General features: G+C 55.4%; 48 protein-coding genes, 2 tRNA genes and 1 other RNA gene (2 of these 51 cut by a window edge). 28 read left to right on the forward strand and 23 right to left on the reverse strand.

Annotated features, from left to right (window positions below):
- Positions 1-257, reverse strand: partial view of a flagellar brake protein YcgR gene (gene ycgR, locus AC0LWE_RS00915; RefSeq protein ID WP_202667831.1) — the start only. 475 nt of this gene lie to the left of the window's left edge; only the first 257 of its 732 coding nucleotides appear in the window; its start codon is at positions 255-257; the stop codon falls past the left edge of the window.
- Between the two features lie 204 nt (positions 258-461).
- Between ycgR and AC0LWE_RS00920 the strand changes: the two genes are divergently transcribed.
- Positions 462-716, forward strand: a complete 255-nt coding sequence (locus AC0LWE_RS00920; RefSeq protein ID WP_012017740.1) for a GlsB/YeaQ/YmgE family stress response membrane protein — start codon at positions 462-464, stop codon at positions 714-716.
- 114 nt (positions 717-830) lie between these two features.
- Entirely contained in the window at positions 831-2,933 is a 2,103-nt protein-coding gene (locus tag AC0LWE_RS00925; RefSeq protein ID WP_219347659.1) for a TonB-dependent siderophore receptor, read from the forward strand.
- Between the two features lie 97 nt (positions 2,934-3,030).
- Here the strand turns inward: AC0LWE_RS00925 and AC0LWE_RS00930 are convergent, their stop codons facing one another.
- Positions 3,031-4,737 carry an alpha,alpha-trehalase gene (locus AC0LWE_RS00930; RefSeq protein ID WP_202667833.1) on the reverse strand — a complete coding sequence of 569 codons (1,707 nt, stop codon included), beginning with the start codon at positions 4,735-4,737 and terminating at the stop codon, positions 3,031-3,033.
- A 127-nt stretch (positions 4,738-4,864) separates the two neighbouring features.
- Positions 4,865-5,821 carry an AraC family transcriptional regulator gene (locus AC0LWE_RS00935; RefSeq protein WP_219347660.1) on the reverse strand — a complete coding sequence of 319 codons (957 nt, stop codon included), beginning with the start codon at positions 5,819-5,821 and terminating at the stop codon, positions 4,865-4,867.
- Between the two features lie 115 nt (positions 5,822-5,936).
- On the opposite strand from AC0LWE_RS00935, the gene AC0LWE_RS00940 reads away from it, so the two are divergent.
- The 3 genes from AC0LWE_RS00940 to AC0LWE_RS00950 all read left to right on the forward strand — a co-directional run bounded on the left by AC0LWE_RS00940 (position 5,937) and on the right by AC0LWE_RS00950 (position 9,157).
- The gene (locus AC0LWE_RS00940) at positions 5,937-7,133 is read left to right on the forward strand and encodes an MFS transporter (RefSeq protein ID WP_202693022.1); all 1,197 of its coding nucleotides are present in this window, start codon (positions 5,937-5,939) and stop codon (positions 7,131-7,133) included.
- A 259-nt stretch (positions 7,134-7,392) separates the two neighbouring features.
- Complete coding sequence (locus AC0LWE_RS00945) at positions 7,393-8,364, forward strand: fatty acid desaturase (RefSeq protein WP_202693296.1); 972 nt, start codon at positions 7,393-7,395, stop codon at positions 8,362-8,364.
- Positions 8,357-9,157 (forward strand): phosphate/phosphite/phosphonate ABC transporter substrate-binding protein, encoded by an 801-nt coding sequence (locus tag AC0LWE_RS00950; RefSeq protein ID WP_202693021.1) that lies wholly within the window; start codon positions 8,357-8,359, stop codon positions 9,155-9,157. The genes AC0LWE_RS00945 and AC0LWE_RS00950 overlap by 8 nt, the downstream gene beginning before the upstream one ends.
- A 1-nt stretch (position 9,158) precedes the next feature.
- On the opposite strand, the gene AC0LWE_RS00955 is transcribed toward AC0LWE_RS00950, so the two are convergent.
- Together AC0LWE_RS00955 and AC0LWE_RS00960 are read right to left on the reverse strand one after the other, a co-directional pair.
- Complete coding sequence (locus tag AC0LWE_RS00955; RefSeq protein WP_202667836.1) at positions 9,159-9,482, reverse strand: AzlD domain-containing protein; 324 nt, start codon at positions 9,480-9,482, stop codon at positions 9,159-9,161.
- A gap of 1 nt (position 9,483) precedes the next feature.
- The gene (locus AC0LWE_RS00960) at positions 9,484-10,224 is read right to left on the reverse strand and encodes an AzlC family ABC transporter permease (RefSeq protein ID WP_219347661.1); all 741 of its coding nucleotides are present in this window, start codon (positions 10,222-10,224) and stop codon (positions 9,484-9,486) included.
- A 119-nt stretch (positions 10,225-10,343) separates the two neighbouring features.
- On the opposite strand from AC0LWE_RS00960, the gene AC0LWE_RS00965 reads away from it, so the two are divergent.
- The gene (locus tag AC0LWE_RS00965) at positions 10,344-11,177 is read left to right on the forward strand and encodes an AraC family transcriptional regulator (protein WP_219347662.1); all 834 of its coding nucleotides are present in this window, start codon (positions 10,344-10,346) and stop codon (positions 11,175-11,177) included.
- Positions 11,178-11,180: 3 nt separating this feature from the next.
- Here AC0LWE_RS00965 and AC0LWE_RS00970 read toward each other — a convergent pair whose 3' ends face one another.
- On the reverse strand, positions 11,181-13,469 hold the full coding sequence (locus AC0LWE_RS00970; RefSeq protein ID WP_202667838.1) for an FdhF/YdeP family oxidoreductase: 2,289 nt from the start codon (positions 13,467-13,469) through the stop codon (positions 11,181-11,183).
- Between the two features lie 183 nt (positions 13,470-13,652).
- On the opposite strand from AC0LWE_RS00970, the gene AC0LWE_RS00975 reads away from it, so the two are divergent.
- On the forward strand, positions 13,653-13,955 hold the full coding sequence (locus AC0LWE_RS00975) for a cupin domain-containing protein (RefSeq protein ID WP_219347663.1): 303 nt from the start codon (positions 13,653-13,655) through the stop codon (positions 13,953-13,955).
- A 107-nt stretch (positions 13,956-14,062) separates the two neighbouring features.
- Here AC0LWE_RS00975 and ychF read toward each other — a convergent pair whose 3' ends face one another.
- Both ychF and pth read right to left on the reverse strand, forming a co-directional pair.
- On the reverse strand, positions 14,063-15,154 hold the full coding sequence (gene ychF, locus AC0LWE_RS00980) for a redox-regulated ATPase YchF (protein ID WP_059179774.1): 1,092 nt from the start codon (positions 15,152-15,154) through the stop codon (positions 14,063-14,065).
- Positions 15,155-15,280: 126 nt separating this feature from the next.
- A complete protein-coding gene (pth, locus tag AC0LWE_RS00985; protein ID WP_174343295.1) occupies positions 15,281-15,865 on the reverse strand; it encodes an aminoacyl-tRNA hydrolase in 585 nt (194 codons plus the stop codon).
- Between the two features lie 272 nt (positions 15,866-16,137).
- On the opposite strand from pth, the gene ychH reads away from it, so the two are divergent.
- Positions 16,138-16,413, forward strand: coding sequence for a stress-induced protein YchH (ychH, locus tag AC0LWE_RS00990; RefSeq protein ID WP_012017726.1), 276 nt, complete (start codon positions 16,138-16,140; stop codon positions 16,411-16,413).
- Between the two features lie 80 nt (positions 16,414-16,493).
- On the opposite strand, the gene dauA is transcribed toward ychH, so the two are convergent.
- The 4 genes from dauA to lolB form a co-directional block, all read right to left on the reverse strand.
- Positions 16,494-18,176 carry a C4-dicarboxylic acid transporter DauA gene (gene dauA / locus AC0LWE_RS00995; RefSeq protein ID WP_219347664.1) on the reverse strand — a complete coding sequence of 561 codons (1,683 nt, stop codon included), beginning with the start codon at positions 18,174-18,176 and terminating at the stop codon, positions 16,494-16,496.
- A gap of 124 nt (positions 18,177-18,300) precedes the next feature.
- Positions 18,301-19,248, reverse strand: a complete 948-nt coding sequence (gene prs / locus AC0LWE_RS01000; RefSeq protein ID WP_012017724.1) for a ribose-phosphate diphosphokinase — start codon at positions 19,246-19,248, stop codon at positions 18,301-18,303.
- Positions 19,249-19,373: 125 nt separating this feature from the next.
- Positions 19,374-20,243 carry a 4-(cytidine 5'-diphospho)-2-C-methyl-D-erythritol kinase gene (gene ispE / locus AC0LWE_RS01005; protein ID WP_216981286.1) on the reverse strand — a complete coding sequence of 290 codons (870 nt, stop codon included), beginning with the start codon at positions 20,241-20,243 and terminating at the stop codon, positions 19,374-19,376.
- Positions 20,240-20,851: a lipoprotein insertase outer membrane protein LolB gene (lolB, locus tag AC0LWE_RS01010; protein WP_059179778.1), complete on the reverse strand. Its 612-nt coding sequence runs from the start codon at positions 20,849-20,851 to the stop codon at positions 20,240-20,242. Before lolB ends, ispE begins: the two co-directional genes overlap by 4 nt.
- Positions 20,852-21,061: 210 nt before the next feature.
- Between lolB and hemA the strand changes: the two genes are divergently transcribed.
- The 6 genes from hemA to kdsA are packed head-to-tail and all read left to right on the forward strand — an operon-like array spanning position 21,062 to position 26,366.
- Positions 21,062-22,318, forward strand: coding sequence for a glutamyl-tRNA reductase (gene hemA, locus AC0LWE_RS01015; RefSeq protein ID WP_131487199.1), 1,257 nt, complete (start codon positions 21,062-21,064; stop codon positions 22,316-22,318).
- A 42-nt stretch (positions 22,319-22,360) separates the two neighbouring features.
- Entirely contained in the window at positions 22,361-23,443 is a 1,083-nt protein-coding gene (prfA, locus tag AC0LWE_RS01020) for a peptide chain release factor 1 (protein WP_059179780.1), read from the forward strand.
- The gene (gene prmC / locus AC0LWE_RS01025) at positions 23,443-24,273 is read left to right on the forward strand and encodes a peptide chain release factor N(5)-glutamine methyltransferase (RefSeq protein WP_219346462.1); all 831 of its coding nucleotides are present in this window, start codon (positions 23,443-23,445) and stop codon (positions 24,271-24,273) included. The genes prfA and prmC overlap by 1 nt, the downstream gene beginning before the upstream one ends.
- Positions 24,270-24,662: an invasion regulator SirB2 gene (gene sirB2 / locus AC0LWE_RS01030; protein WP_219346463.1), complete on the forward strand. Its 393-nt coding sequence runs from the start codon at positions 24,270-24,272 to the stop codon at positions 24,660-24,662. The genes prmC and sirB2 overlap by 4 nt, the downstream gene beginning before the upstream one ends.
- A gap of 3 nt (positions 24,663-24,665) precedes the next feature.
- Positions 24,666-25,475, forward strand: coding sequence for an invasion regulator SirB1 (gene sirB1 / locus AC0LWE_RS01035; RefSeq protein WP_202667846.1), 810 nt, complete (start codon positions 24,666-24,668; stop codon positions 25,473-25,475).
- A gap of 36 nt (positions 25,476-25,511) precedes the next feature.
- Complete coding sequence (kdsA, locus tag AC0LWE_RS01040; RefSeq protein ID WP_474264596.1) at positions 25,512-26,366, forward strand: 3-deoxy-8-phosphooctulonate synthase; 855 nt, start codon at positions 25,512-25,514, stop codon at positions 26,364-26,366.
- Between the two features lie 67 nt (positions 26,367-26,433).
- Here kdsA and chaA read toward each other — a convergent pair whose 3' ends face one another.
- Positions 26,434-27,528, reverse strand: coding sequence for a sodium-potassium/proton antiporter ChaA (gene chaA, locus AC0LWE_RS01045; RefSeq protein ID WP_219346465.1), 1,095 nt, complete (start codon positions 27,526-27,528; stop codon positions 26,434-26,436).
- Positions 27,529-27,799: 271 nt separating this feature from the next.
- On the opposite strand from chaA, the gene chaB reads away from it, so the two are divergent.
- Positions 27,800-28,030, forward strand: coding sequence for a putative cation transport regulator ChaB (gene chaB, locus AC0LWE_RS01050; RefSeq protein ID WP_202666071.1), 231 nt, complete (start codon positions 27,800-27,802; stop codon positions 28,028-28,030).
- 178 nt (positions 28,031-28,208) lie between these two features.
- The gene (locus AC0LWE_RS01055; RefSeq protein ID WP_131487204.1) at positions 28,209-28,904 is read left to right on the forward strand and encodes a gamma-glutamylcyclotransferase; all 696 of its coding nucleotides are present in this window, start codon (positions 28,209-28,211) and stop codon (positions 28,902-28,904) included.
- Positions 28,905-29,016: 112 nt separating this feature from the next.
- On the opposite strand, the gene AC0LWE_RS01060 is transcribed toward AC0LWE_RS01055, so the two are convergent.
- From AC0LWE_RS01060 to AC0LWE_RS01070, 3 genes are all read right to left on the reverse strand, one after another.
- The gene (locus AC0LWE_RS01060; RefSeq protein ID WP_012017712.1) at positions 29,017-29,259 is read right to left on the reverse strand and encodes a DUF1883 domain-containing protein; all 243 of its coding nucleotides are present in this window, start codon (positions 29,257-29,259) and stop codon (positions 29,017-29,019) included.
- A 213-nt stretch (positions 29,260-29,472) separates the two neighbouring features.
- Complete coding sequence (locus tag AC0LWE_RS01065) at positions 29,473-31,257, reverse strand: methyl-accepting chemotaxis protein (protein ID WP_219346466.1); 1,785 nt, start codon at positions 31,255-31,257, stop codon at positions 29,473-29,475.
- Positions 31,258-31,363: 106 nt separating this feature from the next.
- Positions 31,364-31,717: a DsrE/DsrF/TusD sulfur relay family protein gene (locus AC0LWE_RS01070; RefSeq protein WP_219346467.1), complete on the reverse strand. Its 354-nt coding sequence runs from the start codon at positions 31,715-31,717 to the stop codon at positions 31,364-31,366.
- 73 nt (positions 31,718-31,790) lie between these two features.
- Here AC0LWE_RS01070 and nasR point away from each other — a divergent pair, with 73 nt between their 5' ends.
- From nasR to AC0LWE_RS01105, 7 genes are all read left to right on the forward strand, one after another.
- Positions 31,791-32,975, forward strand: coding sequence for a nitrate regulatory protein NasR (gene nasR / locus AC0LWE_RS01075; protein WP_219346468.1), 1,185 nt, complete (start codon positions 31,791-31,793; stop codon positions 32,973-32,975).
- A 227-nt stretch (positions 32,976-33,202) separates the two neighbouring features.
- Entirely contained in the window at positions 33,203-34,450 is a 1,248-nt protein-coding gene (locus AC0LWE_RS01080) for a CmpA/NrtA family ABC transporter substrate-binding protein (RefSeq protein WP_219346469.1), read from the forward strand.
- A 1-nt stretch (position 34,451) separates the two neighbouring features.
- Complete coding sequence (gene ntrB / locus AC0LWE_RS01085) at positions 34,452-35,333, forward strand: nitrate ABC transporter permease (protein ID WP_174343286.1); 882 nt, start codon at positions 34,452-34,454, stop codon at positions 35,331-35,333.
- A 9-nt stretch (positions 35,334-35,342) separates the two neighbouring features.
- The gene (locus AC0LWE_RS01090; protein WP_131487209.1) at positions 35,343-36,131 is read left to right on the forward strand and encodes an ABC transporter ATP-binding protein; all 789 of its coding nucleotides are present in this window, start codon (positions 35,343-35,345) and stop codon (positions 36,129-36,131) included.
- Between the two features lie 10 nt (positions 36,132-36,141).
- Positions 36,142-40,128 carry a nitrite reductase large subunit NirB gene (gene nirB, locus AC0LWE_RS01095; protein ID WP_219346470.1) on the forward strand — a complete coding sequence of 1,329 codons (3,987 nt, stop codon included), beginning with the start codon at positions 36,142-36,144 and terminating at the stop codon, positions 40,126-40,128.
- Positions 40,125-42,644, forward strand: a complete 2,520-nt coding sequence (locus AC0LWE_RS01100; RefSeq protein ID WP_219346471.1) for a nitrate reductase — start codon at positions 40,125-40,127, stop codon at positions 42,642-42,644. The genes nirB and AC0LWE_RS01100 overlap by 4 nt, the downstream gene beginning before the upstream one ends.
- Before the next feature lie 504 nt (positions 42,645-43,148).
- On the forward strand, positions 43,149-44,555 hold the full coding sequence (locus tag AC0LWE_RS01105; RefSeq protein WP_219347689.1) for a YchO/YchP family invasin: 1,407 nt from the start codon (positions 43,149-43,151) through the stop codon (positions 44,553-44,555).
- Positions 44,556-44,557: 2 nt separating this feature from the next.
- Here AC0LWE_RS01105 and narL read toward each other — a convergent pair whose 3' ends face one another.
- Positions 44,558-45,208 carry a two-component system response regulator NarL gene (narL, locus tag AC0LWE_RS01110; protein ID WP_012017701.1) on the reverse strand — a complete coding sequence of 217 codons (651 nt, stop codon included), beginning with the start codon at positions 45,206-45,208 and terminating at the stop codon, positions 44,558-44,560.
- Positions 45,201-46,997, reverse strand: a complete 1,797-nt coding sequence (gene narX / locus AC0LWE_RS01115; protein ID WP_202693008.1) for a nitrate/nitrite two-component system sensor histidine kinase NarX — start codon at positions 46,995-46,997, stop codon at positions 45,201-45,203. Before narX ends, narL begins: the two co-directional genes overlap by 8 nt.
- Positions 46,998-47,307: 310 nt before the next feature.
- On the opposite strand from narX, the gene AC0LWE_RS01120 reads away from it, so the two are divergent.
- From AC0LWE_RS01120 to narI, 5 genes are all read left to right on the forward strand, one after another.
- On the forward strand, positions 47,308-48,705 hold the full coding sequence (locus AC0LWE_RS01120) for a NarK family nitrate/nitrite MFS transporter (protein WP_131487213.1): 1,398 nt from the start codon (positions 47,308-47,310) through the stop codon (positions 48,703-48,705).
- Between the two features lie 382 nt (positions 48,706-49,087).
- Positions 49,088-52,831, forward strand: coding sequence for a nitrate reductase subunit alpha (locus AC0LWE_RS01125; protein WP_202667856.1), 3,744 nt, complete (start codon positions 49,088-49,090; stop codon positions 52,829-52,831).
- The gene (narH, locus tag AC0LWE_RS01130) at positions 52,828-54,363 is read left to right on the forward strand and encodes a nitrate reductase subunit beta (RefSeq protein WP_202666064.1); all 1,536 of its coding nucleotides are present in this window, start codon (positions 52,828-52,830) and stop codon (positions 54,361-54,363) included. Before AC0LWE_RS01125 ends, narH begins: the two co-directional genes overlap by 4 nt.
- Entirely contained in the window at positions 54,360-55,070 is a 711-nt protein-coding gene (gene narJ / locus AC0LWE_RS01135; RefSeq protein WP_202667857.1) for a nitrate reductase molybdenum cofactor assembly chaperone, read from the forward strand. The genes narH and narJ overlap by 4 nt, the downstream gene beginning before the upstream one ends.
- A complete protein-coding gene (gene narI, locus AC0LWE_RS01140) occupies positions 55,070-55,747 on the forward strand; it encodes a respiratory nitrate reductase subunit gamma (protein WP_202667858.1) in 678 nt (225 codons plus the stop codon). The genes narJ and narI overlap by 1 nt, the downstream gene beginning before the upstream one ends.
- Positions 55,748-55,929: 182 nt before the next feature.
- Here narI and AC0LWE_RS01145 read toward each other — a convergent pair.
- The 5 genes from AC0LWE_RS01145 to AC0LWE_RS01165 all read right to left on the reverse strand — a co-directional run.
- A non-coding RNA gene (locus AC0LWE_RS01145) (RtT sRNA) lies at positions 55,930-56,060 on the reverse strand.
- Between the two features lie 44 nt (positions 56,061-56,104).
- Positions 56,105-56,189: transfer RNA gene (locus AC0LWE_RS01150), tRNA-Tyr, on the reverse strand.
- Between the two features lie 35 nt (positions 56,190-56,224).
- A tRNA-Tyr gene (locus AC0LWE_RS01155) sits at positions 56,225-56,309 on the reverse strand.
- Positions 56,310-56,465: 156 nt separating this feature from the next.
- Positions 56,466-57,308: a formyltetrahydrofolate deformylase gene (gene purU / locus AC0LWE_RS01160; RefSeq protein ID WP_012017694.1), complete on the reverse strand. Its 843-nt coding sequence runs from the start codon at positions 57,306-57,308 to the stop codon at positions 56,466-56,468.
- Between the two features lie 47 nt (positions 57,309-57,355).
- Positions 57,356-57,671 carry the 3' portion of a YchJ family protein gene (locus tag AC0LWE_RS01165; protein ID WP_131487217.1) on the reverse strand. The gene runs 143 nt beyond the window's last position, so only the last 316 of its 459 coding nucleotides appear in the window; its start codon lies beyond the right edge, outside the window; the stop codon is at positions 57,356-57,358.

The raw sequence follows: 57,671 nt of genomic DNA on the forward strand, positions 1-57,671 counted from the left end.
AGGACAAATTCGACTTTCGCGCCTTTCGTTTCCGCCATCACGGAGAGATTTTGCGCGCGCAACGCCGCCCGGTTTTCATATTCCTGACTACCGAGGTCGATGACCAGTCGCTCAGGGGTGGCTTCAAGGATCTTGCTGATAAACTGATTTGTAGACCAACTGATACGCAAAGGAACTTCGCCCTTATGCAGGTCGCGTAATACCCCTAATACAGCCAGCGGATTTTGCTTCAGGAACTGCTCACTGTAATTACTCACGCCGAATGGCTCCTCGGTTGTCTGACAGACTGTCGATGAAGTATCGGCAGTAAACGAAAGAACTTAATACAAACCGGTGAATTTTTTTAAAAATGAGACGTAATTAAGTCGGTGACAAAGAATGGTTTTCGCGCGCTGTCCTATACTTAAGTCACTTGCGCGGAAGGTTTCAGCGCATGCATTTAATCTGCAAGAGGGCATCGTATGGGTATCATCGCGTGGATTGTGTTTGGTCTGATTGCCGGTATTATCGCAAAATTCATCATGCCTGGACGTGATGGCGGCGGCTTTATTCTGACCTGTGTACTGGGTGTGATTGGTGCGGTAGTGGGAGGCTGGCTGGCGACGATGTTTGGCGTTGGCGGTAGCGTAAGTGGCTTCAACTTGCACAGTTTCCTGGTGGCTGTCGTGGGTGCCATTGTCGTGTTGGCAATATTCCGTCTACTCAGGCGTGCGTAAGCAAACATCAACGGCTCTCATGTGAGGGCCGTTTTTTTTGGTCTTGATATTGCTTTGTAAATCGAAATGAGAATAATTGTCGTTTCTAGCCATTTCTAATAATAAGACGACAATATGAAAACCTCACATTTTGCGATATGTGCGTTGGCAGGCGCGGTCACGCTGGCGTTGCGCACGCCCGCGTTTGCTCAGGAAACCACCATCGTGGTCAGCGGGACGGAGCAAAACAGCGCGCTGCCCGGATGGACCAACAGCGCCACAAAATCCGCCGTGGCTGAAAGTAAAACCCCGCAGGTGATAAACACGATATCGGCCACGGAGATCGAACAGCGCCACGCAAACTCGGTCAATGAAATTCTGCGCTACGCGCCGGGCGTGTCCACCGAAGTGCGTGGCAATACCTCGTATATGAGCGAATACAAAATTCGCGGCTTCACCGTGGAGCAAGAGTATTACAACGGTCTTCAACTGCCCTATAACGTCACCGGGAATACCAAAGCGCGGATCGATCCCCTGTTAATCGAGAGCGTGGATATTCTCAAAGGGCCCGCGTCTGCCTTGTACGGCGGCGGTTCCCCCGGCGGGCTGGTGAATATTCAGGGCAAAAAGCCGCAAAAAGAACAGCACACGGAAGTGGGCGTTAATACCGGCACACGCAATCTGAAAGAGGGCTATCTGGATTCCACAGGGCAAATCGCCGACAGCGACTGGAATTACCGCCTGCTGGGTAAAGCGACCGAAGGTGACGATCAGCCACATACCACGCGCACGGAAAACTATCTGGTTGCGCCTTCTGTCACCTGGCAGCCTGATAGCAAAACGCGTCTCACCCTTGACGCGCTGGCGCAAAATACCCCGAGTCTTTCGCCATCTAACCCTTTGCCGCTGTCCTATTTGCGGTCGAAATATGCTGGCCGACGCGACTACGCGGGCGATGAGTGGAGCGGCTTCAAACAGCGTCAGTGGATGCTGGGTTACAGCTTTGAACATGAATTTGACAGCGGCTGGGGCTTCAACCAAAAAGCGCGCTATTTTGACGTCGACACCCATCAGCGCAGCGTCTATTCAACGGGCGCGGGCAGCGAGGTTTACCAGCTCAACCGCTTTGCGTACACCACAGATGAAGATCTGCACAGCATTAACATTGATAACCAGGTGACTAAAACCGTGACCCTTGGTGAATGGAAGCATCACTTGCTGGCGGGCTTTGATTATCAAAAACTGAATTCCCATTTCCATTATCGCTACGCATCGGCAACGCCTGGCATTGATATGCGTGACCCGGATTACACGCAAATCAGCGAAAGCGCATTGGGCCTGTATACCGCGCAGAAAAACCGCCTGAGCTATCAGCAAAACGGTTACTACCTGCAGGATCAGGTGGAGTTTGGCGGCCTCAATCTGCTCGGCAGCGTGCGTTACGACGATTACCGTTCGGTTACCACCAACTATCTGCAAAATGGCGACAAGGCGTGGGTATCGCAGGATCGCGTGACCAAGCGACTGGGTGCGCTGTACGCTTTTGAAAACGGAATTTCACCGTTTATCAGTTACTCAGAGGGCTTTGCACCGGTTTCGCCGCAGGGCACGTTAATGGCGAAAGACGTCAAACCCACCACCAGCAAACAGATGGAAGGCGGGGTCAAATACCTGCTGGAAGAGTATGCCACTACGCTGACAGCGTCAGTGTTCAATATTCGCCAGAAAAATGTAGTGACCACCGATCCCGGTTTCCTGAACTATCGTCAGACGGGCGAAGTAGAGTCGAAAGGGGCAGAGTTGTCCGTCGTCAGCCGTCCAACCGATAATCTGACCTTGATCGGCAACTACGCGTATACCCACGCCATCAATACCGAAGATGATAAGTATCAGGGCAAACGACCGACGCAGGTGCCGGAGAATGCCTTTACGCTTTGGGGGGATTACACCTTCGACAGCACGCCGGTCAAAGGATTGAATCTCGGCGCCGGTGCGCGTTACACCGGGCCAATGGAGATTGCGCCGACTAACGACCAGGGCAAACTGGGCGGAACAACTCAGTACGATCTGGCGGCGTCTTATCGTATGGGTGAAATTATGCCTTCTCTTGAAGGGCTGACCATTAAGGCCAGTGCGCAGAACATCACCAATAAAGAAACCCTTACCTGTTATGACGCCACAAACTGCTGGATTGGGCGCGACCGTACTTATCAGGTCGGGGCAAGCTACAGTTTCTGATTAAGTTCAGGGTAGGGCTAAAAAGTAAAACGGCAACTGAGGTTGCCGTTTTGTTGCTATCCACTTATAGGATGTAAGCCATAAAATAACGTTCTGGCTACTGCGCCACACTCTTCTGCGTTGACGATTGCGGAGCAACATCCTCGTTCGCCGCCGGCTGTGAAGCCGGTACGCTGTCGCACGGTTTCTCTTTCGGACACACGAGATCCAGCATTTTTAACGTCACGCCGTTGGTCCAGCCGAATCCATCCTGCAATGGATACTCGCCTCCGCCGCCGCCCGTTCCGGTGGTAGAAACGTCATATTTCTCGACCAGTTTTTGCTCGCGATCGTAGGTGTGCTGAACGTTGGTCAGGAAGCGCCAGGTGACATCCATCGCCACTTTTTCATGACCGTAGTTTTGCAGCCCTTCAGCGGCAACCCATTGTAAAGGTGCCCAGCCGTTTGGCGCGTCCCACTGCTGGCCGCTATTGACGGTGGTGGTCGAAATTCCCCCCGGTTTAAGCAGACGCGAGGCCGTCGCGCTGGCGACTTTCGCGGCGCGATCCTGTGACGCCGCGTTTACATACAGCGGGAACAGTGCGGCGGCAGTCAGCTGATTACGCACCTTTTTGCTCTTCAGATCGTAATCGGCGTACCAGCCCTCTTTGTCATTCCACAGATGGTTTTCCATGGCTTTTTGACGAGACGTCGCCAGGTTTTCATACTTGCTGGCCGCGGCAGCATCGCCCGATTCCTGGCTCGCTTTTGCCAGCAGTTTTTCCATCTTGAACATCAGGGCGTTCAGGTCGACGGGCACAATACTGGTGGTACGGATCGTCCCGAGCTTTTGCGGATCGTCCATCCAGCGGGAGCTAAAGTCCCAGCCAGACGCCGCCGCAGATCGCAGATCGCGATAGATCTCCGTCGCCGGACGGTTCGGGTTATTTTTAGCGGTGGTCACGTCATCAAGCCAGGATTCAGGGCGGGGCGTATCGCGGTCATCCCAATAGCGGTTCAGAATCGAACCATCATCCAGTTTCACCACACGTTTATTCGCCTGCCCCGGCTGTAAGCTCTCTGCGCCTTCCATCCAATAGGCGTACTCTTTTTCCATCTGCGGACGATAGGTTTTCAGTGCCTCTTTATCATGCGTCGCCAGCAGCTCAACCATCAGGGAGAAGAACGGCGGTTGGGAGCGGCTCAGATAATAGCTGCGGTTACCGTTGGGGATATGGCCCCAGGCGTCGAGTTCGTAGGCAAAGTTCGCCACCATATCGCTGATTTTGTCCCAGTGGCCGCTCTCGGCCAGGCCCAGCATGGTGAAGTAGCTGTCCCAGTAATAGACCTCTCGGAAACGCCCGCCCGGCACGACATAGGGTTTAGGCAACGGAAGCAGTGAATCCCATTTGCTGGCCTTATCAGTGGTGCGCGTCAGCACCGGCCATAAACCGTCAATATGTTCCCGTAAGTTCTGCCCGGCGGGAGGAACATATTTTTCCCCTTCGCCCGGCAGGCTGAAGTTCATCTCGACAAAGTGTCGCAGGTCAAAGCTGGACTGTTTATGCTGCATGCGGTAATCCGCCAGGATCATCAGGGGATCGCTTTTTGGTACCGCGTCGGCAAAGGTTTTTTGATCAGGGAATAATTTTGCGGTCTGCACGTCAACAAACAGGGGGCCGAGCAGAATATCCGGCGACTGCTTTTGCGTGGATTGTGCCTCTTCGGCATGGCCGAACGCAGACACGGCGAGCAGTGCGCCTCCCAATGCGACGCGCAGCGCCAGCGTTAAAGCCGCAGGACGGCGCAGATCAATTATCGTCATCGATTCTTCTCCTTTTTATTTGCGAGCAGCGTGACCGCTGTCGTCAATCACCTGAAAACCTTAGACGAATATCGCCGGCTTCGCGTGTTGAACATCCCACTTTAGGCAGAACCAGACGATTTACTGTTTAGATCTCCTCTGCAATCGGGGTGGTTTCCCGTAAGGCACCGGGCGCCTGACCGACAATGCGTTTAAACGCCCGGCTGAACGCCGCAAGTGAACCATAGCCCAGGCGCAGCGCAACGGTTTCAATGGGCTGATGCTCATGACGAATGTACTGAATCGCCAGCCGCATCCGCAGCTCGCTTAAGTATTTTGCCGGTGTCGTACCGGTGGCCGACAAAAAGCGCTCGGCAAAAACGGATCGCGACGTGCCGGCTTCTTTTGCCAGCTCCGCCACGCTCCAGTTGACACCAGGCTGCTGGTGCATGGCATAAATCGCGCGGCTGAGGCGCGGATCGCGCAAAACCTGTACCCAGCCGGTGGCTTTGCCGCAACCCGCTTCAACCCAGCCACGCACGATGAGTGCGGCGACCACATCAGCCAGACGCGCCAGAATTCCGGCAAACCCCACCTGGCGCGTCATGGATTCGCGTTCCATTGCCGCCAGCAACGGATGGATCTCGGGCCACGTCGACATCAGGCGACTCACCATCATCACTTCTGGCATCGCTTTGATCAGCGGCTGCATCCCGCCTAGCTCAAAGTCCATACACCCGCTGAATATCACTGTCTTATCACTCTGAGGGCATGGCTCGCAGGTGATGGCACAGACAGAGTTGCAAATCGATTCACTGGGATAGGCGGAAACCGGGATCACAGTGGCGTTTTCATCAGAAAGCAGGGCGTGCGCGTTACCGTTCGGGATAAACAGCGCATCGCCACTGTTCAGGGTAAAGCGCGCGCCGCTCTCCATGCGCAGCAGCGCTGTACCCTGACTCACGAAATGAAACTGCGCTTTGCCGGCCACATAGGCAAACGACACGCCAAAGGGCGAGGTGGTTTCGATGCGACGATATTTCACGCCTGAAAGCCGCATTCCGCGCAAAAGCTCGCTGATCATATCGGGTGGCTGAACGGTCATGGAGACAACTCCGGACGAATAATCAATAAGTGGAGATTATATGTCATAGATCGTCCGTGGGGAACGCCCTATGATTCGTGACAGTTGTCACATTATTTTAACGGGAGAGCAACCGATGAGTTCATGTATCGCGGCGAGTGAGGCAATCGTGCCCGCAAAACCCGCCTGGCGAGCCGTCTATTCACTGGGACTGGGGGTATTTGGCCTGATTACGGCCGAGTTTTTACCCGCCAGTTTATTAACACCGATGGCGGCAAGTCTGGGGGTGACCGAAGGCATGGCCGGGCAGGCGGTCACGGCAACGGCGCTGGTTGCGCTGGTCACCGGTTTGCTGATAACGCCAGCGACGAAAAATATCGATCGTCGCTGGGTACTGATGTTTTTCTCGGTGCTGCAAATTATCTCCAGTCTGCTGGTGGCATTTGCGCCCACGCTCAACGTGTTGCTGTTTGGTCGTTTACTGCTGGGGATTGCCATTGGCGGTTTCTGGGCGATGTCGACGGCGACGGCGATGCGGCTGGTGCCTGCGGATAAAGTGCCAAAAGCGCTGGCGGTGATCTTCTCCAGCGTGTCGGTCGCCACCGTGGTTGCCGCACCGCTCGGTAGCTATCTCGGTAGCCTGATTGGCTGGCGCAACGTCTTTATCCTCTGCATTGTGCCGAGCATTGTAGCGCTGCTCTGGCAGCTCTGGGTGCTGCCGTCAATGAAGCCGGAGAGTAGCGGCAGCCTGGCGACGCTTCTGCGCGTGCTGCGCCGTCCGGGGATGATTGGCGGTTTACTGGCGACGGTGCTGATTTTCAGCGGACATTTTGCCTTCTTCACCTATCTGCGTCCGTTCCTCGAAACCGTTGGACAGGCCAGCGTAGAGACCATCTCCCTGATCCTGCTTGGCTTCGGGCTGGCGAATTTTGTCGGCACGTCCATTGCCGGGATGTTGCTTGCGCGGAATTTGCGCCTGACGCTGGCGCTGGTTCCTTTCGTGATGGGCATCCTGGCATTGATGTTGGTGGCGTTTGGCCATCTGGCGATGCTGGACGGTCTGCTGGTGGCGCTGTGGGGATTTGCGTTTGGGCTGGTGCCCGTTGGCTGGTCGACCTGGCTTGCCACGACCGTGCCGGACGAAGCCGAAAGCGCGGGCGGGTTGCTGGTCGCCTCCATTCAGTTTGCGATTGGTGCTGGCGCGGCAGGCGGTGGTGCGATATTTGACCTCAACGGGGCCAGCGGCGTATTTGCCGGCAGCGGCCTGCTGCTGGTCTCCGCCATGGTGATTGTGCTGGCAGGCGTTCGGGTCAAACCGGTGACGGCGGAATGAGAAAACGCCCCGTAAAGGGGCGTTTAGTTCACACGGCGGGCTGTACTTTTTGGGCGTGAACCGCGTGCTGCCTCGCAATGGCGACGATAATCAGCGCGCCCAGTTCCAGGAATACGACGATCCCGCCGTTAACGTTTCCTGTCACGTCTTTCCTTGCGACATTTTGGCAAAGATTAGCCATTTAAATTCTTTGTCATTTCCGGCGTGATCTCAGATCTTCATGAATTAAACAAAGACTGCGGAAATGGCGCTGGGACAGATGGGTAAAGGATCGTCTTACTATTTACATGAAGAGCAGCGCGCATTGATACGGCGTCTCTCGCAAGGCTGGCTGTGGCGCAGTGAATTCCCGACCTGGATGGTGATTACGGGGGTTTACGGCGGTTGGTTTTCAACGCTGATTTTCTGGCAAACCCTCGGCCTCATCCCCTCCACGCTGTTGCTTATCGGGTTTACCGCCTGGTATCTGTCGCTGCAGCATGAATTGATCCACGGTCATCCTACCCGCGTGGTGTGGTTTAACCAGCTGCTGGGCACATTGCCGCTCGCCGTCTGGTATCCGTACGGGCTGTATCGTGATTCGCATCTGGCACATCATCGCCACGATCGCCTGACGGTGCCGACGGACGATCCCGAGTCGTACTATTTCACCGACGCAAGCTGGGCGCAGTTTTCACCCTGGCAGCGTAAAATCATTCATCTGCGCAATACGTTCCCTGGAAGACTGCTGTTAGCGCCTCTGCTGGATATTGGTCAGACGCTGGCGAGTGCAGGGCGGGCATTTCGGGATTTACACTACCAAGCCATGGCGATGTGGCTGGTGCATGCCGCACTGCTGGCGGGACTGTTTGTCTGGATGGAAGGGCGCGGATTTTCTGCGCTGTATTTTGTGCTGGTCGTAAGTTATCCGGCGCTGGCGCTGACCAAAATTCGCTCTTTTTACGAGCATCGAGCCGCAGACGATCCGCTGGCGCGCTCGGTGATCAACGAGGCGTCGCTCCCCTGGCGCGTGCTGTTTCTGAATCTCAACTATCATTCTGTGCATCACGATCTCCCGGGCGTGCCCTGGTACGGCCTGAGAGACATCTATTTGCGTGATAAAGCGGACTATCAGCGGCGTAACCACGCATTTGTGGTTGGCGGCTATGGCGAGTGGTTACGACATTTTTGGGCAAAAACTGTGGATGTGACGGTCCATCCTGGAGTGAAGACAAGCGAGACACATGAGTAATCTCTTTGCGTTGCCAATGTATGCCGTGAAACGCGCCGACAATGAGGCGTTAACGTTTGCCGTGCGGACGTTGCTCGCTGAACACGGTGTGCGTATGAGTCATCTCAATGCCTGCGGGCCGGAGGACAATTTGTTGTCGCACTGGCGTCACCCGGATTTGTTGCTCAGCCAGACCTGCGGTTTCCCGCTGATGACGCAGCTACCGGACGTGCAGACGGTAGGGTGCTTTCATTACACCGCACCCGGCTGCGACGGGATTCATTACCGCAGTTTTTTAGTGGCGCGCCTGACGGATACGCAACAGACGCTGGCGGATTTCAAGGGGAAACGCGTGGCGTGCAACGCGCGCGATTCGCAATCGGGCTATAACGTGTTGCTGAAAATGGTCACGTCGCTTCACCCCGATGCGCCGTTTTTCGAACGTGTCGTTATCAGCGGTAGCCATCGAAAATCATTGATCGAGATTACGCGCGGTGCGGCGGATATTGCGGCTATCGATTGCATCACCTGGGCACTTTTACAGCGCCACGAACCGACTCTGATCGACGGATTGACAGTGATTGGCGAAAGCCCGCCAGCGCCGGGATTGCCGCTGATTACGGCGAAGACCACCACGCAAGAGACGCTTTCCCACATCCGGGCCGCGCTGAATGACCTGGTGAGCGCGACAAAATACCGGCAAATATGCGATGACATGTTCATCGGCGGATTTAGCGAGGTGACGCGCCAGCCCTATACTGTGTTGCTGGACTGGCGCGATGAGGCGGCGCGAAAGGGCGTGACCCACCTGTAAACTAGCCCATCAGAAAATAGCTTAACCCTGAAAACGCCACCATGCCGGCAAGGACGGTCGCAAACAGGCTGCGCGTGACGATGCCTGCCAGCGTGGCCGCCAGTGCGGCCAGCAGCGACAGGCTGATCCCGGAGGGTGTAAGCGCCGGTTTGCCCATCAGTTCGGCGGTGACAATCGCGGCCATAATCGCCGAGGGAATGAAACTTAGCCACTGCTGTAATATGGACGCCAGACGGAATCGGGACAGCAGTAAAATCGGCACCGTGCGCATCAACGCCGTGACGACCGCGCAGGCCATAATTGCCAGTAAAATATTCCGCTCCATTTTATTTCTCCCCTCGGCTGAAGAGGCGCAAGCCAAGCGTCGCCAGCGTGGCGGAAACGGACGCGGCCACAATCACCACCACGCTCATATCGGTATGGCTGGCCGTCAGCAACGTGATGATTACCGCCGTGGCGATGCTGAAGGATTCCAGCGCTTTTCGGCGGCTGGCAAACCAGATCATCAAGACCAGGCCGATAAACATCGACACCAGACTAAAGCTCAACCCTTCCATTAACGACGGTGGCAGGGCAGATGCCAGCCCCGCGCCGACCACGCAGGCGAGGATCCAGTTGATCCAGGCGGCCAGATTGAGCCCCAGCATCCACGCGTAGGGCACGCTATTTTGCTGACTACCTTGCTGCACGGCGACGCCAAAGGTTTCGTCGGTAAGCAGCAGCCCGCTGATGATTTTTTGCGTTGTGGTGTAGTCACGAAAGAACAGACTCATTGCGGAACTCATCAGCAGATAACGAAGATTCACCAGGAACACGCTTAAAACGACCGACGCGATTTCTGCGCCCGTCGCCCACAGAGAATAAAAAAGAAACTGCGCCGAACCGGCGTACAGCGCACTTGCCAACAGCGCGGTCTGGACGGTCGTAAATCCCGACAGCGTTCCGATCGCTCCGGCGGCAAAACCGATACTCCAGTAGCCGGGGATGGTGGGCAAGCAGGCGGTGATGCCTGCGCGAAATTCCGCGCGGGCGTCGTTTCGCTGAGAAGTCTTTATATTCATCAACATCTATTTGTCTCATTTATACGTCACTGAATGATAATCTTAAGAATTGGGGAAAATCGCTATAGTAAAATCCTGCTCACTGGCAGAAATAATTCACTTCAAGGGCGAAAGGCATAGACGGAATGAGAGAATCGCGGGATGAAATCAAGCTCTGGCGCGACAAGGGCCTCCACGGCGGGATGGAGATCCTGCGGGCGTCCTGCTACGAGCACAGTTATCCGGCTCATTTCCATGATGAATTTGTTATCGCCGCCTTTGCTCGCGGGGCGCAACGCACGCGCATCTGTCGAGAGCAGGGGATCGCCGCGCCGGGGACGGTGATGATCATCGCCCCGGGCGAAGTGCATACCGGCGAAGCGGTGCAGCGCGACGAAGGCTGGGACTATTGCGCCTTTTATCCCTCGCAAGCCCTGCTGAACGGTGTGGCTGAAACGGTGCTTCGCGGCAAGGGCGAGGTCAATTTTGGTACCGAAGGCATGCGTCACGATCCCAAACTGGCACGCAGCATGCTGCAGGCCTCGGCCGTGCTGAGTGAAAGTCGCGATCCGCTGGAAAAAGAGTGCGTGATGTATCAGGTGCTGAATCTGCTGGTTGGGCGCTACGGAGAACGTTCTGTGAGCAAGGGACGGCAGGACGTTGTGCGCACGGATATCCGTCGGGCGGTCGATTTTCTGCAATGCGCCTATATGCATCCCGTTTCGGTAAAAGAGATTGCTGAGGTGGCGGGGTTAAGCGAGTTCTACTTTATGCGCACTTTTCAGAACATGACCGGGCTTTCTGTCCATCAGTATCTGACGCAGCTTCGGCTGGTGCGCGCTAAAGCGTTGCTCGCGAAAGGCGTGAGCGCTGCGCAGGTTGCCAGCGACGTGGGCTTTTTCGATCAGAGCCATTTGATAAAACATTTTCGCGCGCATTTTGGCACGACGCCGGGCGTGTTTGCCGCGGCGTCGGCGTAGCGACTATATCGCGCGGATCTCTTTTGAGCGCAGGGTAACGGTAACCGGCACAGATTTGTAGGACGGCGTTCCGCTCTCCTTATCCAGATAATCCAGCGGGACTAACACGTTGGCTTCCGGATAATACGCCCCGACCGTGCCGCTGGCGATGTGATACGCCACCACGGTGATATCGTCCAGACGCAGTTTGCTATCCGGTAGCGCAGTGGTAATGTCCACGCGGTCGCCATGCTCCAGCCCCAGCTGTGCCATATCTCCTTCATTCATAAACAGCACGTCCCGGCGGCCAAACACCCCACGATAGCGGTCATCCAGGGCATAAATCGTGGTGTTGTACTGATCGTGACTGCGCAGCGTGACCAGCCGCAGAACGTTGTCCCCTGTGCCATTGATATTCTCATCGACGCCGTCAAACACAGAGAACATCGCTTTGCCGGTTGGGGTGGGCCAGACGCGCTCCGTTGGCGGTAACGGCATGCGAAAGCCCCCCGGCGTTCTGATGCGTTCGTTGTAGCGGTCGAAGCCCGGCAACGTTTTTTCAATTAAATCACGGATCAAATCGTAATTCGTTACCAGCTCCTGCCAGGCGACACTGCTGTTCGGAAGCGTTGCTTGAGCCATTCCCGCCACAATTGCTGGTTCAGAGAGCAGATGAGGCGATGCGGGCTTGAGCTTGCCTGAGGAGGCGTGGACCATCGACATGGAGTCTTCAACGGTGATGGACTGTTTGCCGGTCTGCTGCATATCCAGCTCAGTACGTCCCAGGCAGGGGAAAATAAATGTCTCTTTGGCGGTCAGCAGATGCGTACGGTTCAGCTTGGTGCCGACATGGACGCTCAAATCCAGCGTGCGCATAGCCGGGAAAACGCGCTCGTGCTCGGGCATCGCCACGGCAAAGTTACCGCCCAGGCAGATCAAGGCTTTTGCTTGCCCGGCGATCATGGCCTGCGTGGTTTGCACCGCATCATGCCCGTGTTTAGACGGCGGCGTAAAACCGAAGACCTCTTCAATCCGCGACAAAAAGGCGGCGGAGGGCTTTTCGGTGATGCCCACCGTCCGGTTGCCTTGCACGTTTGAATGGCCGCGCAGGGGGCAAATTCCGGCGCCTGGCTTGCCGATATTGCCGCGCATCAGCAACAAATCGGCGATCAGCCGCACGTTAGACGTGCCTTTGTTGTGCTGGGTGATCCCCATGCCATAGGTGATGATGGTGGCATTCGATTTGGCATACGCAACTGCGACAGTTTCCAGATCGGCTCGGGTAAGACCCGATTCGCGCTCAATGGCTTCCCATGGGGTCGCGGTAATGTCAGCGGAAAAGGCGTCAAAACCTTGTGTGTGTTGAGCAATAAACTCGTTGTCCAGCACATTGCCTTGTTGAGCCTCAAGCGCCAGCAGATGCTTCGCGATACCTTTCAGTGCGGCGGCGTCGCCTCCGGCTTTAACCTGGAAATAGGTCGACGCAATATCCGTTGAGCCGTAGGTTGCCATCTCGATAACGCTTTGCGGATCGGCAAACCGTTCCAGCGCTCTTTCACGCATCGGGTTGAGGACGATAATCGGCACTCCGCGACGGGCCAGCTCATGCAGCGTGCCCATCATGCGCGGATGGTTAGTCCCAGGATTATGACCAATCGAAATGACCAGCTCGGTGTTATCAAAATCATCCAGCGAAACCGTGCCTTTACCAATGCCGATTGAGCGAGGCAAACCTACGCTGGTGGCTTCATGGCACATATTGGAACAATCAGGAAAATTATTGGTGCCCAGCTCGCGTGCAAAAAGCTGAAACAGATACGCGGCTTCATTGGATGCGCGGCCAGAGGTGTAAAACTCGACGGCGTCGGCAGGGAGATCGCGCAATACTTCGCCGATGCGGGCGAAGGCGTGTTCCCATTCCACCGGGCGAAATGTATCGCTCTCTTGATGATACTCAAGCGGGTGCGTGAGACGACCATAGCCTTCCAGTTCAAAGTCGCTTTTTGCCAGCAGTGACGTAACGGTATTTTCGGCAAAAAAAGCCGGCGTGACGCGCTTGTTGGTAGCTTCCCACGTCACGGCTTTGGCCCCGTTTTCGCAGAACTGGAACGTTGATTTGTGTTCTTTATCCGGCCACGCACAGCCTGGGCAGTCAAATCCATCAGGCTGGTTGGTATTAAGCAACGTGGCGGGTGCTTCGAAGGTATCCATTTGCGTGCGCACGGCAATGGCGGTGGCTTTTAAGGCCCCCCATCCGCCGGCTGGACCGTCATAGTGTCGGATTCCGGGTACTGAGCGTCGTGTGTTATTCATGGGAACTCCTGACTATGCGGATTGAAAGCGGCTTCATTTACGTTTTAAGCCGATTATTAGCTAATCTTAGAAGATTTTTGTTAATGATAATTCAACGAATTAGTAACAGTATTTTATCTTTATCATGCTAAACCTTTCGTCTCGCGCAATAAAAATGTCGGCAAAATACAGAGAGGGAAAGGGATGAAAACGTCAATTGCGAGCGTCGCGGCAGATCTGCCGCAAATCTGGCAGTCGCGCATTTTGGGCGCGGTAGGAAATGCCAGAATCAAAGTCATTAAAATGGGCGGAGAGGGCATTCCCTGGGAAGTACACAATGATTTTGAAGAGATGCTGCTGGTACTTGACGGTGAGCTGCCGCTGGTGATTGAGGAACAGCATTTTACGCTCGCTGCGGGTGAGTTTTGCTTTGTACCGAAGGGGGCGAATCACCATGTGCCGCCGGGGAGCTTTGGCACGTTGCTGCTGGTGGATTTGGGTGAGTGACTACCGTATCCATTTTGTCATAAAAAAATCCACGCCAAAGCGTGGATTTAAATGTTTCAGGCAGTCTTCACGGGGTTTCTCATAATCCCATGAAAAAGCGGAAAGCGTTAGACGTTGAACAGGAAGTTCATCACATCGCCATCTTTTACGATGTAGTCTTTACCTTCAGCGCGCATTTTGCCGGCTTCTTTCGCACCTTGCTCGCCCTTGTAGGCGATGAAGTCTTCAAACGCGATGGTTTGAGCGCGAATAAAGCCTTTTTCGAAATCGGTATGGATCTTACCGGCGGCCTGTGGAGCGGTAGCGCCAACCGGGATCGTCCATGCGCGGACTTCTTTGACGCCTGCGGTGAAGTAGGTTTGCAGATTCAGCAGCTCGTAGCCTGCGCGAATCACGCGGTTCAGACCCGGCTCTTCAATGCCGAGCTCGGCCATGAACTCTTCGCGATCGGCGTCGTCAAGTTCAGCAATGTCAGACTCAACGGCAGCGCACACCGCCACAACCACAGACCCTTCGCCAGCGGCGATTTCACGCACTTTATCGAGGTACGGGTTGTTTTCAAAACCGTCTTCGTTAACGTTAGCGATATACATGGTTGGCTTGAGCGTCAGGAAGCTCAGGTATTTGATCGCTGCTTTGTCTTCTTCGGTCAGCGCCAGGGAACGCAGCATACCCGCGTTTTCGAGCTGAGGCAGACATTTTTCCAGCGCAGCCAGTTCCGCTTTCGCGTCTTTATCACCGCCTTTAGCGCGTTTCTGCACGCGATGAATCGCGCGCTCGCAGGTGTCCAGGTCAGACAGCGCCAGCTCGGTGTTAATCACGTCGATATCGTCAGCCGGATCCACTTTATTATTCACGTGGATGATGTTGTCGTTTTCGAAGCAGCGAACCACGTGACCGATCGCTTCGGTTTCACGGATGTTTGTCAGGAACTGGTTGCCCAGGCCTTCGCCTTTGGACGCGCCTTTAACCAGACCAGCGATGTCCACGAATTCCATAGTCGTCGGCAGAATACGCTGCGGCTTAACAATTTCCGCGAGCTGGTCCAGACGAGGATCGGGCATCGGCACGACACCGGTGTTCGGCTCAATGGTACAGAACGGGAAGTTTGCTGCTTCGATGCCCGCTTTGGTGAGCGCGTTAAACAGGGTGGATTTGCCAACGTTTGGCAGGCCAACGATACCGCATTTAAATCCCATCTTTAAATCACCTTAATGTCTTGATATTCAACCCGTTAGCATTAACCGATTGAAGAAAAGTAAATAACTTTGCCTATTATACACGTAACCTGCGTCACGCGCGGTAAAAAAGCCTGAACGTCGGGATTATTGCGCTCTGAAAGCATGCAGGCGATTGGTCGCTTTGGTTAAGCCATCCTGCAACCAGATTTCAGTACAGCGCGCCGCTTCGTCTACTGCTTCGTCGATGAGCTTCTGTTCCGAACTCGGCGGTTTGCCTAACACAAAACCCACAACTTTATTTTTATCACCGGGATGACCAATTCCTACACGTAAGCGATGAAAGTTTGGGTTATTACCAAGCTTGCTGATGATGTCCTTCAGGCCATTGTGCCCGCCGTGCCCGCCGCCCAGTTTAAATTTCGCCACGCCTGGCGGTAAGTCGAGTTCATCGTGAGCGACCAGAATTTCATCCGGATTAATGCGATAAAATGTCGCCATCGCGGCCACCGCTTTGCCGCTTAAATTCATGAACGTCGTTGGAACCAGCAAGCGCACATCTGCACCCGCCAGATTGATGCGCGAGGTATAGCCAAAGAATTTCGGCTCCTCACGCAGGGGAGCACGCAACCGCTCAGCCAGTAAATCAACATACCAGGCACCGGCGTTATGGCGGGTTGCCGCGTATTCCGCACCGGGGTTGGCAAGGCCGACAATCAATTTAATCGTCACGTTTTCAATTCCTAAAGGTTCCAGATTTGGCGCGTAGTTTACTGTTTGCCGCGCCGATTGACAAAATTCTGCGAAAGGAAGGGGTATTTGCGAATAATGACGCAGTTGAATCATTAGAATTTCATGTTGTTCAGACGCTTATTTGTAAACTTTTGTTGTGACGAGAGTCATTAATGTGATCATTCACGCAACTCATAAAAGGGGTGGTGTCTATACTTTACACACAAGGATTAGGGACATTTTCCCTGCAACCCAGGCTGCGGAGGTGATATATGAAACGCAAAAACGCTTCACGACTCGGTAATGTGCTAATGGGATTGGGCCTGTTCGTGATGGTAGCAGGCGTGGGTTATTCAATTTTAAACCAGTTGCCTCAGATTGACCTGCCGCAATATTTCGCCCATGGTGCGATTCTTAGCATCTTCGTTGGGGCGGTTCTGTGGCTTGCGGGCGCACGCGTGAGCGGTCATGAACAGGTGAGCGACAGATATTGGTGGGTGCGTCACTATGATAAACGCTGCCGCCGCGACCAGCACAAGCACAGCTGACGCGCTATGTGAATAAAAAAACGGCTCCCGGGAGCCGTTTTTTTATGTCTGAAGGAGAGTATTACCGCCCGACAGCGGTATCAGGAGAGATCCGCTAATGCCGCCTCGCGGTTGGGATAAAACGCCAGCCGTCCAGGGATCGGATGCACAGCGGCACGCGCCATCGTGCGCAGTGGCTGGAATTCCAGATTACTGACGCGTAGCTCGCAGCCGTCCGGTAGACGATCGACAAAACGCTGGAAGGCATCCAGACCACCCGCATCGAGTACCGGAACCGCATCCCACTTCAACACCACAATGCGTTTACCCTGAATTCGGGATTCCAGATCGCTAAACAGACCTTCTGCCGCCGCAAAAAATAGTGGGCCTATGACGCGCAGAACCAGTACATCCTCAGGGACATCAACATTGACTGGAGCCAACCGCGTCATCTGCGCAATGCGACGCATGAACAACAGCGATGCCAGTACGATCCCCACGCTAATGGCGATCACCATATCAAACAACACCGTCAGCGACATGCAGATGAGCATCACAATAATGTCGTCTTTTGGCGCACGGCGCAGCAGATGCACCACTTTATGCGCCTCGCTCATGTTCCACGCGACCATCAACAGCAGGGCAGCCATCGCGGACAGCGGCAGCCATGACAGCAAGGGTGCCAGAGCCAGCAGGGCGAGGATAACCAGCAGCGCGTGAATAATTGCAGAAACGGGTGACGTGGCCCCAGCGCGCACGTTAGCGGCAGAGCGCGCAATCGCGGCCGTCGCGGTAATACCGCCGAAGAACGGGGCGATAATGTTGCCTAGTCCCTGTCCAACCAGTTCGCCATTGGCATTGTGCTTGGTGCCGGTCATGCCATCGAGGACAACGGCGCAGAGGAGCGATTCTATCGCACCCAACATTGCCATGGAGAACGCGGCGGGAAGCAGCGCGCGCAACGAATCCCAGCTCAGAGTAAAGCTGGAACCCGGCAGATCCCATGGCAGCACAAGCTGCGGCAGCAACTGTGGGATGCCGCTACCCTGAGAGCCATCCGCCAGAATATAGTGGAACTGCGAGCCGATGGTAGCAACGTGTCCACCCAGCAAATTGACCGCCCCCATGACTGTACAACCCAGTAACAGCGCGGGTAAATGACCCGGCACACGGATGCCTAGTCGCGGCCAGAGAATTAACGTCCCCAGCGTGACGATACCAATCGCGGCATCACCCAGATTAGCCGTAGGGAGCGCCATAAACAACGCCCCGACTTTTTGCAGATAGTGTTCAGGGACGTGCGCGAGCTGCAAACCCAGGAAATCCTTAATTTGCATGGTCCCGATGGTAATGCCGATCCCGGAGGTAAAGCCTAGCGTCACGGAAAGCGGAATGTACTCAATCAGTCTGCCAAAACGTGCCAGCCCAAACAGGATCAAAAAGAGGCCGGACATCAGCGTGGCAACCAGTAAACCCCCTAGTCCAAACTGCTGTGAGACGGGATAGAGGATCACCACGAAGGCGGCGGTCGGGCCAGATACGCTGAAACGTGACCCGCCGGTGAGGGCAATCACAATGCCGGCAACGGCTGAAGTATAAAGCCCGTACTGCGGGGCAACGCCGCTCGCAATAGCCAGCGCCATTGCCAGCGGGATGGCGATGATCCCGACGGTGATACCGGCAATCAGATCGCGGATAAATCGCGATGAGGTGTATTTTTCTTTCCAGCAGGCGTCGATGAGGGCGCGAAAGGGCAGAACATGTGAGGGGACAATATTTTTCACAATTATCTTTCATCCGAGAGCGCATCATCTGTCATGTGAATGGCAGGTGAAGTTGGCATTGATCATACAAATGAATATTCCAGACAAAAAAACCCGCCGCAGCGGGTTTTTGCGCTGGGTTCGATTAATGCTCGAACATAGCAGAGATGGATTCTTCGTTGCTGATACGACGAATCGCTTCGGCCAACATTCCGGACAGGGTCAGAGTACGCACGTTTGGCAGCGCCTTGATCTCTTCACTGAGTGGAATGGTATCGCAAACCACAACTTCGTCGATCACGGAGTTGCGCAGGTTATTGACCGCATTACCCGAGAAAATCGGGTGAGTTGCGTATGCAAACACACGTTTAGCACCACGTTCTTTCAGTGCTTCGGCGGCTTTACACAGCGTGCCGCCGGTATCGATCATGTCATCAACCAGAACGCAGTCACGGCCAGCAACATCACCGATGATGTGCATCACCTGAGAAACGTTAGCGCGCGGACGGCGTTTATCGATGATAGCCATGTCGGTATCGTTGAGCAGTTTTGCAATTGCACGCGCGCGAACTACGCCACCGATATCCGGGGAAACCACAATTGGGTTGTCCAGATTCAGCTGCAACATATCTTCGAGCAGGATTGGGCTACCGAATACGTTATCAACCGGAACGTCGAAGAAGCCCTGGATCTGTTCTGCGTGCAGGTCAACGGTCAGAACGCGGTCAACACCAACGCTCGACAGGAAGTCAGCAACAACTTTAGCGGTAATGGGAACACGCGCTGAACGGACGCGACGGTCCTGGCGGGCATAACCAAAGTAAGGAATAACAGCCGTGATACGGCCTGCAGAAGCACGGCGCAGGGCATCGACCATAACAACCAATTCCATCAGGTTGTCGTTAGTTGGAGCACAGGTGGACTGGATGATGAAAATATCACCACCGCGTACATTTTCGTTAATTTGTACGCTGACTTCGCCGTCGCTAAAGCGACCTACAGCGGCGTCGCCGAGGGAAGTGTACAGGCGGTTGGCAATACGTTGTGCTAGTTCCGGGGTGGCGTTACCAGCAAAAAGCTTCATATCAGGCACGAGAAGAACCTCAGGCATGCGTCCAATGGTGGATAACTTTCGCCACAAACTGTGCGGGCCAGGCGAACGCTATCCAGGCGGTGTATTAAAGAGCGCGATGCAACGTCTGGAACAGGGTGACGTTGTCACCGAAACTCAGTCTGCGCCAGAATGGTCTGCTGTAGGGGGGACGTGTTCATCCCACGTGCTACAAAACCATGCAGCCATTCCGGAGCTTGCTCTAGCACCTGACGAGCGGCGGATTCGGTGTCAAATTCAGCAAAAACACACGAACCTGTGCCAGTCAGGCGCGACGGCGCATATTCTAACAGCCAGGAAAGCGCCGCATCAACCTTACGAAAACGTTTTCTTGCGATAACCTCGCAATCGTTGCCGAATTCACATTTTAGTAACGTCTCTATTGACCGCACAGGCGTGTTTCTCGGCAAATCCGGATCGTTAAAAATAACCGGCGTTGGAATACTCACGTCAGGGTGTGCGACAAGATACCATTTTTCCGGCGGATCGACGGGGGTAATAATCTCGCCAATGCCTTCGGCAAAGGCTGCATGACCGCGAACGAATACCGGCACATCGGCACCCAGCGTCAGCCCGAGCGTTGCCAGCTCATCCTGCGAAAATCCGCAGCCCCATAGATGATTTAGCACGACCAGCACCGTTGCCGCATTTGACGACCCGCCACCCAGACCACCGCCCATAGGCAGGCGTTTTTCGACGCCAATATCGGCACCATAATGCTCAGGTAACCGCCCTGAATTTGCCGCCGCTTTTATTAAGAGCCGCGCAGCGCGCACGATCAGGTTGTCTTCACTGGCGACGCCGTCAACCGGCGTCAGCAAATGGATTTCGCCGTCCTGACGCGGCTCAATGGAGATCGTGTCGCCATAATCAACAAACTGAAACAGCGTCTGCAGTGTGTGATATCCGTCAGCACGCTGGCCGGTAATGTACAAAAACAGGTTCAGTTTTGCCGGGGAGGGCCATTGGGTCATCATTTAACGATCCAGTTGTCCATTTTCAGCTTAATGCGCTGGCCGCCTTCGGTCAGTTCCATACTGGATGGCAGCGCGGGTTTACTGGCACTGTCATAACCGCCGTACACCACTTTCCAGGTTTTACCGTTCTGGCTGTAGTTGATTTGGCTAAGACGGTACTGATCGTCAAGTTTGTAATCCGTCGCATCGCCCGGGAGGCCCAGGATCCATTGACGCAGGCTGTTGATAGGAATCGGCATTCCCGTCAACTTGCCAATCATCTCTTCGGCATCGGTGCCGGTGTACTGCTGGCCTTTATTATCGGTAATTTGTGCTTCACCCGGCTGCGCTTTGAGTTCTAACTCGGTGCTTCCCAACGGGTTCAGCAGAAGCAGACGATAACGATCCTGTCCGGTTTGCTGCCAGAAAAAGCGTGCGTACACTTTTTGCTGGTCGGAGAGATAAGCGAAAGCGCCGCGGGTCTGATACTGGCTTAGGTTGCGCACTTCCTGCTGATGCTGACGCCACTGCGGTGCGTCAGGGCTTTTGCCGGGGCCCTTGGGCGGAGTAATCGAGCAAGCAGAGAGGACCAGTGCCGCCAGCGGTAACAAACGAGTCAATCGGGCCATAGTAGTGACAAATCCTTGAGATGCGTTGCAGTTATAACCCTTAATGCTAGCGTCCGGCGGTGGCAGCGTCTACGTTCATATTGTCTTAAATCATGAAATTAGCGGGTGAGGCCTATTACTCCGAAAGGGGGCAGTCTCTTTTATTGATCTCGCGCATCAGGTATGATGCGTCCTGCTAACCTTATTAACGCTGGTACTACTCCCGCTCACATGACCCTTTTAGCACTCGGCATCAACCACAAAACGGCCCCTGTTGCGTTGCGAGAACGTGTTACGTTTTCGCCGGATACGCTCGACCAGGCGCTGGACAGCCTGCTTGCGCAACCGATGGTGCAGGGCGGCGTGGTGCTCTCGACGTGTAACCGTACTGAGCTATACCTGAGCGTTGAAGAACAGGATAACCTCCACGAAGCGCTGATTCGCTGGTTATGCGAATACCATAATCTGAACGAAGAAGAGCTGCGTGCCAGCGTGTACTGGCATCAGGATAACGATGCGGTCAGTCATCTCATGCGCGTCGCGAGCGGTCTTGACTCACTGGTGCTCGGCGAGCCGCAAATTCTGGGTCAGGTGAAAAAAGCCTTTGCGGATTCTCAGAAAGGCCATTTAAAAGCCAGCGATTTGGAACGCATGTTCCAGAAATCCTTCTCCGTCGCCAAGCGAGTGCGAACCGAAACCGACATTGGTGCCAGTGCGGTTTCGGTTGCTTTCGCTGCCTGTACGCTTGCGCGTCAGATCTTCGAATCCCTCTCAACCGTTACCGTGCTGCTCGTTGGCGCAGGGGAGACGATTGAGCTGGTGGCGCGTCATCTTCGTGAGCACAAGGTCAAGCATATGATCATCGCCAACCGTACGCGTGAACGCGCGCAGGTTCTGGCGGATGAAGTGGGCGCAGAAGTTATCGCGCTAAGCGATATTGATGAACGCCTGAAAGACGCTGACATTATTATCAGTTCAACCGCCAGCCCGCTGCCGATCATCGGTAAAGGGATGGTGGAACGTGCGCTCAAATCGCGCCGTAACCAGCCGATGCTGCTGGTGGACATCGCCGTCCCGCGTGATGTCGAGCCGGAAGTGGGCAAGCTGGCGAACGCCTATCTGTATAGCGTTGACGATCTGCAAAGCATCATTTCGCACAACCTTGCGCAACGCAAAGCGGCCGCTGTTCAGGCCGAAACCATCGTTGAGCAGGAATCGGGCGAATTTATGGCCTGGCTGCGTGCGCAAAGCGCCAGCGAGACCATCCGTGAGTATCGCGGTCAGGCGGAGCTTGTGCGCGACGATCTGACGGCCAAAGCGATGGCGGCCCTCGAACAGGGCGGCGATCCGCAGGTAATTATGCAGGACCTGGCGTGGAAACTGACCAACCGGTTAATTCATGCTCCAACCAAATCACTTCAACAGGCTGCCCGTAACGGGGATGATGAACGCCTGACTATTCTGCGCAACAGCCTCGGGCTGGAATAGCGCCACACACCCATTTTCTATTACAAGGTGCATTTTACGCCTATGAAGCCCTCTATCGTCGCCAAACTGGAAGCTCTGCACGAGCGCCACGAAGAAGTTCAGGCCTTGCTCGGCGATGCCGCGACTATTGCAGATCAGGATCGTTTTCGCGCGCTGTCGCGTGAATATGCGCAGCTTAGCGATGTTTCGCGCTGCTTTACCGACTGGCAGCAGGTTCAGGAAGATATTGAAACCGCGCAGATGATGCTCGACGATCCTGAAATGCGCGAGATGGCGCAAGAAGAGCTGCAGGAAGCCAAAGCCCGCGCAGAAGAGATGGAGCAACAGCTTCAGGTTCTGCTGCTGCCGAAAGATCCCGATGACGAGCGCAACGCGTTTGTCGAAGTCCGCGCCGGTACAGGCGGGGATGAAGCCGCGCTGTTCGCCGGCGATCTGTTCCGCATGTACAGCCGTTACGCAGAATCGCGTCGCTGGCGTGTCGAAATCATGAGCGCCAACGAAGGCGAGCATGGCGGATATAAAGAAGTGATCGCTAAAATCAGCGGTGAAGGCGTTTATGGTCGTCTGAAGTTTGAATCCGGCGGACACCGCGTACAGCGCGTTCCGGCCACGGAATCACAGGGCCGTATCCACACCTCCGCCTGTACTGTGGCGGTGATGCCGGAAGTGCCCGAAGCTGAACTGCCGGATATTAATCCAGGCGATTTGCGTATCGACACCTTCCGTTCATCCGGCGCGGGCGGTCAGCACGTTAACACCACCGACTCTGCTATCCGTATTACCCACTTGCCGACCGGAATTGTGGTGGAATGTCAGGATGAGCGCTCCCAGCACAAAAACAAAGCCAAAGCACTGTCGGTTTTGGGGTCGCGTATTCGCGCGGCAGAAATTGCCAAACGTCAGCAGGCCGAAGCCTCAACCCGTCGTAACCTGCTGGGCAGCGGCGATCGTAGCGACCGTAACCGCACCTACAACTTCCCGCAGGGGCGCGTGACCGACCACCGTATCAACCTGACCATTTACCGTCTGGACGAAACCATGGAAGGCAAACTTGATTCCCTGATTGAGCCCATCGTGCAGGAATATCAGGCCGATCAGCTGGCGGCACTGGCAGATCAAGACTAATGGATTTTCAGCACTGGTTACGCGTTGCGATCGGCGAGCTTAGCGAAAGCGAAAGCCCGCGGCGTGACGCTGAAATCTTGCTGGAACATGTTACCGGCAAAGCGCGGACCTTTATTCTGGCATTTGGTGAAACGGCGTTGACGGCGGATCAGCATGCGCAGCTCTCCGCTCTGTTGTCGCGTCGCAAAGCGGGTGAACCCGTGGCGCACCTGACGGGAGAACGCGAATTTTGGTCGCTGCCGCTGTATGTTTCTGCGGCCACGCTGATCCCGCGCCCGGATACCGAATGTCTGGTTGAACACGCGCTTGCGCGTCTTCCCGCAACGGCCTGCCGGATCCTCGATTTAGGGACAGGAACCGGTGCGATAGCGCTGGCGCTGGCGAGCGAGCGTCCGGATTGTCAGGTCACTGCCGTTGACGTGATGCCCGATGCCGTCGCGCTCGCGTTGCGTAACGTGGCGCGTCTCGGTTTCAACAACGTTAAGATCCAACAAAGCAGCTGGTTTGACGCGCTTGTCGGCCATCAGTTTGACATGATTGTCAGTAATCCGCCGTATATTGATGAACGCGATCCCCATTTGTCGCAGGGCGATGTACGCTTTGAACCGCTCACGGCGTTAGTGGCGGCAGAGGAAGGCTTAGCGGATATTGCGCATATCGTGACGGTGTCACGCCAGTATCTTACCGCTGGCGGCTGGCTATTGATTGAACACGGCTGGACGCAGGCTGAGGCGGTACGCGCGCTGTTTACTCAGGCAGGTTATGAACGGGTCGAAACCTGTCAGGACTACGGTGGCAATGACCGTTTAACGCTGGGCAAAATGGCATGAGTATGTTCAGCGTTCTGATTTATGCGCATATTGCCGCCGTTACGCTAACCATCAGCTTTTTCGTGCTGCGTTACTGGTGGCGCTACAGCAACAATTCACTCATTGACGCCCGATGGATGCGCGTGGTGCCCCACTGTATCGACACGGTGCTGTTCCTTTCTGGCGCGGGTTTGATGTGGGTCACGGGCTATCTGCCATTTACTGATAAAGGCACATGGCTGACTGAGAAGCTGTTTGGCGTTATCATCTACATCGTTTTGGGTTTTATCGCGCTTGGGCGTCGTCGTCCGCGCAGCCAGCAGGCCGGATTTATTGCCTTTCTGCTGGGGCTGGTGGTGCTGTACATCATCATTAAACTCGCCACCACAAGAATACCGTTACTGGGGTAAGTCATGAAGTCCTTAGCCGATTTCGAATTTAATAAAGTCCCGCTTTGCGATGGGATGGTCCTGATATCGGAGATGATCCGCGACGATTTCACATCAGAGTGGGTCTACGATGAACTGGAAAGCCTGGTGAGCCTGGCGCGTGAAGAGATTACTCAGGCGCGTTCTCAGGACTGGCAACTGGAAAAACTGATCGAGCTGTTTTACGGCGAATGGGGCTTTTGCGACACGCGTGGCGTGTACCGCCTTTCCGATGCGCTTTGGCTGGATGAGGTACTGAAACACCGTCAGGGCAGCGCAGTGGCCTTAGGGGCTGTTCTGCTGTGGGTCGCGAACCGTCTGGATATTCCGCTGGTTCCGGTTATCTTCCCGACGCAGCTGATTTTGCGCGCGGAATCGCTGGACGGTGAGATGTGGTTAATCAACCCGTTCAACGGCGACACGCTTGACGAACACACGCTGGATGTCTGGCTGAAAGGCAATATCAGCCCGGTTGCTGAGCTTTTCAATGAAGATCTCGATGAGGCTGACAACGCTGAAGTCGTTCGCAAGCTGCTTGATACGCTGAAATCCGCGCTCATGGAAGAACGGCAGATGGAACTGGCATTACGCGCCAGCGAGGTGCTGCTTCAGTTCAATCCGGAAGATCCGTATGAGATCCGCGATCGCGGGCTTATCTACGCACAGCTGGATTGCGATCACGTTGCGCTGACGGATTTGAACTACTTCGTTGAGCAGTGCCCGGAAGACCCGATAAGCGAAATGATTCGCGCGCAGATCAATTCGATCGCGCATAAACAAATTACACTGCATTAATCTTAATTCCGATTCACACCTGAATAAGGCGATCCTATGAAACAAAAAGTGGTTAGCATTGGTGATATCAACGTGGCAAACGACCTGCCGTTCGTGCTGTTTGGCGGCATGAACGTTCTGGAATCCCGTGACCTCGCGATGCGCATCTGCGAACACTACGTGACCGTAACTCAGAAACTGGGTATCCCGTATGTGTTTAAAGCCTCTTTTGACAAAGCCAACCGCTCCTCTATCAACTCTTACCGTGGCCCAGGCCTGGAAGAGGGGATGAAGATTTTCCAGGAGCTGAAACAGACGTTTGGCGTGAAAGTGATCACCGATGTACATGAAGCGTCACAGGCTCAGCCTGTCTCGGAAGTGGTTGATGTGATTCAGCTTCCGGCATTCCTCGCGCGTCAGACCGATCTGGTGGAAGCGATGGCGAAAACCGGCGCGGTGATCAACGTAAAAAAACCACAGTTCGTCAGCCCAGGCCAGATGGGTAACATCGTTGATAAGTTTATCGAAGGTGGCAACGACCAAATTATCCTGTGTGACCGTGGTGCTAACTTTGGCTACGACAACCTGGTTGTGGACATGCTTGGCTTCAGCGTGATGAAGAAAGTCTCCAATAACTCACCGGTAATCTTTGACGTAACCCACGCCCTGCAATGCCGCGACCCGTTTGGCGCAGCATCCAGCGGTCGTCGTGGTCAGGTGACTGAACTGGCACGTGCGGGCATGGCAACGGGTATCGCCGGTCTGTTCATCGAAGCGCACCCGGATCCAGCCAACGCGAAATGCGACGGCCCGTCCGCGCTGCCGCTGGATAAGCTGGAACCGTTCCTGAAGCAAATCAAAGCGATTGACGATCTGGTTAAAAGCTTCGACGAGCTGAATACCAGCAACTAACGCGTCACGCGATATAAAGCAAAACGGCAACCCCAGGGTTGCCGTTTTTCGTTTGAAGCTATCAGTCTCAGGCGAAGATTGTCATCAGATAAGCGATAAACAGCGCCATATGTGCTGCACCGTTGAGCACGTTCGTACGTCCGGTAGAGAACGAAATCTGACACAGTAACAATGACGCCACCATGACAATCATTTCTGGCGCACCCAGCGCAAACTGCAGCTCATTGCCGGTCATAAAGGCAATCATTGTCACGACAGGAACGGTCAATGAAATTGTTGCCAGCACAGAGCCAAAGAACAGATTCATTGCGCGCTGAACCTGGTTGCTGAGTACCGCTTTCAGTGCACCCAAACCTTCTGGTGAGAGAATTAACAGGGCTACCAGGAAGCCGGTAAACGCAACAGGCGCATTCAATTCGGTCAACAGCGTTTCGAGCGGATTGGCATTCATCTTGGTCACGGCAATCACCGCAATCAGATGCACGATCAGCCAAACGGTGTGCCACAGGCTGCTATGCGCGGAGGGCTTACCGTGATGCGGGTCATCGCCGTCATCTTCATGCTCGTAGACGAACAGGCTTTGGTGCGTTTTGGTCTGAATCAGCAGGAACACGCCGTACATGGCGGCAGAGATGAGCGCGACCAGCAGGGCCTGACCGGAGGTGAAATTCGCACCCGGCAGTGCCATTGGAAATACCAGAACGATAATTGCCAGCGGAAACAGGGCAATCAGATACTGTTTAATCCCAAACAAATTCATGTACTGGGTCGCAAATTTTTGTCCGCCCAGCAATAACGAAAAGCCCACCAGACCGCCGGTCACAATCATAATGATGGAGTAAAGCGTATCGCGCATCAGCGTTGGCGCGGCGTCGCCGGTCGCCATTAATGCGGAAATTAAACTGACTTCGAGGATAACGACGGAAAGGCTTAAAATCAGTGAGCCGTAAGGCTCTCCAAGACGGTGTGCCAGAACATCGGCGTGTCGTACTACGCTAAAGGCGCTAAATAAAATACCTACCAGAGCAAGAGCATTAATCCCGACGACCACTGGCAATGACTGACTGCTTCCTAAGAAGAAGAGCACAGCCAGTGCCACGACCGGGAAAATGAGTGACGTCTCCTTGTGGCGGGTTTTTACCGCCTCCTGTGTTGTTGTCATGCGATTCTCCGTCAATGCAGATGATTGTAATTATAGAGTTGAAATTCAAGCCCACTAAACTAACAGAAAACGGGTAAATTCCTGCGAATTTTTACCTAATTTTACGACATGAGGATATTTTTTGCCTAAGTTCTCATAATGGTGCATTTATTGAAAATACATCCTAATTAACAGCATATTAAGATGTTGTATTTAACACGAATGTCATATTGCTGGCAGGGTTGCACACTATCGACCACACTTATTATTTTAGTGAAAAGAGAGGTTAGCGATGCCTTATAAATCGAAAAGTGATTTACCCGATAGCGTACAGCATGTGTTGCCATCACATGCGCAGGATATTTACAAAGAGGCGTTTAACAGTGCCTGGGATCAATACAAAGACAAAGACGATCGCCGGGACGATGCCAGCCGCGAAGAGACCGCACATCGCGTGGCCTGGGCTGCGGTTAAACATGATTATGAAAAAGGTGAGGATGATAAATGGCACAAAAAGAGATAGCGGCCACATGATGAGCCATCTCTGTTTGGACATTTCTGGCTGTTGAACTTCCGTTGTATTGCATCCGGCCCGTTATTTGCTTATCGTTTATTAACTGCTGTCAAAATGAGCAGTCAATACAATGCCGGGAAGGCGCTAACAGTTGTCGCAAGGAAGCAAGCAGTGGCGGAGGTGTAAAGTGTTAACGCGTGATTTCTTGTTGAACGCAGATTGTAAAACGGCATTTGGTGACATAGAAGAATCGCTTCTCTGGTCAGCCGAACAGCGCGCAGCGTCGCTTGCGGCGACGATGGCCTGCCGTCCTGATAATGGCCCGGTTTGGATATTTGGCTATGGCTCGCTAATGTGGAACCCCGCGCTGGAGTACCGGGAATCGGCAACGGGTACGCTACCCGGCTGGCATCGCGCGTTTTGTTTGCGCCTGACGGCTGGGCGCGGCAGTGCCTGTCAGCCAGGTCGGATGCTTGCACTGAAAGAGGGCGGGCGCACCACGGGCGTGGCCTACCGTTTGCCGGACGACACGCTGGAAGACGAGCTGACCCTGTTGTGGAAGCGCGAGATGATCACCGGCTGCTATATGCCGAGCTGGTGCAAGCTGGAACTTGACGACGGACGCACCGTCAATGCGCTGGTGTTTATCATGGACCCGCGTCATGCGCTGTACGAAGCCGACACGCGCACACAGGTGATTGCGCCGTTGATTGCCGCGGCCAGTGGCCCGCTGGGCACCAACGCAGAGTATGTATTCTCGCTTGATCAAGAGCTGGCACGGTTGGGAATGAAAGATGACTGCCTGAACGAACTGGTGTCGAAAATCAAAACGTTGTTGGACGGAGAATCTCAGGAAGCGTCGTTACGCCCAGGGTTCGCCTGATAAAAAAAGCCCGGTTGCGTTAAGCATTCCGGGCCATATCCTTCACTGTCAAGCTGTCAAGCTGTCAAGCTGTCAAGCTGTCAAGCTATCAAGCTATCAAGCTATCAAGCTATCAGGCTGCCACGTAACTTACGGAATGCTCAAGAGACTGGCTGTGACTGTCGATCAACACATCCCATGTGCCGGTATAAGGCACCGTAAGCCACGCATTGTCTTTATTCTGCACGCTTAAAATATCCGCCTGCGACGACTTCTGTGCTTTTGTGCTCATCAAATGAATATGGCAGCGCTCTGAGCAACGCACCACGACTGTATCCCCGCCAAACAGTTTCAAACTTGTTTTTACCAGTGCCATTATCTACCCCGTAGTCCGAAAACAACGCTCTCCCTGCGGTTAATCCTGAGCGTGATGTTGTTCACAATTCACTCATGGCATAACACCAAAGGGGAAGGGTCGGGATGCTGATTTTGATCAAAAAATGGCATAACGATTAAACAAAAATGACAAAATGCCTGAAAGGGATTAGCTGGCGCGTATTTGAACAGGCAAATACGCGCCGTCATAACATTAAATGCGGAAATGGCCGGCCGTTTCAGCCAGGTCGCCCGCCTGGCTCTGCAATGCGCCTGCCGCCGCGGCGGATTCCACCACCAGTTCGGCGTTCTGCTGCACCATGCGATCGAGATGCGTCACGGCATGATTAATCTCGTGAATGCCTTTCATCTGTTCGCTGGTCGCCACCGAAATCTCGCGCATAATCCCCGACACGCTGCCAATGCTGGCGCGGATCTCATCCATGCTTTCACCGGCAAGGTGAACATAGCGCGAACCGGTTGCCACGCTGTGGGCGGTCGAATCGATCAGCGTTTTGATCTCTTTCGCAGCCTGCGCACTGCGGCTCGCCAGACTACGGACTTCACCGGCGACAACAGCAAAACCGCGGCCTTGTTCACCCGCACGAGCAGCTTCAACCGCTGCGTTCAGCGCCAGAATGTTGGTCTGGAACGCAATTCCGTCGATAACGCTGGTGATGTCGCCGATCTTCGCAGAAGCCACTTCAATTGATTGCATGGTGGTGATGGCTTGTGAAACCACTTCGCCCCCGCGCGATGCGGCAGCTGAGGCTTTGCTGGCCTGATCGTTGGCCTCGGCGGCGGACTCATTAGACTGCGTCACAGACGCGGTAATTTGCTCGACCGCACTGGCGGTTTCACGCAGGCTGGATGCGGCTTGCTCGGTACGTCCCGAAAGATCCTGGTTTCCGGCGGCAATTTCGCGCGCCGCATTTTTCACCGAGGCGCTGGCATCACGCAGTTGTACCATCACCGTGGAGAGCTTATCGCTAAAGGCGTTAAACGCATGGGCGATTTCCGCCACTTCGTCCTGGCCATTTTCCGGCAAGCGCTGAGACAGGTCATTCGTCCCGTTCGCGATGGCGTGCATGGCATCACGAACGTCTGACAGACGTTTCAGCAAGCGGGCGATGACGAAATGAATAATGGCCCCGCTGAGCAACACCAGAATCACCAGCGACAGGCCAGAGGCTTTCAGCAGGGAACGCATACCCGACGTTGCATCGCTGCTGTCGAGGGCGACCACCAATAGCCAGTGGGTGCCTGCGATCGGCGTGGCGATAAAGGTTTTCTCGACGCCCGCTAATGTCCCGTCGATTGCTGCACCTTTTTTCAGGTCGTTCAAATCGACATTTTTGATGGCTTCGGAAAATGGCTTCATTGTTTGAGCCGGATCGTTTGCGGCAATCACCGTTCCGTCGCTGTCGATCAGCAACCCGCTGCTGGCAGGCGTAGGATGGATACCGCGAACGTTCGCGACCACGCTGTCCATCGCCACGTCTCCGGCGACGACCGCTTTCAGCTCACCGTTCTCTTTCACCGGCACGGCAAACGTCACCACCAGTTTAGCCGTTCCGGCATCCACGTAAGGCGCAGTCACGACGGGCGCATCGGCGGTTACCACCTGCTGATACCACGGACGCACGGTCGGATCGTAATCAGCCGGTACGCCTTCAGGATCGGAGAATTTCGCCGTTTTATTGGCGTAGCCGACGTAAACGTTGGTGAATCCCCCCGCATTGGCCAGCTGTTTAAACACGGGCACCGGGTCGTCATTGAGGGCCACGGATTGCGCAGAAGCAATCACCGTAAGCTTGCTGTTCACCCAGTCGGCAATGGCAATATTATGGCTGGCGCTGGTACTGGCGAGGATATCGCGTTGAGATTGCTGGTTATCCTGTCGCGTGACGTAGAAGTTGATGAAGGTATTAAGAACAAGGGCAACGACCAGACAGCCTGTCGTTGCGGCGATAATACGAGAGCGGATTGATCTGAACATACGTTAATACCTGCTGAGTTGACTTAAGGTTCGTATCGGCAACTCAGCGGGGAACTTGATGATGCAACCGCGTCCATAAGAAAATAATATTATCTGAGGTTTATTATTAAAAAGTTAATACTTTATCGGCGGCCAGCGTCCATTCGGCTAATTCAACCAGTGTGCCAATTTCCACGCCCTCGATCAGCGGCAAAGACGTGATCCCGCGTCCGTCAGTGCAGGTCTTGCACAGTTTCACCAGAACATCCTGCGCGGTGAGGATCTCCAGCATCTGCTGGATGTTATACCCCTCGGCAGGTTTCTGTCCTTTTAGCCCGGCAGTCACGGCATCCGACATCAAAAACAGCCGCAGATCCAGCGCGCTCTCCCGATCGCGTAAAGCAATCGCCAGTCGCAGACTGTTAAAAAGGGATTCACTTCCGTAAGCCGCACCGTTGGCGACGATAACGATTTTCTGCATGTTGACTCCAGTTTCATAAAGGGGCACGGATATTGCTTAGCTCTGAGGATAAAAACGATCCGGGAGAGTAAGCATGACGAACATCTACGGCAGTCCACCCGGCGCAACCGAATGGCTTCAGCGCGCAAAGCGGATGCGCAAACAACAGTTCAGCAACCTGGCGCAGCTCGGCGAACTGGTGAGCTGCATCAGCACGCTCGCCCACATGCTACAGTGCGAACGCGGAGCGTCAAATATCTGGCTCTGCTCGCAGGGGAAGCTCTACGCCGCCGAGTGTAAAGCCAGCCGGGCATTAGCGGATCAAAATCTGGCCGCATTTCACGTTGCGCTGGCGCAGCAGTCACCTTTTTCAGGCAGCGCCGTCTGTGAGCGTATCGCCAGCGCCCTCCATCAGCTTGAGCAGTTGGGTCCGCTGCGGGAGGCGGTCGTTTCGCGCAGCATCAAAGCGCATCTGGCGATGGAACAATACAGCCGTACGCTGCGCCATGTCCTCAGTATCATTCCTCAGCTCAATGACAGCATTGACGATCCGCAAATAGCGAGTCGATTTGTTGCGCTGTATAGCCTGATGCAGGGCAAAGAGCTGGCGGGGCAGGAGCGCGCGTTGGGGGCGATTGGTTTCACCGAGGGGCATTTCAGCGATGACATGCGCCAGACTCTGGTCGACCGCATCGATGCTCAGCAAGCCTGTTTTGACGTTTTCCTGTCGCGCGTCCAGCCTGATGTGCAGACCACGTTTGAGCGTCACTGCTTGCCCGGTGTCGAAACTGAACAGCTGCGCCGGGTCGCCTGTACCCGCCAGCCTGCCGCCGATCAGGGCGCGACCGCGCTCAACTGGTTTGCGCTGCAAACGGCGCGTCTTGAACATCTTCGCGCCCTTGAAGAGGTCATGATTGCCGATCTGATGCACGCCGTCGAAGCGCGAATGCATTCAGATAATGAATCTTTTGAGTTTTTTGACGAGACGGATGACCCGTTCACACACTGGCCCGACAAACCGCTCCTGTCGCTGGTGCGTCAGCAGGCGCGAGAAATCGAATTATTGTCCCGCCAGCTTGCCTCGTTGCGCGACACGCTTGAGGAGCGCAAAACCATCGATAAAGCGAAAAGCGTGCTTATGACGCATCAAAATATGAGCGAAGAACAGGCGTGGTATGCCCTGCGAAAAATGGCGATGGATAAGAATCAGCGCATGGTGGATATCGCACGTGCGCTGCTTACGGTCAAGACGCTGTGGCAGGTAATACCAAAGGAGTAGATGCACAATCGGTGGGCATTGTTTGCATGATTGAGGTGCGAAACACGGGGGCAACAGCGTGAAAACAGCCTGACTAAGGCGTTAAAACCTGGCATCCGCTTTGCATTATCACATTAACAAATTTTAACGACGCGCCAACGGCGGTGCGTTCGTTTTCAGGATAAAGGCGTCCAGCAATGCTTCGGCATTGGCGGGCGCTTTTTTTTGGCTTTTTTTCGGGAGTGAGCATGGTGAACTGGACGAGACGGCGATTTTTACAGGCAAGCGCAATAGCAGGCGGGGCGATGCTGCTTCCAGGCGTCATGCACTCCGCGTGGGCGGCAGGCTCGGATAAACCGGAGCTGGAGACGGTGCGTGTGGGCTTTATCCCCTTAACCGACTGCGCGCCGTTGGTGATCGCCGCGCTAAAAGGTTTTGATAAAAAGTACGGCATTACGATTGTCCCGACAAAAGAAGCCAGCTGGGCCGCGGTGCGCGACAAACTGGTCGCCGGTGAACTGGATGCGGCACACATTCTGTATGGCCTGCTGTACGGACTGGAGCTGGGTATCGCCGGTAAACCGCAGCCGATGGCCAATCTGATGACCCTGAACCACAACGGTCAGGCAATCACGCTTTCAAACGATCTGCTGGATAAAGGTGTACGCGACGTTGATGGGCTGAAAAAGCTGATTCAGCAACAGGCTCCCGGCACTTACAGTTTCGCCCATACCTTCCCAACCGGCACGCACGCCATGTGGCTCTATTACTGGCTGGCCAGCGCGGGCATTAATCCCTTTGACGATGTGCGCACCGTGGTCGTTCCGCCGCCGCAGATGGTGATGAACATGCGCATCGGCAATATGGTCGGCTTTTGCGTCGGCGAGCCGTGGAACGCCCGCGCCATCAACGACCGTATCGGCTTTACCGCCGCGACCTCACAGTCCATCTGGCCAGAACATCCAGAGAAAATTCTCGGTACGCGCCGCGACTGGGTTGAGAAAAACCCGCACACCGCGCGAGCGTTGGTCAGCGCCGTGATGGAGGCGGCGCGCTGGATTGATGCCTCACCGGAAAATAAACGTGAAACGGCGCTCATCCTCTCGCGTCGCGCCTGGCTCAACACCAAAGAGCAGTATCTCACCGGTCGCATGCTGGGCGAATACGATAACGGCATCGGCCAGCGCTGGCAGGATGCCCATCCGATTCGTTTCTTCAACGAGGGCGCAGTCAGCTATCCGTGGCACTCCGACGGCATGTGGTTCCTGACCCAGTTCCGCCGCTGGGGGCTACTGAAAACCGAACCGGATTACGCCGGAATTGCACAGCGCATTAATCAGACCGCTGTCTGGCAGGACGCCGCTACCGCCGTGGGCGGGATAGGCACGCCGTCGTCACCGATGCGCAGCAGCACACTCATGGACGGCACCGTCTGGAACGGCACCGATCCCGAAGGCTATGCCAGTCGCTTCGCCATTCACCGTCAAGGGGCATGAAATGAAACAGATGCAAACTACACAGATCGTGGCTGAAAAGCCCGTCAGCGGCGAAGTCATTACGCTGCCACCGGTTCAGGTCCGTCGCCGCGCACCGGCATTTGCCCGCCGGATAAACGAACTCCTCCAGCGCGTGATCCCGGCGTTTCTCGGCCTGGGATTGCTGGTGGTGTTATGGCAACTGGCTGCGATCAACAGCAAAGGTTTCCCTACGCCGCTCAGCACGCTGGATTCCGCTATCACGCTGTTTGCCGACCCGTTTTACCGTGACGGACCGAACGACATGGGGATTGGCTGGAACATTCTCGCCTCGCTCCAGCGCGTGGCGATTGGGTTCGGTCTGGCGGCGATTGTCGGCATTCCGCTCGGTTTTCTGATTGGTCGATTCACCTTTTTCTCGCGCATGTTCACCCCGCTGATCGCGCTTCTGCGTCCGGTCAGCCCGCTGGCGTGGCTGCCGATCGGCCTGCTGCTGTTCCAGAAAGCGGAGCCGGCGTCGAGCTGGACCATTTTCATCTGTTCCATCTGGCCGATGGTGATCAACACCGCCGAAGGGGTGCGCCGGATCCCCCAGGACTACCTCAACGTTGCGCGCGTATTGCAACTTTCTGAGTGGACCATCATGCGCCGCATTCTGTTTCCTGCCGTACTGCCCGCAGTGCTGACGGGCGTGCGGCTCTCAATTGGCATTGCGTGGCTGGTGATTGTTGCCGCCGAAATGCTGACCGGGGGATTAGGGATCGGCTTCTGGATCTGGAACGAGTGGAACAACCTTAACGTTGAAAACATTCTCATCGCCATTGTCATCATCGGCGTGGTCGGGTTGCTGCTGGAGCAGGGGCTGATGCTGATCGCCCGTCGTTTTAGCTGGCAGGAAAAATAAGGAACGAACATGAAACCATTAATTCAGGTACAGGGCGTGAGCCAGCGTTTTTCCACGGCCAGCGGCGAGTTTCTGGCGCTGCAAAACGTCTCTTTTGATATCCACGAAGGTGAAACCGTTAGCCTGATTGGCCACTCCGGCTGCGGCAAATCCACGCTGCTGAACCTTATCGCCGGGATCACCTTACCCACGGAGGGCGGGCTGATTTGTGATAATCGCGAAATCGCCGGACCAGGCCCGGAACGCGCGGTGGTGTTCCAGAACCACTCGTTGCTGCCGTGGCTGACCTGTTTCGACAACGTGGCGCTGGCGGTCGATCAGGTTTTCCGCCGCACCATGAGCAAAGCGGAGCGCAAAGCGTGGATCGAGCACAATCTCGACCGGGTGCAAATGGGTCATGCGTTGCATAAACGTCCGGGGGAAATCTCCGGCGGGATGAAGCAGCGCGTGGGTATCGCGCGGGCGCTGGCGATGAAGCCAAAAGTGCTGCTGATGGATGAGCCTTTTGGCGCGCTGGATGCGTTGACCCGCGCACATCTGCAGGATTCGGTCATGAAAATCCAGCAGGAGCTGAACACCACTATCGTACTGATCACCCACGATGTGGACGAAGCAGTGCTTCTCTCCGATCGCGTGCTGATGATGACTAACGGCCCGGCGGCGACGGTGGGCGAGATTTTGCAGGTCGATTTGCCGCGCCCGCGCAATCGCGTGCAACTGGCTGAAGACAGCCGCTATCACCACATGCGCCAGCAGGTTCTGCGTTTCCTCTATGAAAAACAGCCGAAAGCGGCCTGAGGAGCTAACGATGCGACTGGTCATTATTGGTAACGGCATGGCAGCAACGCGACTGATCGAGTCGCTGACCGAACGTGCACCCGGTCGCTTCACCATTACCGTGATCGGCGAGGAGGCCGAGCCTGCGTACAACCGCATTCAGCTCTCGCCGGTGCTGGGCGGCGAAAAACAGGCGGCCGCCACGCGGTTTCATGATGACGCCTGGTATCAGGCGCGTGGCGTGACGGTGATGACCGGTGAAAGGGTGACGGCGGTGGATCTGGCCGCGCGGGAAATCCGCACGGAACAGCGGTCTGTGCGCTGGGATGAACTGGTGTTCGCCACCGGTTCGCAACCGTTCATTCCGCCCGTAGCGGGCAGTGACGGGGCGAACGTGTTTACCTTTCGCACGTTAAAAGACGTGAAGACCATTCTGGCCGCGACCGGTCCGGTGGTGGTGCTTGGCGGTGGCGTGCTGGGCGTCGAAGCCGCCGCCGCGCTACGTCATTCTTGTGACAACGTCACGATTGTGCATCGCGGCCCGTGGCTGATGGAACAGCAGCTTGACCAGCAGACCGGCGCGCTGCTGGAGCAGGCGTTAAAAGAGCGGGGAATTGACTGCGAACTGGCGTCGGGGATCACCAACATCACCTCTCACTCCGTGACGCTCTCTGACGGGCGCACGCGTGCGGCCACGCGCGTAGTGCTGGCGACCGGCGTAGTACCCAATGCCTCACTGGCGAAAGCCAGCGGGCTGTTGTGTGCCAAAGGGATCGTGGTGAACAGCCTGATGCAAACCTCACATCCCGGCGTCAGTGCCATTGGCGAATGCAGCGAAATTAACGGCCAGACGTGGGGGCTGGTCGCGCCATGTCTGGCGCAGGCCGATATTTTGGCTGCCCGACTGGCCGGCGTTACCTGCGCCGCATTTACCCCCTGCGACAGCGGCATGCGCCTGAAAGTGACCGGCATTGAGCTGTTCAGCGCCGGTTGCGTGGCGGCGCAGGCGGGTGATGACCTCTGGACGTCGTGGGACCCGCTGACGCGTCATTACCGGCGCTTATTGATTCGCAACGGCACGCTTGCGGGCGTGCTGATGTTTGGCGATTGCCGCAGTGCGGCGGCGCTCACCGATTTACTGGCAAAGCCGGTGCCCGCGCAGGCGGACTGGCTGTTCGATCGATTCACTACGCAACCCCAGGTTGCAGGACAGAACGCTATGACAAAACCTACTCTGGTGGTGGTTGGACACGGTATGGTCGGCCACCATTTTCTCGAAGATTGCGTGAACCGCAATTTGCATCAGCACTATCAGATTGTCGTGTTTGGCGAAGAGCGCTATGCGGCCTACGACCGTGTGCATCTTTCAGCCTATTTTGACGATCGTAATGCCGATTCACTCTCACTGGTGCAAGGTGATTTCTTTGCCGGGAATGGCATTGAGCTGCGTCTTTCGCAGCAAATTGTCGATATTGACCGCGAGGCGCGGGTGGTGCGCACCGCCAGTGGCCATGAAACCCACTGGGACAAACTGGTGCTGGCGACGGGATCGTATCCATTTGTGCCGCCCGTGCCGGGTCGCGATCTGCCGGGCTGTTTTGTCTATCGTACGCTGGACGATTTAGACAGTATCGCGGCGCATGCAGCCCATGCGCGACGCGGCGTGGTGATTGGCGGCGGTCTGCTAGGGCTGGAAGCGGCGAACGCGCTCAAGCAGCTGGGACTGGAAACGGACGTTGTTGAATTCGCCCCGAACCTGATGGCGGTTCAGCTTGATAACGACGGTGCGGCGATGCTGCGCCGCAAAATTGAAGCCCTCGGCGTTGGCGTGCACACCAGTAAATCGACAACTGAAATCGCCCGCACCGAAGACGGTCTGGTGCTGCGTTTTGCCGATGGCGGCGAGCTGAACACCGATATGGTGGTCTTTTCTGCCGGGATCCGCCCGCAGGACGCGCTGGCACGTCGCAGCGGGTTAACCCTTGGTGAACGCGGCGGGATTTGCATCGATCACCACTGCCGCACCTCGGATGAAGACGTGTTTGCCATTGGCGAATGTGCGCTGTGGGAAGGTAAAATTTTTGGTCTGGTGGCGCCAGGCTATCAGATGGCTCGCGTGGCGGCGGCCCAGCTTGCCGGGGAAGAACACGCGTTTGCGGGCGCGGACATGAGCACCAAACTGAAGCTGCTGGGTGTGGACGTCGCCTCTTTTGGTGATGCGCATGGCCGCACGCCCGGCGCGCAAAGTTATCAGTGGACGCACGGTCCGCAGCAAATCTACAAGAAAATTGTGGTCAGTGAAGACGGTAAAACTCTGCTCGGCGGTGTGCTGGTGGGGGATGCCGCCGAATACGCGACGCTGGTACAGATGATGCTCAACGGCATCAGCCTGCCGAAAGATCCTGAAACGCTGATTTTGCCCGCCGTTGCGGGGAGTGCGCCCAAAGTGCTTGGCGTCGCCGCACTGCCGGACAGCGCGCAGATCTGCTCCTGTCATAACGTCAGTAAAAGTGATATCTGCCAGGCGGTGAGCGTCGGGGCAACGGACATCGGCGCGGTTAAACAGTGCACCAAAGCCGCCACTGGCTGTGGCGGGTGTAGCGCGCTGGTCAAACAGGTCATGGAGTTCCAGCTGGCGGCGCAGGGCGTGGAGGTGAAAAAGGATATCTGCGAACACTTCGCCTATTCGCGTCAGGAAATTTACCACCTGGTGCGCGTCAACCGCATCCACACGTTTGAACAGCTGATTGCCCGCTACGGGCACGGCCACGGCTGCGAAATTTGTAAGCCGCTGGTCGGATCGGTGCTGGCGTCATGCTGGAATGAATATCTGCTCAAACCTGCGCATCTGCCGCTCCAGGACACCAACGACCGCTATTTTGCCAATATTCAAAAAGACGGCACGTATTCGATTGTCCCGCGCATGCCTGCCGGTGAAGTCAGCGCTGACGGGCTGATCGCCATCGGGCAAATCGCGAAGCGTTATCAGCTGTACAGCAAAATTACCGGCGGTCAGCGAATCGACCTGTTTGGCGCAACGCTGGAACAGCTACCCGAAATCTGGCAGGCAATGGTCGAAGCCGGATTTGAGACCGGGCATGCCTACGGGAAATCGCTGCGTACCGTGAAATCGTGCGTCGGGTCGACGTGGTGTCGTTACGGCGTGCAGGATTCAACGGGTCTGGCCGTGACGCTGGAGCATCGCTATAAGGGCCTGCGCGCGCCGCACAAAATCAAAATGGCGGTGTCAGGTTGTACCCGCGAATGCGCCGAAGCTCAGAGTAAAGACGTCGGCGTGATTGCGACCGACAAGGGCTGGAACCTGTATCTGTGCGGTAACGGCGGCATGAAACCGCGCCATGCAGATCTGTTTGCCAGCGATCTGGATGACGAAACCCTGCTGCGCACCGTGGATCGTTTCCTGATGTTTTACATCCGCACTGCCGATCGTCTGCAACGCACCAGCACCTGGATGGACAATCTGGAGGGCGGCATCGACTATCTGCGCGATGTGATCATGAATGACAGTCTGGGGATTGCCTACGAACTGGAGCAGGAGATGGCGCGGATTGTCGACACGTATCAGTGCGAATGGCAAACCACGCTCGCCGATCCAAACCGTCTGGCGCTGTTCCGTACCCGCGTGAATGCGCCGGTGACGGAGGCCTTCAAACGCTGGCAGGAAATTTGTGCAGTCGACGAAATCCCGGAACATGCGGGCATTGGCGCACATCTTGGTGAACAGCAAATCGCGCTGTTCCGATTCGGCAAAGCCGTGTATGCGCTGGAAGATATCGAGCCGGGCAGCAGCGCCAGCGTGCTGTCGCGCGGGATTCTGGGGGATGCGAGCGGCGAGCCGATCGTTATCTCGCCGCTGTACAAACAGCGTATCCGCCTGCGCGACGGGCGACAGGTGGACAGTGGCGAACCGGCGGTACGCGCCTGGCCGGTGAAAATCGAAGGCGGCAAAGTGTGGGTGAGCAGCGAAGAGCTGGTGATGCGTGCGGAGGCTTCATGACCCAAACCCGAACGACGTGCCCGTATTGCGGTGTCGGCTGTGGCGTGGTAGCAAGCGTAAACAATGGCGAGGTGCGCGTGCGCGGTGACGAAACGCATCCGGCGAATGACGGCAGAGTGTGTGTGAAAGGTTCGGCGCTGGGGGAAACAACCGGCCTGGAAGGGCGTTTATTGCGCCCGATGATTGACGATCGTGAGGTTGAGTGGTCACAGGCGCTTGAAGCGGCGGGCGAGCGTTTACGGGAGATTATCGCGACTGACGGCCCGCAGGCCGTGGCGTTTTATGCCTCCGGGCAGCTCCTGACGGAAGATTACTACGCGGCCAACAAGCTGATGAAGGGATTCATTGGCGCGGCGAATATCGACACCAATTCGCGGCTGTGCATGTCCTCGGCCGTGACCGGCTATAAGCGCGCGTTTGGTGAAGATATCGTGCCGTGCAGCTACGACGATATCGAAAATACCGATCTGGTGGTGCTGGTGGGGTCGAATGCCGCCTGGACGCATCCGGTGCTTTATCAACGGCTGGTGCAGGCGCGCGCCGCTGATCCAGCATTAAAGGTGGTGGTTATCGATCCCCGCAAAACCGCGACCTGTGATATCGCCGATCTGCATCTCGCGTTGCTGCCGGGCAGCGATGCAGGATTGTTTGTCGGACTGCTTAATCATATTCAGGACGAAAATAGCTGGCCAACGCCGCGCGTGGCGGCATTTTGCGGGTTAGCGGTTGCAGAGGTTGAGACATTTTATCAGTGGTTCACCATCGCGCCGCGCGCCGTCACGCTCTACACCATGGGCATCAACCAGTCGTCGAGCGGGAGCGATAAGTGCAACGCGATTATTAATGTCCATCTCGCCAGCGGAAAATTTTCCCGCGAAGGCTGCGGTCCATTTTCGTTGACCGGACAGCCTAATGCGATGGGCGGGCGAGAAGTGGGTGGGCTGGCAAACCAGCTGGCCGCACACATGAGTTTTGAACCGGACGATCTCTCACGCGTGGCCCGCTTCTGGGGAACTGAAAGGCTGGCGCAGACGCCGGGGCTGATGGCGGTTGATCTGTTTGACGCCATTGCGCGTGGAGAGGTGAAAGCCGTGTGGATTATGGGCACGAATCCTGCCGTTTCGCTACCCGATAGCCACGCCGTATGTCAGGCGCTGGCGGCATGCCCGCTGGTAATCGTCTCGGAAGTGATGCGTGATACGGACACCAGCCGCTTTGCGCATATCCGGTTTCCGGCGCTGGGCTGGGGCGAGAAAAACGGGACGGTCACAAACTCTGAACGCCGGATTTCGCGCCAGCGCGCGTTTTTGCCCGCGCCGGGAGAGGCAAAACCGGACTGGTGGATTATCGCTGAGATAGCCAAAAAACTGGGTTACGGTGCAGCGTTCAACTGGCAGCATCCGCAGGAAATTTTCTGCGAACACGCCGCGCTGTCGGCGTTTGAAAATGCGGGCGCACGGGCGTTTAATTTAAGTGACCTTGTCACGTTAACGCGCCAGCAGTGGGATGATTTAGAACCCTATCAATGGGCTACAGGTAAAATACCGGTGCGGCGAATTATCCCGGTAGAGCCGGAACATCATGGTGCGGTCCCCGATGCGCTTTATCCGTTGATTCTGAACAGCGGTCGCGTGCGCGATCAGTGGCACACCATGACCCGCACGGGCTACGTTCCACGGTTGATGCAGCATATCGCCGAACCGCAGGTGGACGTCTCGGCAGCGGATGCGCAACGTTTTGCGCTGCAAGACGGACAGCTGGCGCGCCTGAGTTCGCCGCGCGGGGTGATGGTCGCGCGCGTGCATGTGACTGCGGGGCAACGCGACGGCGAAGCGTTTACCCCGATGCACTGGAATAACCGCTTTGCGCGTCAGGGGAAGGTGAACGCGCTGGTGGAAGGGCGTTGCGATCCGCTTTCTGGTCAGCCCGAAAGCAAACAAACGGCGGTGAGGATAATGCCGTGGCAGCCAGGATGGCAGGGCGAACTTTACGCGCGCGAGCTGCCTGAACTGCCCGCTTTTGCCCACTGGTGGCGCAAAGCCACGGTGGGTGTTGAACGTCTTACGCTGGCGAGCGACAAATCGCTGTCAGAGGTGATTCTGGCGCACTGTAACGCGCGGGGCTGGCAGTTACAGATTGCCCAGACCGGCGAGCGTAGCAGCATACTGGCATGGCATAACGGCGATCTGATGCTGGGATTTTGGGAAGGGAAAACGCGGCCAGCACTGGCGCATGATTTTATTGTATCGGCGTTTCAAACGCCGCCTGCTGAACGCGTTGAACGTCATGCGTTGTTGGACGGACAAAACCCTGGCGAGCGTAAAGACCCTGGACGAATAATCTGTAGCTGCTTTAGCGTAGGAGAAAACACAATCCGTGAGGCCATCGCGGGCGGGTGTGATTCGGCAGCGGCGCTGGGGGCGACATTACGCTGCGGGACGAACTGCGGATCGTGCGTGCCGGAGCTTAAAGGGTTGATTGCCGAAGGGAGTTCGGCGGCATTAATGCAGCGGTAAATATCTTCACAAAATTTGGATATCAACGCGTTGCTCTGGTCCGGCTGTAAATCGTCGACGCGTTTTCGTCAGGCCGGGGCGACGCGCAGGGAAGCGCGGAGAGGGTGCGGCCTGCAAGGATGCAGAATCGTGCCCGACCCGAACGCCTGACGGAAAAGCGGAGAGTACCGCGAAGCGGCGATTTTCTTGTCGGGAGCCGGGAGTGTTAAGGGAGCGGCGTTGGCCTCTTAACACGTTCACATGTGGGGTGGTTATAGACCGGCAAAAAAGTGAGGTGACCGGAACAAATAACTGAGCCATATCTTGCTCTAAATTGGCCCACTCCTTGAAGGGGCGAGGGGTTATTCAGCGCCACAGCGGGCACGCCGATTAATCATACTTCCTGCTCACGCAGCCAGACGCTTCAGGATAATCCGGAAATTCCCCCTAAAGCTGCAAACTGTGCCAAACCACGTTATGGTGTAAACTGGTCACACATGAGATCTGGATCACATTTATAATTTGATGGTTGCTGTTTTCCGCGTTCAAAATCTTCTCTTCCTCCTCCTTGTCACGGCCGGAGCCGTTTTCGGTGCGCCAAATTCCTTTATGCAACAGGCGCAGAATCCGTTTGATAACAACGGCGATAGCTTGCCAGATCTCGGGCTCGCTAAACCGACTGGCGAAAGCGAAAAGCATCTTGCCGAAATGGCGAAAGCATTCGGTGAAGCGAGCATGACCGACAACGGCCTGACGACCAGCGAGCAGGCGCGTCAGTTTGCATTTGGCAAAGTGCGTGATGCGGTCAGCGGCGAAGTGAATGAGCAGATTGAATCCTGGCTTTCGCCCTGGGGGAACGCCAGCGTCGATTTACTGGTCGACGAAGAGGGCAAATTTAACGGCAGCAGCGGCAGGTGGTTTATCCCCTGGCAGGATAATAACCGCTATCTGAGCTGGAGCCAGCTGGGCCTTACACAGCAAACGGACGGTCTGGTAAGTAACGCCGGGATTGGCCAGCGCTGGGTGGCGGGAAAATGGCTGCTCGGCTACAACACGTTTTACGACAATCTGCTGGATGAGAATCTGCAAAGAGCCGGACTTGGGGCGGAAGCCTGGGGTGAAAACCTGCGCCTGTCGGCAAATTATTATCAGCCGTTTGCCAGCTGGCGTGACAGCTCGGATCTCCAGGAGCAGCGCATGGCGCGCGGATATGACGTGACGGCCAAAGCCTGGCTGCCTTATTTTCATCATCTGAATACCAGCGTGAGTTTTGAGCAATATTTTGGCGATAACGTCGACCTGTTTCGTAGCGGAACGGGGTATCACAATCCGATAGCGGTTAATTTGGGTCTCGATTATACGCCGGTGCCTTTGCTGACGTTTTCCGCCGCGCATAAGCAGGGCGAAAGCGGGGTGAGCCAAAATAATCTGGGCATGAAGCTCAACTATCGCTTTGGCGTCCCGCTGAAAAAGCAGCTGTCGTCGGATGAAGTGGCGGCAACACGTTCGCTGCGCGGGAGTCGTTACGATCCGGTGGAGCGCACCAGTCTGCCGGTGATGGAGTTCCGCCAGCGTAAAACGCTATCGGTCTATCTGGCCACGCCGCCGTGGGATTTAACGCCGGGGGAAACGGTGGTCCTGAAATTGCAGGTCCGCAGTACCCACGGGGTGCGCCAGCTTCACTGGCAGGGCGATACGCACGCGCTGAGTTTGACCTCGCCTGCGAATGTGAATAGCGATGAGGGATGGAGCGTGATTATGCCCGCCTGGGATGCGAGCGAAGGGGCGACTAACCGCTGGAAACTGTCCGTCGTCGTGGAAGATAAAGATGGGCAGCGTGTCTCTTCCAATGAGATCACGCTCTCTCTGTCGCAACCGCTGGTGGCGTTGCCAGATGACGATGGCGGCTATCAGCTGCTGCCAAATGAGTGAGATTAAAAGATACGATCCTGATGTACCCACACTGCCGCTTCGACGCGTGATTTTAGCTTCATTTTCTTGAGCATATGCTTCACATGCACTTTCACCGTGCTTTCGGTGATATCCAGACGGCGGGCGATCATTTTGTTCGGCAAGCCCTGAGCGATCAGCTTCAGAATATCGCGCTCGCGCGGGGTTAACTGCGTGACGTCGCGGTCAGATGTGGCGCGGTTGGCGCGCAGGCTGGCGGCGAGGACGGGCGTTAGCGCTTCGCTCAGTACCATTTCACCCGCTGCCGCCTGTTGCAGGGCTTTGAGTAAATCTTCCGGTTCCATGTCTTTGAGCAGATAGCCATCGGCCCCGCGTTTCAACGCGGTCACCACGTCTTCTTCATGGTTGGATACGCTAAACACCACGATCCGCCCGGACAGCGATTTTTCACGCAATTTATCCAGCGTTTCCAGACCGTTCATGCCAGGCATATTGAGATCAAGCAGGATCAAATCAGGATCGAGAGATTCGGCAAGTTCAATACCCTGTTCACCGTTGCTGGCTTCACCCACAACGGTAATATCTTCCGCCATGCTGACAAGTTGTCTTACGCCGGTGCGCAGCATCGGATGATCGTCGATTAACAGAATGGTTGCCGGTTCCTGATTAGACATAATTTTCTCCTGGATAAGTGGTTAGAGGCTTTTCGGGTATAAATGTCACCACTACTTCAGTGCCGCCAGACTCACCCCGGCGAACCTGGCAATCTCCGCGCAGGCTTTGCGCTCGGTCTCGCATAATAATTAAACCATAGTGGTTGCTTCTCTCAGCGTTTTCCGGCACGCCGCAGCCGTTATCCTGGACGGTAAGTTTCACCTGATTATTGTGGTGACTTACGGTCACGGTTACTGCCGTCGCGCTGGCGTGCTTGAGCGTATTGCTCAATGCCTCACGGGCGATCTGCAGCAAATGTATGGCCTGATGAGAGGGCACAAAACGCGGGGGTAGCTGATAATCCAGCTTCACCGGGAAGCCTAGCCGGGCACTGAATTCATCGCAACTCGACTCCAGCGCAGGCCGTAGCCCGGGTTCCGTGAGCTGCAGGCGGAAGGTCGTTAACAGCTCGCGGAGCTGCACCCATGAGGTATTCAGCTCGTTGCGGATCTGGCCCAGCAGCTGCTTACTGCTCTCGGGCAGACCGTCATCCTGCATTTGCAGACAGCTGACCTGCATCTTCATGCATGAGAGCGATTGCGCGATCGAATCGTGTAGCTCGCGGGCGATGGTGGCGCGCTCTTCCATCACGATCAGCTGCTGTTGTTTTTCCTGGTGTCTGTCGAGCGCCAGGGTCGCGGTGAGCTGTTCGACCAGCGTGTCGACCAGCTGTTGCTGATCGTGGTTCAAATGGCGACCCGTTGGGAGCGTTGCCAGCAGGATACCGTACTGAGTGTGGCTGTCAGTGAGACGCCATTTCAGCGTTGTACCGCTACTGCTGAGCGGCGGTAAACCGCGCGGGCAGAGATGACAGCCTTTGTCATCGCAGGACATATCGGACTGGCAGGTGAATTCCTGGTGATTTTCTTCGTCTTCAACGTCGTAGACCCGCAGTTCGATATCATGCAAAAGCGTGAGACTTTGCAGGCCGTTGAGCACTGGCGAAAGGCGTTCACAAAGCGGGATTTGCGAATGCAGACGGCGGTTTGCCTGCCACAGGAAAGAGAGAATTTCGTTCTTTTGCTCCAGACCCGCCGTCTTTTCCTGTACGCGCTTTTCCAGCACCGCGTAGCTTTCGGCCAGTTCCCCGGACATAGTGTTTAGCGCCTGACCCAGCATGGCCATTTCGTTGCGTCCGCTAATGTGCGCGCGCTGGGTAAAATCTCTTTCCGTGACGGCCCGTGCGACGGCCAGCAGTTGTTGCCATGGATACAGCAAACGCGCGCGCAGCCAGACGATGGTGAAAATGAGCAGAAGAGCCATAAAAATAGCCATTGCCCGGTGGACCATCACGACGCGTTCAATGCGCATTTCGGTGGAGGAATCGAAGGAGGAAACCAGCGTGTCGATTCGGGCGACAAAACGGGCGACGTCATCGGCAACGGTTTCCGCGCTTTTGGCCTGCTTAAGGCCGGGCTCCAGTTGGCTATGCCAGTAACCCTGCAATGCCTTCAACTGGGCCTGCTGACCATCACGCCGCGCGGCGATCACCAGTTCCGGGCTGAATGCGGTGCGTTCCATGTCGTCCAGCAGGGGTTTGTCTTCCGGCGTAAGCGGGACGGCCGCCAGCAGGCGATAACTCTGCATACGCAGCGATCCTGCCTCGTTGATGGCATGGGCGCTACCCTGTACGCCCTGCACCAGCCAGCCAGAGATCGCCATGCCCGTCACACCCACAGCGGTGGACAGCAATACGATGAGGGCCAACTGATTAACCAGCGTCAGCGGGGAGAAGAGTCGTTTTAACATGGGCTTGCCTTGCTCCGGATTTTGCCTACCTCCAGGAATGGCGCTATTCTGGTGTATACCCTGGAGTATACCCATACCAACAAGGGATTACTCCTAAATTGCCATGTGGGTAATCGTCGGGGGGAGGCGGTGAACTTACGTCGTCAGCATCGTGAAAAACCACACCTTTTTTATCGAAAAACCCTACTCACTTAGGGTAATGACGATTTTTTGCGCGCTAATCTGCCCCCTTTTCCTTTGATTTATATCAACTTACCGCCTGCTTAAAACCCTACAGTTTGCAGCATCATTTTGATAATCAGAGGTGTCTATGAGTCACTCATCCGCCCCCGTAAGGGATACTGGTGCTGTTATTAGCGATTGGCGTCCGGAAGATCCGGTGTTCTGGCAACAGCGCGGGCAACGTATAGCAAGTCGTAATCTGTGGATTTCTGTTCCGTGTTTGTTGTTGGCGTTTTGCGTGTGGATGCTGTTTAGTGCCGTGGCGGTGAACTTACCTAAAGTCGGTTTTAAATTTACGACCGATCAGCTGTTTATGCTGACGGCGTTGCCTGCGTTGTCGGGTGCGCTGCTGCGTGTGCCTTACGCGTTTATGGTGCCGCTGTTTGGTGGCCGTCGCTGGACGGCATTCAGCACCGGCATCATGATCATTCCTTGCGTGTGGCTCGGTTTTGCGGTGCAGGACACCTCTACACCGTTTAGCGTTTTCGTGACCATCGCGCTGTTGTGCGGTTTTGCGGGGGCTAACTTCGCGTCCAGTATGGCGAATATCAGCTTCTTCTTCCCGAAGGCGAAGCAGGGTGGTGCACTCGGTATTAACGGCGGCATGGGTAACATGGGCGTCAGCGTTATGCAGCTGATTGCGCCATTGGCGATCTCTGTCTCCATCTTCGCGGTATTTGGCGGCGGCGGTGCGGAACAACCGGACGGTTCAATGCTGTATCTGCAGAATGCGGCCTGGATCTGGGTACCGTTCCTGGTGGTATTGACCCTGATGGCGTGGTTCTTCATGAACGACCTGTCCGCGTCTAAAGCCTCTCTGAGCGAACAGCTGCCGGTACTGAAGCGCGCGCATCTGTGGATTATGGCGCTGCTCTATCTGGCAACGTTCGGATCGTTTATCGGCTTCTCTGCCGGTTTCGCCATGCTGTCGAAAACCCAGTTCCCGGATGTACAGATCCTGCATTATGCGTTCTTCGGCCCGTTCATTGGTGCCCTGGCACGTTCAACTGGTGGGATGATTTCCGACCGTCTGGGCGGGACGCGCGTTACGCTGGTTAACTTTGTGTTGATGGCTATTTTCTGCGGACTGCTGTTCCTGACGCTGCCAACCCACGGGCAGGGCGGTAATTTTGGCGCGTTCTTCGCCGTGTTTATGGTGCTGTTCCTGACGGCCGGTCTGGGCAGTGCCTCGACCTTCCAGATGATTTCGGTAATTTTCCGTAAGATGACAATGGAGCGTGTGAAAGCGCAGGGTGGCAATGAAGAGCAAGCGATGCGCGAATCTGCAACGGACACGGCGGCTGCGCTGGGCTTCATCTCTGCAATCGGCGCGATCGGCGGCTTCTTTATCCCGAAAGCCTTTGGTATCTCTCTCGATTTGACCGGTTCTCCTGCCGGCGCGATGAAAGTGTTCCTCGTATTCTATATCGCCTGCGTCGTCATTACGTGGTTGGTATACGGCCGTAATACTAAGAAAAATAAGTAAGTTTGATTATCCGTTTGCGCGGCCACAGTGCCGCGCTCTTTTTTGTGCGCTTTTTAGTTACAACATACTGTTGTGGGTTTTACTGCTTAGCCTCATGTAACACTGTGATCGCCATCGCTTTGCAGAAACGCCTACTCCTTAATACCTAAGATGTTAAATAAATCCGTTCTGTTTGTGCGGCAAATAATAAAAAACCTTATAAATCAAATAAATAAAATATCAAATTTTATACCGCTTTAGGGGTATAGCGGAAAACGCTGCGGGTGAGTAACCCCGTCCGCCTTGATCGTTATCAATTCCCGTCATCTTTCATGGCGTTACCTTCGCTGCAAATCAGCAATGTCGATTTAGAGAGCCACAGGCTCCACACAGGAGATACCCGATGAGCAAATTTTTGGACCGGTTTCGCTACTTCAAACAGAAGGGCGAAACGTTTGCCGATGGGCACGGCCAGGTTCTGGAGACAAACCGGGACTGGGAAGATGGATACCGTCAACGTTGGCAGCATGACAAAGTCGTTCGTTCTACACACGGTGTAAACTGCACCGGTTCCTGTAGCTGGAAGATCTTCGTCAAGAATGGCTTAGTGACCTGGGAAATGCAGCAGACCGACTATCCGCGTACGCGTCCGGATATGCCAAACCACGAACCGCGCGGTTGTCCTCGCGGCGCAAGCTATTCCTGGTATCTGTACAGCGCTAACCGCCTGAAATACCCATTGATGCGTAAACGCCTGATGAAAATGTGGCGTGAAGCAAAAATTCAGCACAGCGATCCGGTGGATGCCTGGGCCTCTATTATCGAAGACGCCGACAAAGCGAAAAGCTTCAAGCAAGCACGCGGTCGCGGCGGCTTTGTCCGTTCATCCTGGCAGGAAGTGAACGAGCTGATTGCCGCCTCTAACGTCTATACCGTCAAAACCTACGGCCCGGACCGCGTGGCAGGTTTCTCGCCAATTCCGGCGATGTCGATGGTGTCCTACGCCTCCGGCGCACGTTATCTGTCCCTTATTGGCGGGACCTGTCTGAGCTTCTACGACTGGTACTGCGACTTGCCGCCAGCGTCTCCACAGACCTGGGGCGAACAGACGGACGTTCCTGAATCGGCTGACTGGTACAACTCCAGCTACATCCTTGCCTGGGGTTCAAACGTTCCGCAAACCCGTACGCCTGACGCGCACTTCTTTACCGAAGTCCGTTACAAAGGCACCAAAACCGTCGCCATTACGCCTGACTATGCTGAGATCGCCAAGCTTTGCGATCTGTGGCTGGCACCAAAACAGGGCACCGATTCCGCCATGGCGCTGGCGATGGGCCACGTCATGCTGCGTGAGTTCCACCTCGATAATCCAAGCCAGTACTTTACCGACTACGTGCGTCGCTATACCGACATGCCGATGCTGGTGATGCTCGAAGAGCGCGACGGCTACTATGCAGCCGGCCGTATGCTGCGCGCCGCCGATCTGGTGGATGCGCTGGGCCAGGAAAACAACCCGGAATGGAAAACGGTCGCCTGTAACAACGATGGCGATTTAGTGGCACCGAATGGTTCTATCGGTTTCCGTTGGGGTGAAAAAGGGAAGTGGAACCTGGAGCAACGCAACGCGACTACCGGTGAAGAGACCGATCTGCGTCTGAGCATGCTGGGTAGCCAGGATGATATCGCTGAAGTGGGCTTCCCATACTTTGGTGGCGACGGAACCGAACATTTCAACAAAGTGGCGCTGGAAAATATCCTGCTGCACAAACTGCCGGTTAAGCGTCTGCAACTGGCCGATGGCTCGACTGCGCTGGTCACCACCGTTTACGATCTGACCCTGGCCAACTATGGCCTGGAGCGCGGTCTGAACGATGAAAACTGTGCAACCAGCTACGACGAAATCAAAGCGTACACCCCGGCATGGGCTGAGCAGATCACCGGTGTACCACGCACGCAGATCACCCGCATCGCGCGTGAGTTTGCCGAAAATGCCGATAAGACTCACGGCCGCTCAATGATTATCGTGGGTGCCGGTCTGAACCACTGGTATCACCTCGATATGAACTATCGCGGTCTGATCAATATGCTGGTGTTCTGCGGCTGTATCGGCCAGAGCGGCGGCGGCTGGGCGCACTATGTTGGCCAGGAAAAACTGCGTCCGCAGACCGGCTGGCAGCCGCTGGCGTTTGGCCTTGACTGGCAGCGTCCGGCGCGTCACATGAACAGTACCTCGTACTTCTATAACCACTCCAGCCAGTGGCGTTACGAAACCGTCACAGCGCAGGAACTGCTGTCGCCAATGGCGGATAAGTCGCGCTACACCGGTCATCTGATCGACTTTAACGTGCGTGCCGAACGCATGGGCTGGCTGCCGTCTGCGCCACAGCTGGGAACTAACCCGCTGCGCATTGCGGAAGAAGCGAAAAAAGCGGGCATGTCGCCGGTGGATTACACCGTCAAATCGCTGAAGGACGGCTCGATTCGTTTTGCGGCTGAAGAGCCAGAAAACGGTAAAAACCATCCGCGTAACCTGTTCATCTGGCGCTCGAACCTGCTGGGATCGTCCGGTAAAGGCCATGAGTACATGCTGAAGTATCTGCTCGGTACCGATCACGGTATTCAGGGCAAAGACCTCGGTAAACAGGGCGGCGTGAAGCCAGAAGAAGTCGAGTGGAAAGACAATGGTCTCGACGGCAAGCTGGATCTGGTGGTGACGCTGGACTTCCGTCTGTCCAGTACCTGCCTGTACTCCGATATCGTGCTGCCAACCGCGACCTGGTATGAGAAAGACGACATGAATACCTCGGATATGCATCCGTTTATTCACCCGTTGTCTGCCGCAGTTGACCCGGCATGGGATTCGAAAAGCGACTGGGATATCTATAAAGATATCGCGAAGAAATTCTCTGAAGTGTGTGTCGGTCATCTGGGCGTGGAGACAGATGTTGTGACGCTGCCCATCCAGCACGATTCTGCCGCCGAACTGGCGCAGCCGCTGGACGTGAAGGACTGGAAAAAAGGGGAATGCGACCTGATTCCTGGCAAAACCGCACCGCACATTATTCCGGTTGAACGTGATTATCCGGCGACCTACGAACGCTTTACCTCCATCGGTCCGCTGATGGATAAGATCGGTAACGGCGGGAAAGGGATCGCCTGGAATACCCAGACTGAAATGGATCTGCTGCGTAAGCTCAATTACACCAAAGCGGACGGCCCGGCCAAAGGTCAGCCGATGCTGAACACGGCGATTGATGCAGCAGAAATGATTCTGACGCTGGCACCTGAAACAAACGGCCAGGTGGCGGTGAAAGCCTGGGCTGCACTTAGCGAATTTACCGGACGCGACCATACCCATCTGGCGCTGAATAAAGAAGACGAGAAAATTCGCTTCCGCGATATCCAGGCGCAACCGCGCAAAATCATCTCCAGCCCGACGTGGTCAGGCCTGGAAGATGAGCATGTGTCCTATAACGCCGGTTATACCAACGTTCACGAACTGATCCCATGGCGTACCCTGACGGGCCGTCAGTCGCTGTATCAGGATCATCAGTGGATGCGCGACTTTGGTGAAAGCCTGCTGGTTTACCGTCCGCCGATTGACACCCGTTCGGTAGCCGCAGTCATGGGCGCGAAATCCAACGGTTATCCGGAAAAAGCGCTGAACTTCCTGACGCCGCACCAGAAATGGGGCATTCACTCCACGTACAGCGACAACCTGTTGATGCTGACGCTGGGGCGTGGTGGTCCGATTGTGTGGATGAGCGACGTGGACGCGAAAGAGCTGGGGATTGTGGATAACGACTGGATCGAAGTGTTCAACAGCAACGGTGCGTTGACCGCGCGTGCTGTCGTCAGCCAGCGTGTGCCGGCCGGGATGACCATGATGTATCACGCCCAGGAACGTATCGTGAACCTGCCGGGTTCTGAAATTACCCAGCAGCGCGGCGGCATTCATAACTCGGTAACGCGTATCACGCCTAAACCGACCCATATGATCGGCGGCTATGCGCAGTTGGCGTACAGCTTTAACTACTACGGCACCGTCGGCTCGAACCGCGATGAGTTTGTAGTGGTGCGTAAAATGAAAAATATTGACTGGTTAGACGGTGAAGGTAATGACCAGGTACAGGAGAGCGTAAAATGAAAATTCGTTCACAAGTCGGCATGGTGCTGAACCTCGATAAATGCATCGGCTGTCATACCTGCTCAGTCACCTGTAAAAACGTCTGGACCAGCCGCGAAGGGACGGAGTACGCCTGGTTCAACAACGTTGAGACCAAACCGGGTACAGGCTTCCCGACCGACTGGGAAAACCAGGAAAAATGGAAGGGTGGCTGGATCCGCAAAATCAACGGCAAACTGGTGCCGCGCATGGGTAACAAAGCGCTGCTGCTGGGTAAAATCTTCGCCAACCCGCATCTGCCGGGCATCGATGATTACTACGAACCGTTTGATTTTGACTACCAGAATCTGCATAACGCCGCGGAAGGCAAGCATCAGCCGATTGCCCGTCCGCGCTCGCTGATCACCGGCCAGCGTATGGCGAAGATCGAAAAAGGCCCGAACTGGGAAGACGATCTGGGCGGCGAGTTTGAAAAGCTGTCGAAAGATCAGAACTTCGAAAACATGCAGAAGGCGATGTACGGCCAGTTCGAAAACACCTTCATGATGTATCTGCCGCGTCTGTGCGAGCACTGCCTGAACCCGGCGTGTGTGGCGACGTGCCCGAGCGGCGCTATCTATAAGCGTGAAGAAGATGGCATCGTGCTGATCGACCAGGACAAATGCCGCGGCTGGCGTATGTGCATCACCGGCTGCCCGTACAAAAAAATCTACTTCAACTGGAAGAGCGGCAAATCTGAGAAGTGCATTTTCTGCTATCCGCGTATTGAAGCGGGTATGCCGACCGTTTGCTCAGAAAGCTGCGTAGGCCGTATTCGTTACCTTGGCGTGCTGCTGTATGACGCAGACGCGATTGAGAACGCGGCAAGCACCGAGCATGAAAAAGATCTGTATCAGCGCCAGCTGGACGTGTTCCTCGATCCGAACGATCCGAAAGTGATTGCTCAGGCGCTGGAAGACGGAATTCCGCAAAGTGTGATCGACGCGGCGCAGAAATCGCCGGTGTACAAAATGGCGATGGACTGGAAGCTGGCTCTGCCGTTGCACCCGGAATATCGCACGCTGCCGATGGTCTGGTATGTGCCGCCTTTGTCTCCGATTCAGTCTGCGGCTGATGCGGGTGAACTGGGGAGCAACGGGATTCTGCCGGATGTTGAAAGCCTGCGTATTCCGGTGCAATACCTCGCCAATCTGCTGACGGCAGGCGATACCCAGCCGGTACTGTTGGCGCTGAAACGCATGCTGGCGATGCGTCACTTCAAGCGTGCCGAAACGGTGGATGGCGTGATTGATACCAGTGCGCTGGAAGAGGTGGGTCTGAGCGAAGCACAGGCGCAGGAAATGTACCGCTATCTGGCGATTGCTAACTACGAAGATCGTTTCGTGGTCCCAAGCAGTCACCGTGAGCTGGCGCGTGAAGCCTTCCCGGAAAAAAGCGGCTGTGGATTTACCTTCGGCGACGGTTGCCACGGTTCAGACACCAAATTCAACCTGTTCAACAGCCGTCGTATTGATGCGATGGATGTGACCAGCAAAACGGAGCCGCACCAATGATTGAACTCGTCATTGTTTCGCGTCTGCTTGAGTACCCTGATGCAGCTCTGCAGGAGCATCAGCAGGAACTCTTTGATGCACTCGCGTCATCGGAAACCCTGGATAAAGAGGATGCCCAGAACCTGGGCGTTTTCCTGCGCGATTTGCTCGCGCAGGATCTTCTGGATGCGCAATCTGATTACAGTCAGCTGTTCGATCGTGGCCGCGCCACGTCGCTGCTGTTGTTCGAGCATGTTCACGGTGAATCCCGTGACCGTGGTCAGGCAATGGTTGATCTGATGGCCCAGTATGAGGAGCACGGTCTGCAGATCGACAGTCGCGAACTGCCGGACCATCTGCCGCTGTATCTGGAGTATCTGGCGCAGTTGCCGCAGACAGAGGCGCTGGGCGGTTTACAGGATATCGCGCCGATTCTGGCGTTGCTCAGCGCGCGTCTGCAACAGCGTGAAAGTCGCTATGCGGTGCTGTTTGATCTGCTGGTAAAACTGGCGAATACGGCTATCGACAGCGAAAAAGTGGCGGAGAAAATCGCGGATGAAGCGCGCGATGATACCCCTCAGGCCCTGGATGCGGTATGGGAAGAAGAGCAGGTGAAATTCTTTGCTGACCAGAATTGCGGCGAGTCGGAAATCTCGAATCACCAGCGCCGTTTTGCCGGAGCTGTTGCCCCGCAATATTTGAATATCTCTAACGGAGGACAGCAATAATGCAATTCCTGAATATGTTCTTCTTCGATATCTATCCGTATATCGCGGGTACGGTGTTCCTGGTCGGGAGCTGGCTGCGTTACGACTACGGCCAATATACCTGGCGCGCGGGCTCCAGTCAGATGCTGGATCGCAAAGGGATGAACCTGGCGTCCAACCTGTTCCACATTGGTATTCTCGGCGTGATCGCCGGTCATGCCTTTGGGATGCTGACGCCACACTGGATGTATGAAGCATGGCTGCCGCTGGAAGTGAAACAGAAGATGGCAATGTTTGGCGGCGGCGCTGCGGGCTTAATGTGCCTGATTGGCGGCCTGCTGCTGCTGAAACGTCGCCTCTTTAGTCCTCGCATTCGCGCGACGACGACCACGGCAGATATTCTGGTGATGTCGGTGCTGGTTATCCAGTGTACGTTGGGTCTGCTGACCATTCCGTTCTCTGCACAACATATGGACGGCAGTGAAATGATGAAGCTGGTTGGCTGGGCGCAGTCTGTCGTGACCTTCCACGGTGGCGCATCCGCACACCTCGACGGCGTGGCGTTTATCTTCCGCATGCACCTGGTGTTGGGTATGACGCTGTTCGTGTTGTTCCCGTTCTCACGCCTGGTTCACATCTGGAGTGTGCCGGTCGAATATCTGACACGTAAATATCAGATTGTGCGCGCACGTCGCTAATCATTCTGTGAATGTGTAGAAGAACAAACCCTGCTTCGGCGGGGTTTTTTTATGCCTGGACGTTAGCAAAACGCTTTCTCGCTGCGCTCGAATCGAACCTTGGTCGAAGCTTCTCATCCTTCCCGTAGGGGCAGAATATGCAGCACAGCTGTTCGATTTGATTGTGTTGATATTTGCGAAGAGGGTGGTGGGAGAAGGATGACTGAGCGCGATGCGCTTCGCCCTTCGGGTCGTTGCCTGCGGCAACGCTTTCTCGCTGCGCTCGAATCGAACCTTGGTCGAAGTTTCTCATCCTTCCCGCTGGGGCAGGATATGCAGCGCAGCTGTACGATTTGATTGAGGTGATATTTGCGAAGATGGTGGTGGGGGAAGGATTCGAACCTTCGAAGTCGATGACGGCAGATTTACAGTCTGCTCCCTTTGGCCGCTCGGGAACCCCACCAGGGGTAATTCATATTTTGAAGTTAAGCTGAGAGATGGTGGTGGGGGAAGGATTCGAACCTTCGAAGTCGATGACGGCAGATTTACAGTCTGCTCCCTTTGGCCGCTCGGGAACCCCACCACGGGGTAATGCTTTTACTGGCCTGCTTCCTGTTGGAAGCGGGGCGCATCATATCAAATGACGCGCCCCTGTAAAGCATTCCTTTCTTTAAAATGAATCAGTTGGCTGCTTTTTATTCGTAAAGGTGCAAAGCTAATCAATTCATTTCATGAAGGATTAAAGAATAATCGTTCGGTTGCCGTAAACAAAGACGCGCTGCGCCAGCACCTGATAGAGCGCACGACTCAACACGTTCTTCTCAACGTCGCGACCTGCACGCATCATATCTTCCGCCGTGTAGGTATGATCCACGTGAATGACGTCCTGCATGATGATTGGACCTTCATCCAGATTGTCATTGACGTAGTGGGCGGTGGCACCCACGATCTTCACGCCACGCTCGTACGCCTGGTGATAAGGGCGCGCACCAATAAAGGCAGGCAAGAATGAGTGGTGAATGTTGATAATTTTGTTCGGAAAACGAGAGACAAACGACGGCGTCAGCACGCGCATGTATTTCGCCAGCACAACGTAATCCGGATCGTGCGCTTCAATGGCCTGAGCCATTAGATCGTCGTGTTCTTCTCGCGTGTGGCCTTCATGGCTCACCAGCTCGAACGGAATATCAAAACGTTCAACCAGCGTGCGCAGCGTATCGTGATTGCCGATGACCGCTGCAATCTCCACGTCAAGACCACCGTAGTTGGCTTTCATTAACAGATCGCCCAGGCAATGCGCTTCTTTGGTGACGAGAATCACGACCCGACGACGCCCGGAAGGGGTCAGCTCGCGAACAGAACCTTCTGGCAATGCGCCATCAAGGTCGGCGAGCAGGGTCGTGTCGTTGAAGATCCCTTCCAGCTCGGTGCGCATAAAGAAGCGGCCGGTGCGGTGATCAACAAACTCATTGTTCTGCACGATGTTTAATTCGTGCTTATAGCAAATGTTGGTGATACGAGCGATTAAACCCTTCTGATCAGGGCAAATGGTACGCAGTACTTTGCGTTGTAGTGATTGCATCGCGAGGAAATCCTGTTGAGTGTTTGCGTGTTATTGGTGGTCAGGCATTATTGCCCGCAACACTTTTTAAATTTTTTACCTGAACCGCAAGGGCAGGCGTCATTACGACTAAATTGCGGACGAGTACCATCAATATAGTACCATTGTCCGCCCTCAAGAATGAACCGCGAGCGTTCAATGATGGCACCCGGTTTGTCATGTTCAATGAAACGGGCGACAAAACTGACAAAACCTTCTTTCGCTGTTTGACCCATTGATGTTTCGTAAATCGTGAGACCCTGCCATTGCGTGTTGGCGAATCCCGAAACGATCTCCTGGCGAAAATCAGCGGCCTGGCAGGACGGATGCCAGGTTTTGATCAGA

This window comes from Lelliottia sp. RD5, from assembly GCF_056032945.1.

What these genes read in the sequence shown, in the direction of transcription:
- AC0LWE_RS01080 (WP_219346469.1), top strand. Translation starts at nt 33,203, where the DNA reads ATGGTGAACTGGACGAGACGGCGATTTTTACAGGCAAGCGCAATAGCA.
- narI (WP_202667858.1), top strand. Translation starts at nt 55,070, where the DNA reads ATGCAATTCCTGAATATGTTCTTCTTCGATATCTATCCGTATATCGCG.
- AC0LWE_RS00920 (WP_012017740.1), top strand. Translation starts at nt 462, where the DNA reads ATGGGTATCATCGCGTGGATTGTGTTTGGTCTGATTGCCGGTATTATC.
- purU (WP_012017694.1), bottom strand. Translation starts at nt 57,308, where the DNA reads ATGCAATCACTACAACGCAAAGTACTGCGTACCATTTGCCCTGATCAG.
- AC0LWE_RS00925 (WP_219347659.1), top strand. Translation starts at nt 831, where the DNA reads ATGAAAACCTCACATTTTGCGATATGTGCGTTGGCAGGCGCGGTCACG.
- lolB (WP_059179778.1), bottom strand. Translation starts at nt 20,851, where the DNA reads ATGGCCCGATTGACTCGTTTGTTACCGCTGGCGGCACTGGTCCTCTCT.
- AC0LWE_RS00950 (WP_202693021.1), top strand. Translation starts at nt 8,357, where the DNA reads ATGAGTAATCTCTTTGCGTTGCCAATGTATGCCGTGAAACGCGCCGAC.
- prfA (WP_059179780.1), top strand. Translation starts at nt 22,361, where the DNA reads ATGAAGCCCTCTATCGTCGCCAAACTGGAAGCTCTGCACGAGCGCCAC.
- narH (WP_202666064.1), top strand. Translation starts at nt 52,828, where the DNA reads ATGAAAATTCGTTCACAAGTCGGCATGGTGCTGAACCTCGATAAATGC.
- AC0LWE_RS01125 (WP_202667856.1), top strand. Translation starts at nt 49,088, where the DNA reads ATGAGCAAATTTTTGGACCGGTTTCGCTACTTCAAACAGAAGGGCGAA.
- AC0LWE_RS00970 (WP_202667838.1), bottom strand. Translation starts at nt 13,469, where the DNA reads ATGAATAACACACGACGCTCAGTACCCGGAATCCGACACTATGACGGT.
- AC0LWE_RS00955 (WP_202667836.1), bottom strand. Translation starts at nt 9,482, where the DNA reads ATGGAGCGGAATATTTTACTGGCAATTATGGCCTGCGCGGTCGTCACG.
- AC0LWE_RS00940 (WP_202693022.1), top strand. Translation starts at nt 5,937, where the DNA reads ATGAGTTCATGTATCGCGGCGAGTGAGGCAATCGTGCCCGCAAAACCC.
- AC0LWE_RS00945 (WP_202693296.1), top strand. Translation starts at nt 7,393, where the DNA reads ATGGGTAAAGGATCGTCTTACTATTTACATGAAGAGCAGCGCGCATTG.
- AC0LWE_RS00930 (WP_202667833.1), bottom strand. Translation starts at nt 4,737, where the DNA reads ATGACGATAATTGATCTGCGCCGTCCTGCGGCTTTAACGCTGGCGCTG.
- AC0LWE_RS00935 (WP_219347660.1), bottom strand. Translation starts at nt 5,821, where the DNA reads ATGACCGTTCAGCCACCCGATATGATCAGCGAGCTTTTGCGCGGAATG.
- kdsA (WP_474264596.1), top strand. Translation starts at nt 25,512, where the DNA reads ATGAAACAAAAAGTGGTTAGCATTGGTGATATCAACGTGGCAAACGAC.
- chaA (WP_219346465.1), bottom strand. Translation starts at nt 27,528, where the DNA reads ATGACAACAACACAGGAGGCGGTAAAAACCCGCCACAAGGAGACGTCA.
- narX (WP_202693008.1), bottom strand. Translation starts at nt 46,997, where the DNA reads ATGTTAAAACGACTCTTCTCCCCGCTGACGCTGGTTAATCAGTTGGCC.
- ychH (WP_012017726.1), top strand. Translation starts at nt 16,138, where the DNA reads ATGAAACGCAAAAACGCTTCACGACTCGGTAATGTGCTAATGGGATTG.
- AC0LWE_RS01070 (WP_219346467.1), bottom strand. Translation starts at nt 31,717, where the DNA reads ATGCAGAAAATCGTTATCGTCGCCAACGGTGCGGCTTACGGAAGTGAA.
- AC0LWE_RS00965 (WP_219347662.1), top strand. Translation starts at nt 10,344, where the DNA reads ATGAGAGAATCGCGGGATGAAATCAAGCTCTGGCGCGACAAGGGCCTC.
- AC0LWE_RS00960 (WP_219347661.1), bottom strand. Translation starts at nt 10,224, where the DNA reads ATGTTGATGAATATAAAGACTTCTCAGCGAAACGACGCCCGCGCGGAA.
- ntrB (WP_174343286.1), top strand. Translation starts at nt 34,452, where the DNA reads ATGAAACAGATGCAAACTACACAGATCGTGGCTGAAAAGCCCGTCAGC.
- AC0LWE_RS01105 (WP_219347689.1), top strand. Translation starts at nt 43,149, where the DNA reads ATGGTTGCTGTTTTCCGCGTTCAAAATCTTCTCTTCCTCCTCCTTGTC.
- AC0LWE_RS01090 (WP_131487209.1), top strand. Translation starts at nt 35,343, where the DNA reads ATGAAACCATTAATTCAGGTACAGGGCGTGAGCCAGCGTTTTTCCACG.
- prmC (WP_219346462.1), top strand. Translation starts at nt 23,443, where the DNA reads ATGGATTTTCAGCACTGGTTACGCGTTGCGATCGGCGAGCTTAGCGAA.
- AC0LWE_RS01100 (WP_219346471.1), top strand. Translation starts at nt 40,125, where the DNA reads ATGACCCAAACCCGAACGACGTGCCCGTATTGCGGTGTCGGCTGTGGC.
- hemA (WP_131487199.1), top strand. Translation starts at nt 21,062, where the DNA reads ATGACCCTTTTAGCACTCGGCATCAACCACAAAACGGCCCCTGTTGCG.
- nirB (WP_219346470.1), top strand. Translation starts at nt 36,142, where the DNA reads ATGCGACTGGTCATTATTGGTAACGGCATGGCAGCAACGCGACTGATC.
- narL (WP_012017701.1), bottom strand. Translation starts at nt 45,208, where the DNA reads ATGTCTAATCAGGAACCGGCAACCATTCTGTTAATCGACGATCATCCG.
- AC0LWE_RS01120 (WP_131487213.1), top strand. Translation starts at nt 47,308, where the DNA reads ATGAGTCACTCATCCGCCCCCGTAAGGGATACTGGTGCTGTTATTAGC.
- narJ (WP_202667857.1), top strand. Translation starts at nt 54,360, where the DNA reads ATGATTGAACTCGTCATTGTTTCGCGTCTGCTTGAGTACCCTGATGCA.
- sirB2 (WP_219346463.1), top strand. Translation starts at nt 24,270, where the DNA reads ATGAGTATGTTCAGCGTTCTGATTTATGCGCATATTGCCGCCGTTACG.
- AC0LWE_RS01060 (WP_012017712.1), bottom strand. Translation starts at nt 29,259, where the DNA reads ATGGCACTGGTAAAAACAAGTTTGAAACTGTTTGGCGGGGATACAGTC.
- sirB1 (WP_202667846.1), top strand. Translation starts at nt 24,666, where the DNA reads ATGAAGTCCTTAGCCGATTTCGAATTTAATAAAGTCCCGCTTTGCGAT.
- chaB (WP_202666071.1), top strand. Translation starts at nt 27,800, where the DNA reads ATGCCTTATAAATCGAAAAGTGATTTACCCGATAGCGTACAGCATGTG.
- ychF (WP_059179774.1), bottom strand. Translation starts at nt 15,154, where the DNA reads ATGGGATTTAAATGCGGTATCGTTGGCCTGCCAAACGTTGGCAAATCC.
- AC0LWE_RS01065 (WP_219346466.1), bottom strand. Translation starts at nt 31,257, where the DNA reads ATGTTCAGATCAATCCGCTCTCGTATTATCGCCGCAACGACAGGCTGT.
- ispE (WP_216981286.1), bottom strand. Translation starts at nt 20,243, where the DNA reads ATGATGACCCAATGGCCCTCCCCGGCAAAACTGAACCTGTTTTTGTAC.
- AC0LWE_RS00975 (WP_219347663.1), top strand. Translation starts at nt 13,653, where the DNA reads ATGAAAACGTCAATTGCGAGCGTCGCGGCAGATCTGCCGCAAATCTGG.
- nasR (WP_219346468.1), top strand. Translation starts at nt 31,791, where the DNA reads ATGACGAACATCTACGGCAGTCCACCCGGCGCAACCGAATGGCTTCAG.